A 57,671-nucleotide genomic window follows, 5' to 3' on the forward strand; every position below is an offset into this window, starting at 1 on the left:
GATGTGAATACCGCTTCTGCCGCGCTTCTGACTCGTGTCGCTGGTCTTTCTAGCACCATCGCTCAAAACATCGTCGACTTCCGTGATGAGAATGGTCGTTTCGAAGCGCGTACTACCTTGAAAAAAGTCGCTCGTTTAGGACCAAAAGCCTTTGAACAGTGTGCTGGCTTCCTACGTATCATGGATGGTAAGAACCCGCTAGACGCATCATCGGTTCACCCAGAAGCTTACCCATTGGTGAAAACCATCGCCGAGAAAAACCACAAAGACATCAAATCTCTGGTAGGTAACACAGATTTCTTACGTGGCTTACATGCGGTTGATTACACTAATGAGAATTTTGGTGTACCGACAGTAACCGACATCATCAAAGAGCTGGATAAACCGGGGCGAGATCCTCGTCCTGAGTTCAAGACGGCAACGTTCGCCGATGGCGTAAATAGCATGTCTGACTTAGAACCCGGTATGCTCTTAGAAGGCGTGGTTTCAAACGTGGCTAACTTCGGTGCGTTCGTAGATATTGGTGTTCACCAAGACGGCTTGGTACACATTTCAGCACTGACCGATCGCTTTGTCTCTGACCCACGAGAAGTGGTGAAAGCGGGTGATATCGTGAAAGTGAAGGTGATGGAAGTGGATGTTCAGCGTAAACGTATTGCACTAAGCATGCGCATGAAAGATGAGCCTGGACAAGATAACCGCGCACAACGTTCAAGTGCACCTCGCACACAAAACCGCCCGAACCAAAACTCACAAGGTGGACAACGCCGTCGTGAGGAGCCGCAACAAAACGCTGCGATGGGCGGTGCTTTCGCAGCTGCCTTCGCTAAAGCGAAAAAGTAATCCGTTAGCTCGTCTGCAAAACGGATGTGCTTAAAACAGAAAACCTGCATCCCTTAGGGTATGCAGGTTTTTTTATTATGTGTTCAAAAGAGACATCGAAGCTTGGTTGTATTCTTCGTGCTTATACTCAAAATAATTGGAGTTGCAGCTAGGCAACCTTTTCCCTACAAAGGAATGAAGTTCATCCCTATGAGCATAGAGGTTCTATGTGATTAGGGTGAACTTACGCAGTTAACAACGCTGCAGCTTCAAGTATGAAGAGTATAACTATAATACGACTAACATCTCTGACGGAGCATGAGGCGCAACAGCATGACCATAATGATATTTTATGACCTTACGTCGTTTCTCCATCTGTCCCTCCTGAATCGCCGCATCTAAAACATGCTTTGGCAGGCGGAAACGCATGGTATAGCCCTTTCCTTGATCAGCACTGTATGTTCTCAGAGCCAATAAGCTGAACAGCCTGTCAAAAGGATCTTGTGGCTTTTCATGGCTAACCGAATTGGCCTCTGACTCGTTCTCCATTTCATAACCTGGATGGTCTGAAGGATCCCAAGCCGACTGCTGCCTTCGTTTATCGTCTGATTTTACCTTACGCTCTGCATTGGTTCTCGCCAATGCTACTGCGGGAGCAACAGGTTCTCGGACTCTATTATCACGCGCAACTTGCTCTGTTTGCACATTAACGGACGGGGCGATTAGTGGCACACTTACTGCAGTTGCAGGTGACACAATCATCGCGAACTCTCCTCAAGAATCGCCCATCACTGTTGCCATAACGCTGTCGTACTGAGTCAGCACAACAGGCATAGCCCAACTTACCGCAATCAACTCATGAGAGAGTTAGGTCTGAGTATCATGCAATGCCTTGGTGTTATACCAATCGTAGTAAATAACTGCTCATCCTAGCTTGTTAAAATGCTCGATAACGGCGTTAGAACTTTTGATTGTAGAATAACTACTTATCAAAACTACTTGTCAAAAAAAAAGCAGCCTTGTTCTCAAGCCTTTTTCCTACGCTGTTTTTGAACACTTACTTACTGTGATTGGTATTAGGTTATATATCGACCAATCAGGCAATAAATTTAGTGATTATTTTTGCGCGAAGCTAACTAGTTCACTGCAAAAGGCATCGGCTTCTGTCATAAACGGCGCATGTGAAGACTGCGTGAATATATATTGCTCGGTATGAGGCAGCGCTCTACCCAGATCTTTTGCTACCTTGATTGGCACCAATCCATCCAGTCGCCCGTATAAACGCAGCATAGGCACTGAAATCTCCGGCAGTTGTTCACGCAAGTCAACATCAGACAGCATCTTTAAGCCGGCCAATAAAGAATCAGGATTCGGAAGCGGACGAGACAGTACCGCTTGCTTGAGTTGTTTTACATCTTGCCTTGCAGAAGGGCTGCCCATGGCTTGCAGTGCCATAAAGCGTTCGATAGTGGTTTGGAAATCTTCAACCAGCTGTTCGGTAAATGCGCTTAATACGTTTGGCTGAATACCTCGCCATAACACGGGTTCTTTTGCAGCGGCGAATTTAGGAGAACTGGCAACAGTCACCAATTTGCTTACGTAATCTGAGTGATGCAAAGCCATGTGTGTTGCGACCAAGCCACCCAGTGACCAACCGACCCAAATAGCCTGCTTTGGAGCTTCGGCCAACAATTGCTGAGCTATCTCTTCAAGATCTTGAGCGTGGCAATGAGAACTGTGTCCATACCCAGGAAGGTCAACAACATGCACTCGAAAATCAGCTTCTAACGCATCAACGGTTTGTTGCCATACCGCACCGTTCATTCCCCAGCCGTGAACCAACACTAAATCAGGCCCTTGCCCAGAAACATGCCAATATAACGTGTCACTCATTCTCGATATTCCCTACTTTTTCCATCAGCGATAATCCGCGCTTTTCAGTATTGTGAGTAAAAGGAACACCATAACCCAAAAGCATCACGAGCTATGTTATCCGATTGGCTACAAAAACACACACCACGTCTGGTCACACCTCAATGCGACCTGTGTAAGCTAGATAAGTCGCACAGCGATACTCACCCTAGATGGTGTAATTCTTGTCTCAAACTCTTTGATCCAGTTCCTCGCTGCCAACGATGTGGTTTAAAAACGCTGCTCACAGTAGAGCAGTGCGGGCAATGTTTATCACAGCCTCCACCTTGGCATCGTCTCTATTGTGTTGGGGACTACACCTTTCCAACAGCACGTTACATTCAGCAAATGAAGTACGCCGATAAGTTTTGGTTTGCACGCGATCTGTCAAAGCTATTAGCTTCACGTATCGAACATCCTGCTTCGATGATCACCAGTGTCCCTCTGCATTGGCGTCGATATATTCATCGTGGCTTTAATCAAAGTCAGCTGCTCGCTAATTACACAGCTCAAGAACTTGGCGTTAAAGATGAGGTGCTGTTCCGTCGAATTCGCTCAACAGCTTCTCAGCAAGGGCTAACTAAATCCGCGCGATTACACAATCTAAAGAGTGCTTTTACGCTTAGAAAACAAGACTTTCATGGAAATATCCCCTCTCACGTCGCGATAATTGATGATGTTGTAACCACCGGCAGTACTGTGTATCAATTATGCCAATTACTACTTGAAGTAGGTGTGAAAAGGATTGATATTTACTGCATCTGCCGCACTCCTGAGCCCTCTGGATAGAAGCTGTGAATCGCTACTTGTACAGCAATCCAACAAAAAAGGGCTGAATTACAAGTCTGACAGGAGTAGAATGGCGCTAATAACCTACAAATCTACTCAGGTATTCGTCGTGTCAAATATTACTATTACAGAAACAGCTCAAACTCACTTTGCCAATCTGCTGTCACAGCAGCCTGAAGGTACAAACATTCGTGTGTTCGTGGTAAACCCAGGCACACAAAACGCTGAGTGTGGTGTTTCTTACTGCCCAACAGATGCTATCGAAGCGTCTGACACTAAGCTTTCTTTCGACGCTTTCTCGGCATACGTAGATGAGTTAAGCCTGCCATTCCTAGACGAAGCTGAGATTGACTTCGTGACTGACAAAATGGGATCTCAACTAACGCTTAAAGCACCAAACGCTAAAATGCGTAAAGTATCAGACGACGCAACTCTGATAGAGCGTGTTGAGTATGCAATCCAAACCCAAGTGAACCCACAGCTTGCTGGCCACGGCGGTCACGTTAGCCTAGTAGAGATCACTGAAGAAGGTGCTGCTATCGTTGCATTCGGCGGTGGTTGTAACGGTTGTTCTATGGTTGATGTAACGCTAAAAGAAGGCATCGAGAAAGAACTTCTTCAACAATTCGAAGGTGAATTGACAGCCGTTCGTGATGCAACTGAACACGATCGCGGTGAGCACTCTTACTACTAATCATTTTTACTACTAGGCACTTTACAACTAAGTGCTCCTACGGCTAAGTACTCATACAGTCTTAGCCAGTAGGTAGTTAAAGATTCAATCAAAAGGTTGATGCGCAAGCATCAACCTTTTTTTGTGTTTAAAACAGCAGAAGCACTCCTCAACCGTATATTTCCCGTTCAATGCCAACAATAGTGAGGCGTTACCATTTGCAGTAAGGTATTCAAGTGATCGCAATCGGTTCCTGCTCCAATAATTCTAGGATATGAAAGCTAGGATCTAGGAACTCACCGTCATTTCCCCTATATTAGAATGACTTTATAAGAAAGAATTCCAATGAGTTAAGGAGTGAGCGCAATGACAAAAAGGACCAAACCAGAAATTTTGGCTCAGCAAACTGTCGCTCAATCAAAACTGTTCTCTATCGAGTCTCTCGATTTACGCTTTTCAAACGGTGAAGAGCGCACTTACGAACGTATGAAGCCCAGCGGCCGAAACGCAGTCATGATGGTTCCCATTACTGAACAAGGCGATATTCTGTTAGTACGTGAATACGCTGCGGGTACAGAGCGCTATGAACTCGGCTTCCCAAAAGGTCTAATTGATCCAGGCGAACAACCAAATGAAGCCGCCGTTCGTGAACTAAAAGAAGAGATTGGCTTTGGTGCCAACAAGCTTACTCCTCTAAAAGAAGTGATCCTTGCACCCTCTTATTTCTCTAGCAAGATGACGCTGTTTATCGCAGAAGAGCTCTACACAGAGAAACTAGAAGGTGATGAACCAGAGCCACTAGACATTGTGCGCTGGCCACTTGCTCAAGCCGAAGAACTGTTAACGCATCTCGACTTCTGTGAGGCTCGCAGTATTACCGCCCTACTATTAGCCCTTCGCGTATTAAACAATAATTAAAACAGTCAGAATCACTCGAAGAGTAAGAGAATATTTATGCCAATAACAAAAGATTTGTCTCACCTGCTGCCCTCTGTCATTGAGATTGCTCGCTCTTCTGGGCAACTGATCTTAGAGATCTACGAGAAAAAAGATTACGAAGAGTTTACCAAGAGTGATGATACGCCCGTCACTAGTGCTGATCTCGCCGCTCATAAACTGATCTCGAAAAAACTTAGCGAACTGACACCTGATATTCCGGTGTTATCGGAAGAAGCCGCTGATATCAGCCTAGAGCAACGTTCTCAATGGGATCGCTACTGGTTGGTTGATCCGCTGGATGGTACGCAGGAGTTCATTGCAAGAAGTGGCGATTTCGCGACAATTATTGCCCTAATCGAACACAACAAGCCGGTAATGGGCGTCGTGTACGCACCGGTTTCAGGTGTGAGCTATTACGCTTACAGTGGCAAAGGCGCTTGGAAGATCCCAGATCTTAATGACAGCGTTAAAATCAAAACGCATCGTCACGAGCTACCAAACCAATCGATCGCGATGGCAATCAGCCGTCGCCAAGACATCAATCGAATAACTAACCGTATGAGCTCTGCTTGGAACTACGACTTAGTTCCTCTTGGCTCTGCTGCGCTTAAGGCATGTTTAGTCGCAGAAGGTGCTGTGGACTGTTATCTACGTATTGGACCAACCGGAGAGTGGGATACCGCAGCAACCCAGTGCATTGTTGAAGAAGCTGGCGGACGAATCTTAAGTACCCAGTTAGAGCCGCTTTCGTACAATGAAAGAGAGACGCTTGAGAACCCGAACTTCATTGTGCTTGGTGATGCTGACTTACCGTGGGCAGAAATCTTACAAGGCAAAGACTAAACTCGACGGCTTTGGTCGCGGTTAAGCAGTTAAGCAGTTAAGCAGTTAGGCATTCAAACAAAATGGGCACCTCATTGAGGTGCCCATTTTTTATATCTCGTTATTTGATAACCAACGGATGCTAGTTCAGAAGTAGATACCGGATTAAAAACGACCTTGGTAGGTAAACTGGTACTTACCTTGGCTGTCAGGGTTGCCCAACCACTTAAGCTGACTCTGCATCGCAGGTGGGAATTCAGCGCCCGGCTTAAACCATGCGGCCGAGGTGTAGCTTTGATTTGGCGTTACGCTCGCAGAAAACTCACTATCAACTTGAGCACTCTTCTGATTACCTTTCGCTGAAACAGTGCTGTTTTCACAACTGATGTCAGCAATCACAGGGCCAAAATCTAACGAGCCAACCGGAGAATCAACCGCAGCGCCCGACCAAGCCACGGTACCTTCGCCAGATTGACACCAAGGTTGAGCATGAACCGCATGTTTGATAGTCAGTTCAACTTGTCCTGCAATAGACACTGGCACTGGGATAGTAGGCGCATACTTCATCACGTTACTAGCAGGCATTGATGCCACTAAGTTTTCCGCGTAAGCACCGCTCATGCTATACCCGACAAGCCCTTTACCAGATAAGTTCATGTCGCTGTTACGTCCAAAGCGAACCGCAAGTTCTGCTTTGGCTTGGAATAGCTTAGAGAACTGGAAGTCCCACTGCACTGAGCCGTAATTGACACGCTGCCACGCAATATTGTTAGCGCGACCTTGCCAAACCGTACCCTCAACACCTTCAATGCTTAAACCACGTACAACGGGCGCATGTTTAAGAACAAAAGAAGCCGGCAAGTTCAGCAACAAACTTACCGAGAAAAAAACGATAAAGATGCTGCTAAATAACAAACCATACTTAAAAGATAAACCGCGTTTCACATTAACCTCATTTAAACTGTAGTCGGTTGACGTCAATAACCCCAAGGCTATCAGAGCGATCAATATCCATAAACTCAACCTCAACACCCTGCTTTTCTTTCAGGTATGTCAGCCAATCAACAAATTGATTAAATGGCAAAGGTTTAATCCACACTTGCAGCATCTCGCCACGTGGTTGCACTCGTATCAATTCAATCTTGAAACGACGCATAGATGCAGGCACGGATTGATTCAGAGGCTGACTAGCACTAATGCCACCATTGCCTCTTAGTTCAACCACCTCATTGGCTTTATTGGTAACCCAAGCCAGTAGTTGCTTTTCACTTTGAATGCGACTCTGTGCCAGTTCAGCTCGCTGACTGAGGGGCTGTATTAGCCCCCAATAAATGATACCTACTACCAATAAAATTGAGCAACCAACGACTAATCGTTGCTCTCTTTGACTTATTGAAGTCCACCACGCTTGGAGTGGTTCAATTATATTTCTCATCACAGATCTCCTTGCGCAGTTACTGACGGGGCTTAAGGGTAAAACTGCCAAATACGGCATCGCCATTACGGTTCAATGGCCCTTGTTCAACGGAAAACTTCTCTTCAAGTTTCACTTTCGCCGTTTCAAAATGTTGAAAATCAGCGCTTTTAGCTTGTAATCGAACTTCAGAACGATTGCCATCATAGCGAATGCTTTCGACTTCGATCGATTTCACTTGTCCTAACGTTTCTGGCAGCAATGCTAACCAACCAAGTAAGGAGTCACCATCGCCTGAGCCACCGTATTTCTTAGCTTCGTCATTCATCTGACGCTTAAGGTAGCTTACTGTCGGAATTCGTTGTTTGCCTGGCAGAACGGCTCTAAAGATACGCTCACTCTCCATGCGATAGGCTTGTGCCTGTGCTTCGTATTGCTGCACCTTCAACACTTGTTGAGTCACAATCACGGCCACCAGCAAGCAAGCAGCAATCGCCACCTTCTGCCATACACGCCAATATTTACTGAAAGAAGATTTGGTTTTAAAGGTGCCCGTCAGTAAATTTACGCCGCTTGTGATCGCTTGTTGACTCAGCAAAGACATCACTAATTCCGCAGGCTTTGCTTGCCATTCCATACCGCTTTGCTGTTGTACATCGTCGCTCGGCATTGCGGTATAGCTGAAGATAGTCGTAGGTTGCTCTTCGTCGTCAGCCACAACCCAATCACTTTGCAAAAACATCGGTAACCATGCTTCGCTGATCGATACGGCTTGATAGTTACCTTGACGTTGAGAGTGACCTTGACGTAATAGCCAATGCTGGTCGATTTGCAATGCACTGATGCCTTGATCTTCAACAGGCACGGCTAGTGTATCTGGTAGCACCTTACGGAAAATAATATTGGCTTTGCGAAACTGGTCTAAAGCTTGTTTTAACCATTCGCGATCTACACCACACACAGTAGCGTGCGTTGCGTCTTTATCTAAAATGGTTAGATGTAAGTCTTCGATATCTTGTGCCACTTCGTCTTCTAACAAAAATGGCAGCATAGAGTCGAACTGGCGAGCAGCACCTTTCGGAATTTCAACACGCTTAATTAAGCACTCATTTCCCGGCAATAAAGCGATACAGCTACGCTTTTCAGCGTAAGGCGTTAACTCATCAAGCTGATCCCAGCTAGACAGCTCACCACTTGCTATCACTTCTTGTTGGCTTGTCGACCAAACCAACCACTGCACTGGGCTTTGTGGCTCGCTACTCAGTCGAACGGTCAGAAACTCGCTCACGGATTCCTCCAAAACGACGGCGTACTACCGTCACTGTTTCTCTATTACTACTATAGAAAAGCGTTCGTATACGTACACGAGACTGCTCAACTAATACCTCTGCATCTAGCTCAAAATAGGCGCTATCTACAGTTAAATATGCTTTCGCTTGTTTGCTGATTTCAGCACTCACACCAACAATAGCAGGCTCAGCCATAAACGCATCCACCGAATCCCAGCCATCAAATGGGCGCTTGTCTATCAGCTGTTTGGCGTCCGATTCACTTAGACCGGGTGCAAACATTGCTTCCAGTAAAGATGCCTGCTTTTCCGAGATGGTATTCACGTTTAATCGGAAATCATCAGTGGGCAAAGCACAAATAAATGGATGTACCTTTTCCATTGCCTCACCAGAGACCTGATAAACGGCTCGCAGCTCCGATTCATCCGCTATTAAGCCATTCGCCGCCAAATAAGCTGGCTTCATCGCCTCATAAGTGCTGTCTTCTACACCCGTAGAAGAGGTGGCTCGAGTATCAGAGTCCAGAAATTCCCAACTTGAATTTGCGATAACCTCAGCCTGATAAGGCTCCACATCTTGGTTTTCCAGTAAGGTTTGCCAAACCTTCACTAAATAAGGGGTTTGGTTACTTGATGTCGTCGTAATCCCAGCGAGCGCATTAAGATTGAAACAAGCCTGCGCATCAACGATACGCCCTTTAACTTGGCCATAATCCAATGGGTATACCTGCTCTTCTAACGCCCATGGCTGGCTTAAGTTAACCGTATCACTATCTTTATAACTTTGCCTAATACCGTCTTGGACAAGCGCTTCTACACCAATGCTATACCAGTAAGCCTGTTGGTAATTCAGTTGATTGCCAACGCGCTTGAATTGCGTAAACAGACGCTCCGACATACTGCCAGCTATGGTTGCCATGATCGCCAAAAGCATCAGAATAATGATCAGCGCGACACCACGCTGTTTACGCCCCACAGCAGACCTTGTCAGTGCAGGCTTATTAGTTTGATGAATCATTATTCCCCTCATTACTGCCTGAAGAGTCACTGTTTGAAGAATCATCGACCTGATCTAAGGCGCCACTTGGTGTGAGATAAACACGTTCTATCTCACCGTAATCTTTCAGTGTCAGCTTAAGTCTCACCGCTTTAGGCAGTGATTTATCGGTTTGCCACTCTTTGCCCCAGCGGCTTCCGTCATAAAACTCGAACTCCAGGTTCTCAACATCATCAAGCAGAGGAGTAATCACACCTTGTTGGCCGGCAGGTGTATCGGGGTAACGCCACCATACACGCTCAAGCGTTTCCTCTTTTATGCGGTAGCCTACTTTGGTGACTTCTCCGCGAGGGAACTGCTGCTGTGGGTTGTGCCAACCAAGGCGAGTAAACATGATGCCAACACTGTCGGAATCCAGTAAATACTCTTTCATTAGGATCAGCTTAGATGATGCTTCTTCACCATTGGTACGAAATTGTCGTACCGCCATCTGGCGAAAATCATTATCTAAAATGACTAAACTGCGTTGCAGTTGATTTAAACGAGCACTGCGCTCAATAGAGAGTTCGTTGCTTCGTTGGACCTGATTTACCACCTGATAAGCCGCCATGCTTAACGTGGAAAAGATGGCAATCGAGACCAAAACTTCGATTAAAGTAAAGCCTCTCCCTTTTGAAGATAGACCTTGTTTACGAGGCTCTCGCTTATTGGCGGACATGCTCTCGCTTGGCGACTTGCTCTTAGCTAACGACACGCTTTTAATTGACCACATAACTGCGCACCGTGACCACTGGAGAAGCTTTCTTACTGGTTGCTGCACTCACATCAAACGCCTTTAATAAATTATCGCTGGTATCGATGGGAGTCACCTTCCAGAACCACTCTCTTCCCGCTAACTCTTGCGTGCCCTGCGCTTTTTTAAGCTTCTCAGGATGCAGCATGACTAAGGCCATCTGGTTATCAACAACCATCGCCGCGAAGGTTTTTTCTTCTAAATAACTGAGGGTATTAATGTGTTGGGTGACAGCACGAATCACACTGATCGCCGCCGTAGCGAAGATAGCGAGCGCAACTAATACTTCAAGCAGAGTCATTCCTCGAGAACTAAGAGTCATTCCTCGAGAACCAAGAGGCATACCACGAGAACGAGAACGGTTATTCCTCTTCATCTTCTTCTCCCGGCTCTAGCAGTCGAATCACACCATTATCCAACACCCGAATACGCCAACCATCTTGTATGGTGTCTCCGGTATTTGGATAAAACGATAATACAAATGGCGTCATTTCAGCACTCGACAAGATGTATATCTGAGGTGGCTTGGGCTTTTTTTCCTCTTCAAGATCCGCAAACATATCTTCATCAAACAAGCTTCCGGGATTGAACAAACGATCATCGTCTTCCCATGCGCCACCACCTAAAGTCAGTGACAACGCGAGTTCTTCCGGTAATTCAGTTGAAGAGGGGATTTTTTCAAATTCGACTTCTTGCCAACCTTCTGACTTAAGAGCCATCAGAACGTAAGTCGATTTCTTTTCATCGACACGAACGCCAAAATCCAAGCCACTCAAAATAGCCTCTTCATTGAGTAATTGAACTCGTTGATAGAAGCTTTGAGCGTATTTTTTTGCGACATCTTTGCTATTGGTCGGAATAGTCGCGATCACCGCGACCGCCGTTACTGACAGTAATACCAACACCAAAAGAATCTCAATCAAGGTGAAACCTGGCTGTGTTTGCTGAGTTTTCACCTTGTAGACTCCATCTGTTTACGTCCTACCATCAATAACGTATCAACTAACACGAACTGTTCACCAACAGGAACTTATCAAGCGACAATAAACCGAAGCTTATTGGAAATCTTGCATGTTCCAGTTACCGATATCCGCAGCGATACCTTCACCGCCTTCTTGGCCGTCAGCACCAAGCGTAAAGATATCGATAGTACCGTTATCACCTGGGCTTAGGTATTGATACTCATTGCCCCATGGGTCGTTAGGCAGACGCTTAATGTAGCCACCGTCACGGTAGTTACGAGGCTCTGGACTGTTTGGCTTAGAAACCAATCCATCAAGGCCTTGATCCGTTGTTGGGTAAACACTGTTATCCAGTTTGTACATATCTAGCGCGTTCTCTAGCGCCACGATATCCGTGATGGCTTTCTGTTGATCCGCCTTCTCTTTGTTACCCAAAAGGTTAGGAACAACAAAGCTAGCTAAAACACCAAGAATAACCACAACAACCATCACTTCCAATAGAGTAAAGCCTGACTGTTTTTTCATTTTATTTTTCATTATTTTCTCCAAATTACAGATAGCGAGTTGAAGGTAATAATGCCCTTCTTCTCGATAATCCAAAAACTAACGTCTGATGAGCAGTACGTTATCCACTCATTAAATTGTTCATTTCAAGCATCGGCATCAGTGTCGCCATCACGATAAACAGCACCAAACCGGCCATCAACGCGATAAGCGCTGGGGTGAAAATGCCTAACGCGATATTGACCGTCGACTCAAAGCTTTGGTCTTGGTTGTCTGCCGCTCTTGTCAGCATCTGTTCCAACTGACCACTCTGCTCACCACTGGCAATCATATGCAGCATCATCGGTGGAAAGAGTTTGGTTTGATCCAACGCTTTACGTAGGCTTGCGCCTTCTCTAACACTGTCTGAAGCCTGTAATACTTGTTGTTTCACATGTTGATTCGACATCACATCAACCGCGACCTTCATCCCTTCAAGGATTGGAATCGCACTCGAGGTACAAATTGAGAGTGTTCGTGCAAAACGAGAGGTATTGATCCCTTTCGCAATCTTGCCGATCAGCGGAATACTCAATAGTTTGCGATCCCAGCTCATGCGAACACCCGGCTTTTTGAGCGCGGTCTTAATCAACACAATCACACCAATGATCAACAACAGTAATTGGATGCCCCAATTCTGGATAAATTCACTCGATGCCAATAAAAATTGTGTCGACTGAGGAAGCTCTTGGCCCATTTGGATAATAGGCTCGACGATCTTAGGTACCACGGTTGCCAACAGGAACGAAACAATCGTCACCGCAAACACCACCAGCACCACAGGGTAGATCATCGCTTGTAGCAGCTTAGAGCGCATCTTCTGACGATTTTCTGCGTAATCGGCCAGTCGCTCCAATACCGCATCTAAGTGACCAGACTTCTCACCCGCCGCAACCATGGCCCTAAACAGTTCATCGAAGATGTGTGGATAATCAGACAAGCTATCCGCTAGCGAGTAACCTTCTGTCACTTTAGATCGGACTGCCAATAACATAGTTCGAATACGTGGCTTTTCAGACTGCTCAGCGACCGCTTTCAAGCACTCTTCTAGCGGCATGCCTGATTGAACGAGCGTGGATATTTGACGAGTAATCAACGCAAGATCTGGCGTACTGATACCACGCTTAAAGCTGGTCGAAGGCTGAGTACCTTTCGCATTTTTCGCCTTAGCTTCGGTCATCTCAACCGGCATTAAACCTTGTTCTTTTAAACGTTGGCGAGCCTGACGAGCATTATCCGCTTCAATCGAACCCTTTTTGCTCTTACCTTTGGCATCCAGCGCTTTGTATTCAAATGCCGCCATACTAGACTTCCTTAGTCACTCGCATCACTTCTTCTAAGGACGTTACCCCTTTCAGAACTTTGCTCAAGCCATCATCTCGAATACTTGGGGTTGTGCCACGAATCGCTTTCTCAATTGCCTGTTCTCCAGCTTCACTGTGAATCAGCTCTTGTACCGAATCGTCAATCATCAGTAGCTCATGAATACCGGTACGACCTCGATAACCTTTATGGCCACACTCTTCACAACCTTTTGCATGGTAAAGTGTGAGGCTCTCTTTCTTCTTCATACCAAACAGCTTTTTCTGTTCTTTATCTGCTTCGTAAGGTTCTTTACAGTCGTTACACAGAGTACGAACCAAGCGCTGAGCCAAAACACCCAGCAGAGAAGAAGAGATCAAGAAAGGTTCAATGCCCATATCACGCAGACGCGTGATCGCACCGATTGCCGTATTGGTGTGAAGAGTCGACATGACTAAGTGACCCGTCAAAGAGGCTTGAACAGCGATCTCAGCAGTCTCTAAATCACGGATCTCACCAATCATTACCACATCGGGATCTTGACGAAGAATCGCACGTAAGCCGCGCGCAAAAGTCATATCAACCTTAGGGTTTACCTGTGTTTGACCAATACCATCAATATCAAATTCGATTGGGTCTTCAACGGTAAGGATGTTGCGTTCGTTACTGTTGAGTTCTTGCAGGCCAGCGTACAAGGTCGTTGATTTACCCGAACCCGTAGGACCGGTAACCAAGATAATACCGTGTGGACGCTGAATAAGTTTACGAAAGTTCTCGTGGTTCTCTGCCGTCATACCCAAACTGTGTAGATCTAGGCGAGTGGCGTTTTTGTCCAACAGACGCATTACTACACGTTCACCGTGTGAAGAAGGCATGGTAGACACACGCACATCAACCGCTCGGCCACCGATACGTAGAGAAATACGACCGTCTTGTGGCACGCGTTTTTCCGCGATATCCAGCTTAGCCATAACCTTGACACGCGAAACCAACAGCGGAGCCAACTTACGGCTTGGTGCTAACACATCACGCAGCACACCATCAATACGGAAACGGATCGACAGTGACTTTTCGAAGGTTTCGATATGAATATCCGAAGCGCCTTCTTTAATCGCCTCACCCAACATCGCATTAATTAACTTGATGATCGGTGCGTCGTCTTCTGATTCAAGCAAGTCTTCGTCTTGTGGCAACTCTTCCGCTAACGAGAAAAAGTCGTCATTGTCGGCACCAATATCTTCCATTAACTGTCGAGCTTCCGACGAGTCACGCTGATACGCGTCCGTCAGTTTTTTATCAAATTCGTCTGCGCTGATCGCTTGTGGCGTGAAGCCATTTTTCACAACACGGCTCACTTCAATGATCGCCGCCGATTTCAGAGGTTCAACATAATAAAGTACTGGCGCGCGCTCCGGGTGCTGATATTCCAACACCATCTTGTAGCGATTCGCAAAGCTAAACGGCAAGCGCTGATAAGTACGTGCCGCCCCTACCAATTCAGCCATTATTCTGCTTCCATTTGATCGATGAAGGCTTGGATTTCAGCAGGATGATTCATGCTATCGCCAAACTTAGGAAGTACTGGAATATTATCGTTATCCATCAGTTTCAAGCCTTGCTCTGCCTTATACAGTTGCTCAGCACGGATAAAGTTGTATTTGCGTTGTGTGATACCATCTGCCGTCATGCCATCACGAATAATGGTTGGCTTGATGAATACCATTAGGTTCTTTTTCTCAACCTGAGTACTGGTTGATTTGAACAGATGTCCAAGAACAGGAATATCCCCCAAGAATGGGACCTTAGACTCACTCTCCAGTGCGCGCTCGTCAATCAAGCCACCCAACACCAGCATTTGACCATCTTGAACAATCACTGACGTATTTAGCTGACGCTTAGCAAAACGAACATCTACGGCCCCGTTTGCCCCTAATACGTTCGACACTTCTTGTTCTATTTGCAGTTGAACCGAGTCACCTTCATTGATTTGCGGTACGACTTTTAGCTTAATACCCACTTCTTTACGTTCAACCGTTTGGAATGGGTTATCGTTACTTGAACCGGCGGTCGAACCCGTTAGAACAGGCACCTCTTCACCAACGATAAACGACGCTTCGCCGTTATCCATCACCGTGATACTTGGAGAAGACAGAATGTTTGAGTTTGAATCGGTTGCTACCGCACTGATCAACGCTGTCCAGTCGCCCATAACCACACTCATTGCAGCACCATTAACGCCAGAAAGAGCAGATGCTAACGTTGAATAGTCACCCTTTTCTGTCGTGGTTTCATTACGTAGGAAATTATTATCCTTATCGTAAACCGCTTTAGTTGTTGTCGAGTCTTTTGCTTCTTCTAGACCCACCATCACACCGCCAATCGATGCACCGGTATTGCTGTACTGAATCATGGCACCCGTTTCTAGGTTGCCCCACTGCACACCCAGGTTAACGCCGTCACCTTCTGCCATTTCAACAATTAAGGCTTCAATCAACACTTGAGCACGACGGATATCGAGTTGAGCGATCACGTCTTGCAGCGCGTTCATGATGTCTGGCTGTGCGGTAATCACCAACGAGTTAGTATCGCTGTGAGCCGAAATCATCACTTGGTTGCGCTGCGATGAACTGCCTTTGGTTGATGTTTGTTTCTCTGATTGCAGGTTGTCAGACACGCCTTTCAGCACATCGACTAAGTCTTCCGCTTTTGCGTATTTAAGGTAGATAACTTGGTTGTTACCCTTAGTCGCCATTTCAACATCAAGCTGTTCAATCAACTTTCTTAAACGACTGCGTACTTTAGGGTCGCCTGAGATAAGAATTGCATTGGTACGCTCATCGGCAACTAATTTAGGCTGCAGGAAGGCAGGGGTGTTTTTAGCATCTGTGGTTTTACTTAGTGCATCGACTATACGCACCATCTCCGCGGCGGAAGCATTCTTTAGTTCAACGACCTCAATCTCTTTATCACCCGCTTGGTCTACACGCTTGATGATCTCTGCTAAACGTTTTACAACCGCCGCACGGCCGGTAATCAAGATGATATTTGCAGGATCGTAGTGCACCACGTTGCCCGCGCCCGCGTTGTCATTCAGTTGACGAAGCAGAGGAGATAGCTCACGAACCGAGACATTACGAACCGTCACAACACGTGTCACAACGCTGTCGCCTGTGATCGAATCACGGTCGCCAACAACTGGGATTGCCGAGGTTTTAGAATCTTTCGCTTTGATGATCTTAAGAACACCCGAGTCCATTTCAACGACTGCATAGCCGTACACTTCTAATACGTTTAAGAAGAAGCTGTAATATTGCTCTTCATTGAGTACGTCGTAGCTGCGTACATCGATTTTTCCGCGCACCGAAGGGTCGACGATGATCGTCTTCTCTAGATTACGACCAACAATATTAATAAACTCTTGAATATCAGTGCCTTTAAAGCTGGCACTAAAATCACTCGCGATGGCGGCGGGTGTGCAGATTAAGCTTCCTGCCAATAACCATGCACTTTTCTTAAACCAATGCTTCACGTACTTCTCCTACACTTTCGTCCTTCGTTAGACGCAAAGTTTTAAAATTCAATAAACACTTCATGTTGTTGACCATCTCTCTCGACGACGAGATTTAGCTCTGTCAGCTCTGAGATAGAACGGAATATGTTGCCCATAGCAGCGGGGTCTGTCAGGTCTTGCCCATTTAACTGAGTCGCGATATCTCCGTTTTGGAGCCCTACTGAGTTAAAAAGTTCTGAATCTTTGCCTGGACTCACTCGATAACCAATCACTTTATCGTCGCGCTTGACCTGGGACAGTCGAACATATTGGAAGATTTGTTGCGGATCTTTCATTATCTTCGCTTTAATTTCATCTAGCTTTTGCTCTGCTGAAGCAGGGTTATTACCACGAACCGAAGAAGAAGCGCGAGGTGGCGCAGGGGCTGAGACAGCTAAACGCTTGTACTCAATACCTTCAAGCATCAAGGTTTCGTCTCGACCTGAGTTATCAATAATCACACGATCGACTAATACGGCTTTAAGCTTAGCTCTAGTGCCTTCTATCTCTTCATTAATTCCGTATGTTGCCTGCGTACCGCGATTGGCGATCACCGCTAAGCTCCGCTTTGAATTAGAACTGGCGACTGCACCTACCAAAACTAGATTTAATCGTGTCTTTGGTGCATCTTGGATAACTTGCTGCTCAACCACAACAGGCGTGGTTGGGTTATAGGCACCAAAAAGGTTGCTCCGCTGCAAAGAAGAGATATCAAGGGTCGATTGAGGAGTAGAAGACGATGAAGCTGTTGCTTTCCAAGGCACGACGGCTTGCTCAGCAGGTTCAATAAACCATGCAAGCTGCCCTAAAATCCATGCGGAAGCTGCAATCAACATACAACACATCGCTAGGCTTAGTTTCTGCTGAAGTACAAATCCATTTTCTAATAAGCGGCTCAACACAGGAGAATTACCTGCGCGATTCTTGAGCTCTAAAAAGTTCACTTTCCTTGCCCCTTTTCATGACGACAAATGCTGCAAATCATTAAACTTTCAGCTTTTTTATTCATTCGTTCGATACCAAGCTTATTTAAGCATAAGATCCTGAACTATATCATAGCAAATCTATAAAGCGGCATTACATGGCTATTTTGTATTATGACTTGAAAAAAATGCCAACCGCCTCCACTTTAAGCTTCTACTTAATGTAATTAAAAGCATGTTGCGCACTGTTCATTACAGTTAAACCGCATTCATTTCTCACTTAATAAGGCACAGCCCTATATGAAAACTACTAATGAAGCTGTCAGACTCGATAAATGGTTGTGGGCAGCTCGTTTTTACAAAACCCGGTCTATTGCTCGCAATATGGTCGATGGTGGCAAAGTCCACTATAATGGTCAGCGCAGCAAGCCAAGTAAAATTGTCGAACTTGGAGCAGTGATTACCCTGCGCCAAGGTAATGAAGAAAAGACGGTGACAATCGAGAAAATCTCGGCCCATCGTGGTGGAGCTCCTATAGCTCAAACCCTCTATGAAGAAACCACCGAGAGCTTGGCAAAGAGAGAAGAGTTTGCAACACAACGTAAACTGAACGCTCATAGCCCAGCACCAGAACGTCGCCCAGATAAAAAGCAACGTCGTGACATCATCAAGTTCAAGACTCAATAAGCTAGAAGGAATAGCCAAATGGCCAACCCAATGTCTACAAGTAATGTTTTAAATCGCTACCTATTTGAAGACCTATCAGTTCGTGGTGAATTGGTACAGATGGACGAAGCATACCAACAGATTATTTCTAGCAAGGAATACCCAGCGCCAGTACAAAAGCTGTTGGGTGAGCTACTGGTTTCAACGACGCTACTAACAGCGACTCTAAAGTTTGAAGGCTCTATCACCATGCAACTGCAAGGTGATGGCCCTGTATCTCTAGCTGTTATCAATGGCGATAACGATCAGAAGATCCGTGGCGTTGCTCGCTTTGATGGTGACATTGCCGACGACGCTGGCCTGCACGATCTAATAGGTAAAGGTCACCTAGTGATCACTATCGATCCTAAAAAAGGTGAGCGTTACCAAGGTATCGTTGGTCTTGAAGGTGACACTTTAGCTGAAGTCCTTGAAGGTTACTTCGCAAACTCTGAACAGCTAAAGACACGTCTATGGTTGCGCACGGGCGAGCATGAAGGTAAAGCACACGCTGCTGGTATGTTGCTACAAGTGATGCCAGACGGCACTGGTACGCCAGACGACTTCGAGCACCTAGAGCAGCTAACTGACACAGTTAAAAATGAAGAGCTATTCACTCTAGAAGCAAACGAACTGCTTTACCGTTTGTACAACCAAGAGAAAGTACAACTGTTCACACCACAACCGGTTGAATTCTTCTGTGGTTGTTCACGTGACCGAAGCGGTGCCGCTATCATTACTGTCGCTCAAGAAGAGATCTACGACATTCTTAGCACTGAAGGCAGCGTTGCTCTACACTGCGATTACTGTGGCACAAACTACTCGTTCGACAAGAATGATGTTGATGCTCTGTATGCAGAAGCAGCAGATAAAGGCAGCAATACGGTTCATTAATTTACGGCGTACCAAAAACACGTAATTTACCCCAAAAAGGTCAGCACTACGCTGGCCTTTTTTGTGATCAAAATATCGCAAACTCCGTAACATCTCGTAATAAAATCACCTCTTAATTTTAATCAATTAATAATGTTCTCTCCTCTAGCGCAAAGGTTTGCGTACAGGATAGACTAGTCAGGCCAATATGTGATGAGGCGCTTAAAACCCCATGGTTAATATGGATATTTTTTGAGCTATATCCCTGTTTCCCCCGAGCCTCGTTGCTAGCATGGTGAGCAGATAACAATAAAAAATTAATACAAAATCCCTACAAAATATCCTACAAGGAGCACCTATGACCGTTATGGAACATACTAAGGCTGCACAAATTGATCTAACTAAGCACGGACTGACTGGCGTTACTGAAGTTCTTCGTAACCCTAGCTACGAGCAGTTATTCGTTGAAGAGACACTGCCAGGTTTGGAAGGCTACGAAAAAGGCGTAGTAACGGAACTAGGCTCTGTTGCGGTTGACACTGGTATCTTTACTGGCCGCTCACCAAAAGATAAGTACATTGTTAAAGATGACACCACGCGCGATACCATGTGGTGGTCAGATCAAGGCAAAAACGACAACAAACCGATTACAACTGAAGTATGGGATGAGCTTAAAGAGCTTGTGACAACTCAGCTATCTGGCAAGCGCCTGTTTGTCATTGACGGTTACTGTGGTGCTAACCCTGATACGCGCTTAAGTGTACGTATTATCACTGAAGTAGCATGGCAAGCGCACTTCGTTAAGAACATGTTCATTCGTCCAACAGACGAAGAGCTAGCAACGTTCGAACCTGATTTCGTGGTAATGAACGGTGCTAAAACAACTAACCCTAACTGGGAAAAGCAGGGTTTAAACTCTGAAAACTTCGTTGCTTTCAACCTAACAGAGCGCGTTCAAATCATCGGCGGTACTTGGTACGGCGGTGAGATGAAGAAAGGCATGTTCGCAATGATGAACTACCTACTTCCTCTGCAAGGCATTGCTTCAATGCACTGTAGTGCTAACGTCGGTGAAGAAGGCGATGTAGCGATTTTCTTCGGCCTATCAGGTACCGGTAAAACAACCCTATCAACCGACCCTAAACGTGAGCTAATCGGTGATGATGAGCACGGTTGGGATGACGATGGTATCTTCAACTTCGAAGGTGGTTGTTACGCCAAGACCATTCGCCTATCTAAAGAAGCAGAACCTGAAATCTACAATGCTATCCGTCGCGATGCGCTACTAGAAAACGTAACGGTTCGTGGCGATGGTTCTATCGATTTTGATGACGGCTCAAAAACCGAGAACACTCGTGTTTCTTACCCGATTCACCATATCGACAACATCGTTAAGCCAGTATCAAAAGCCGGTCACGCTCAAAAGGTTATCTTCCTGACTGCTGATGCATTTGGTGTGTTACCACCTGTTTCTAAACTGACTCCAGAGCAAACGAAGTACCACTTCCTATCTGGCTTCACTGCGAAACTAGCAGGTACAGAGCGTGGTATTACTGAACCAACACCAACGTTCTCTGCGGCATTTGGGGCGGCATTCCTAACTCTTCATCCAACTCAGTACGCTGAAGTACTTGTGAAGCGTATGGAAGCAGCTGGCGCTGAAGCTTACCTTGTGAACACTGGTTGGAATGGCACTGGCAAACGTATCTCAATCCAAGATACTCGTGGCATCATCGACGCTATCCTAGATGGCTCAATCGACCAAGCTGAGACTAAGGTTATCCCTATGTTTAACCTAGAAGTACCACTAGCGTTGCACGATGTTGACCCAGCGATTCTTGACCCACGTGACACGTACACTGACCCTCTACAATGGGAAAGCAAAGCGAAAGATCTAGCAGAGCGTTTCATCAACAACTTTGATAAGTACACAGACAACGCTGAAGGTAAGTCACTGGTTGCGGCTGGCCCTCAACTGGACTAACCCAACATCTGCTCGGGCCAAGCTAAAAGCGAACGCCCAATTTAAAGTGATATTTTTGTAGCAAGCCCCTCTTTTGAGGGGCTTTTTTGTTGATGCTTGACCCTTTTTGTTCCACTCTGTTTTGAGACGATTGAAATTTAAGGCTTTCAGGGAATGAAAAAGGTATTCATGGTGTTCGGCATTGCGTTGGCTATCGCCGTTGCAACTATCGCAGCATTGCTATTAAGCCTGCAAACCCAATACCGTGCGGATGTTACTAACTTTTTTATCAAACATGCGATTGAACAACCTGTGCTCATTGAAGATGTTGAGTACCAGGCGCCTTATCACATCACCTTAATGGGCATTACCCAAAGCCAACCTGAAAAACAAACACCGCTGTATATCGACAAGGTTGACCTTTGGTTCAGCTCAGACTCTATTCTTGAAACTAAGCTGGTTTTGGACTCTGTATTGATCAGCGGACTGCAGTTAGAAGCCGACGACCTAGAAACGCTCGCCTCTTTATTTACCCAGCCAAGCATTAAGATCCACCAGCTGGCCATCAACAATCTCGACTTTTCAACCCCAGATTTTAACGCGCGAGGCATCGATCTTCAGATCTCCGACCCAACGTGGAACAACGACAACTCACTTCTACCTTATGGAAAAACCCAACTTTCTGCCTCACAGCTGTATTGGCAAGGCGAAGCGTTCGATAACCTGTTGATTGACCTAGATCTTAAACCAAGTGATAGCACCCTGTATGGCGCTTCGTTTGACTGGCGTGGTGCCAAAATTTCTGGTCAAGCAGAGCAGTATCAGCAAGATTGGTCGTTGGTGAATGTGACCGTCGATGGCTTACGACTCAATCAGAAACAGACCCAAAGCCTACTAAGCAAAGAGTGGGATGTGACAGGTATTCAGATCAATCACATCAATAGCTTAGATATTCTGCGTAGCGATGTAGAGTGGCAAGACGGCCACCTCGCAGCTTTTGATGCCTCACTAGAAAATATCCAACTGCCTTTTGAGCTGTGGAAGCAACAGAGAGCCATTTTCTCTCTGCAAGCAGAGGGAGTGACCATTGATGAAGACATGTTCATAGAGCCAAGTATCAAGCTCAATTTAGATCCGAAACAGATTCTGATTGAAGACTTCTATACTCAATTCCTACAGGGCACTGTTCAACTTAATGGCAAAGTAACCCCTAACAGCATTCTATTAGCACAGCTCGACCTGCAAGGTATAAAGTGGATTACGGAAAGCCAAGATAGCCCTCTACCCGCCACTCGCTTGATACCTTGGCTCACGCAGCTCCAGAATGTCGAAATTAGCCGAATTAACATAGAACGCAGCCAACTTATCCAACTCGCACAAAAGCCTTACTGGCAGGTCTCAGGATTACATATCGAGGGGTATCAAGTTCAACTTCTACAAGATAGAAAGCTAGGTCTGTGGCAAGGAAAGCTGATGGCCAGCGCGAATGATGCCAGCTACCAAAACATTATTAGCGCTCAACCAGTGGTTGAGATGAATAGCGAGCAAGGAAAATGGACGCTGACACGCCTGTTTATGCCACTAAAGCATGGCTATGTTGAAGCCAATGCGACACTCGATTTTAACCAAATCAGCAAGCCATGGAGCATAGATATTTCTGCCGATGGATTACCGATAGCTCCCATATTACAGCAACTTGAACTACCGCTCGACGCAACCGGTTATGGCGAGTTTGAACTTCAAGCTGCAGGTTTATACGGCGATTCATTAATGCTCGGCTATTCCACAACAGGTCAACTCACTGGTAGCGTTCGTCAAGGTGTGATGACCTTTAATGACAAGCTTTCTGAAACATCGACTGATAACGTATTTGAAATCCCAGAGCTCAATGCGAATTTTGACCGTGGACGCTTCACACTCGAACCAGCGCACATTATTGGTGCATCGGCAGCAGAGCAAGGCGAACAAAGGATTCAAACGTTAAATGGCGAAATGTCTGGGGAGCTCGACTTGCTAAAGGCAGAGCAACACACTCTCTCTATTTCACTATCCGACCCATGCCACCAAATATCAGGAAAGCTCACCCAAGCTGAGTATTCCGAGATTAACGACTGCCAACAAAAAAGCGCCACTCCACAAGAGTAGCGCCTTCTATCTGTATCTTTATCTGCTAGCCATTGTCAGCTATACGCTTACGTTGGAGTCCGTTGATAATCTCTTTTTGTAGTCAGGGATCAGCATATAGGTTCCCGTAAACTCAACCGCCTCCACGTCGCCACTGTTAATGGTCACGTGAATGATGATACGAGCTTTTCTGCCTGACGCGAGGCGATCTAAATCGCCACTGATCCCATCCAATGACGTGGATGCCACTGGGTTTTGCTCAACTGGATGACGGTAACGAATATTACTATCTGCTAGTACGATATCACCAGTCAACCCACGCTCCTTCATTAGTAACCAAGTCATACCCCAACCGGTTAAGGTCGCCAAAGTAAAGGCTGAGCCAGCAAACATGGTGTTATGAGGGTTAAGGTTTGGATTCAACTGAGCGCTACACTCGAACTGATACCCCGTGTATTGGTTAATCTTGATGCCCATCTTGTCACTGATCGGGATCTGATGCTCCCAGCGCTGTTGAAGCTCATTACACCATTCTGGTTTGCGCAGTACATCAGCCATTGGATCAAGAGGTTTTACCATCTGTTGGTGACGCACAGGCCCACGTTGGTCGTTAATCTCACCACGACGCTCAAACTCATTCTTCTCATAGAATGAGATCGCATCTTCACGTGCATTACACACCAAACGCTTCGCTCCTTCTTGGCGTGCCAGTGACTCTAGCGCAACCAAGATAAGTGAGCCCATGCCTTTGCTTTGGCGAGAGTTCTTCACCGCCATATAGCGAATCTGCCCCTCTAGATCTGGGGTGATATAGAGACGACCAATCGCCATCGGGCGACCTCGACCATCAACAATCATGCGATGGTGACTCATTGGGTCATATTCATCGCGCTCTGAACCGACCGGCATTCGCCAAGGTTCACGGAGCATTTGCCAACGAAAATGGTAATACTTGTTCAGTTGATTTTCGGTGGTCGGGGTTATGAGTTTAAACATGCTTATTCCTTTAAGCCTAAACCTGCAGCCAGAATGTCACTGGGCCATCATTAACCAAAGACACTTTCATGTCGGCTGCGAATCGGCCACGTTCCGTTGGCAACACTGATTCACATTGGTCAGAGAAGTAGTTGTAAAGACGCTCTGCATCTTCTGGGTGAGCACCGCGAGAAAATCCAGCTCGCGTGCCTTTCTTGGTATCAGCTGGCAGTGTGAATTGAGACACCACGAGTACTTTGCCTTCCACCTGCTTCACGTTGAGATTCATTTTATCGTCTTCATCTCCAAAGACACGATAAGTAGTCACTCGTTCCATCAAACGTTTGGCTTTGGCTTCATCATCACCTTTTTCTACACCTAACAGAACTAATAAGCCTTGCTCAATCTCACCCACTACTTCGCCATCAACACGGACGGCAGCTTCACTTACTCTCTGGATCAGTGCTATCACTGTTGTTTCCTTGCTCTGTAATTTTGTCTTTATCCGACGAGTGTACCATTTCTTGAGAGTCACTCCACTGTTCCTGCTCGCCCAACGCGGCCGTCACTTCAGCACCCACTAACACAATCAACCAGCACAAATAGACCCAAACAAAAAGAATGGGAATCGCCGCTAATGCGCCATAAATCAACTGGTAAGACGGAAACTGAGTAATGTAAGCTGCAAAGCCTTTCTTGCTGAGTTCGAACAACAGAGCCGCCACTAGAGAGCCAGCTGCCGCATGAGAAAAGTGTATCTTTTTGTTGGGAACCAACAGATACAGACCGAAAAACGCAAAGAATGAGGTAATCAAAGGGAGCTTGCGAATCACGGTATTAAAAGCACTCGACACAACTTCGTTTTGTAACAAGTTTAATGATGTCACATACGAGGTTGCAGCAATGCTCGCTCCGATCAAAATAGGCCCAAGAGTTAGCACCATCCAATACATCGAAAAAGACAACACAGCACGTCGCTTTTCCGTTACTCGCCAGATGTAGTTTAGGTTTTTATCAATATTGGAGATCAGCATCAGAGCGGCAATGAATAAGAACACACTACCCACCGCCGTCATCTTGCCGGTATTGGCAACAAACTCCAGTAAAGCACCATGCACCGCATCCCCGGAAGCGGGAACAAAGTTGGTAATAACGAAGTTTTGAATCACTAAACCAACATCAGCAAAAACTGAAAATGACGACAAAATAGAGAGCAAAACCGTCAACATCGGTACGATCGAGAGCAAAGTAATGTACGCCAAGTACCCTGCATTCACATTAACTCTATCGTGCGTCATCCGCGTAAGAAGATAGCGGGAAAACTGGATGCTTCCTGTAGCTGCCTTTTTTATCTTCAACTTGTAACTCCCTGGTAACTCGTTCATAGTCCTAATTAATATTCCGTTATATTAATCACAGTAAGTAAATGTTCGAAAATAGCGTAGGAAAAAGGCTTGAGAACAAGGAAGCCCTTCTCGGCAAAGAATAGTTTCGATAAGTAGTCATTCTACAATCAAAAATTCTAACGCCGTTATCGAGCATTTTAACAAGCTAGGTTGAACAGTTATTTACTACGATTGATATTATCTAACTATAGGAAACTAGGATGCCTTATTTAATAGTTATAGTCCTCTCTATTTTTACTCTTACTGGATGCCAATCAGCTTATTACTCCGCAATGGAGCAAGTGGGTTACCACAAGCGTGACATTATGGTTGATAGAGTGGAAGACGCTAAAGAGTCGCAACAGGACGCTCAGGAAGAGTTTACTAGCGCACTTGAAGCTTTGAGTAGCCTGACTAATTTTAGTGGCGGCGACCTTGAAGACATGTACAACAAGATTAATGATAAATACCAAGACAGTGAAAAAGCCGCACAAAATGTCAGTGACCGCATTGCTGCGATTGAAGATGTGTCGGATGCGCTATTTGCAGAATGGCAGGGAGAGTTGGACCTTTACACCAGCGATTCACTGCGTCGTTCAAGTGAGAAAAAGCTGCGTGAAACCAAATCGTCTTACCAAACCATGCTGTCAGCGATGAAAAGAGCTGAGAAGAAAATGGATCCGGTACTCAACACTCTTCGCGACAACACGCTTTATCTCAAGCACAACCTCAATGCGAGTGCCGTTGGTTCATTGCAGGGAGAGTTTATGAGCTTAGAAAAAGACATCGCCTACGCGATAGAACAGATGAATGCGGCGATAGCAGAGTCGGATAAGTTCTTAGCTCAACTGAACCAGAAGTAGCGCTACATAGAAACAACACCATGCAGCCTATCATTATTACTGGCGGTCCCGGAGCCGGAAAAACAACGCTGATTAACGCCTTGGGTGACATGGGTTACCCAACCTTCGCTGAATCCTCTCGCCAGTTGATAGAACAGCAGAGCCAACTTGAGAACGGTATCTTACCTTGGTTAAACCTTCCTGGATTTTCTCAGCTATGCTTAGGAGTGATGAATGAGCAGAAAGAGCAAGCGAAGCAGCACCAAATTGCTTTTCTTGATCGCGCCATTCCAGACATTTGTGGCTATTTGGCTCAGGCGAAACTAGAGATAAACACAACCTACCGAGAAGCGAGCCAAGGTTATCACCCCCAAGTGCTGTTCTGTCGCCCTGAGGCATCGATTTACGTACAGGATGATGTGAGGCCTTACCCGTTTGAAGAGGCATTAGAGATTCACCGCGCTTTAGTAACAGTCTACCAAGAGCTTGGTTACGAGGTGGTTGAAGTGCCGTTTATGTCGGTCTATAAGCGGCTTCAATTCGTTGAGCGTTACTTAGTTATCAAAAGCTAGATCCCCAACTCGGTCGTTCCTCCCTCTTGAGGATGACGAATACTTGAACGCCCTTCGAATCTCTCATCTCGTTCACCCGCATCTACTCCAACACCACATAAAACAAAAGCCCCGAGCAGCTAGGCTGCTCGGGGCTTTCTTATTTATTCTAAAACGTATTGCTTGAATAGCTAGAAGCTAGTCAGCTGGCAATTAAGCCTTAGCTGGACGTGCTGCACGCTTACGTTCGTTTTCAGTAAGAAGTTTCTTACGGATACGTACGTTAAGTGGCGTTACTTCTACTAGTTCATCTTCATCGATAAACTCAAGAGCTTGCTCTAGAGTGTGCTTGATCGGTGGAGAAAGAACTTGTGCTTCATCAGTACCAGATGCACGAACGTTCGTTAGTTGCTTACCTTTTAGACAGTTTACTGTCAGGTCGTTTGAACGGTTGTGAATACCGATTACTTGACCTTCATAAACTTCATCCGCGTGCTCTGTGAATAGACGACCACGAGCTTGAAGGAAGAATAGAGCGTAAGTAAGAGCTTTACCCGTTGCGTTCGAGATTAGAACACCGTTATTACGCTGACCAATGATACCGCCTTTGTAAGGACCGTAGTGATCGAACGAGTGGTAAATAAGACCAGAACCAGACGTCATTGTAAGGAATTCAGTTTGGAAACCGATAAGACCACGAGAAGGCATCATGAAGTCCATGCGAACACGGCCTTTACCATCTGGTGCCATATCTGTTAGCTCACCCTTACGTAGACCGATGCTTTCCATGATCGCACCTTGGTGCTCTTCAACTACATCGATAGTAACCGTTTCGAACGGTTCCATTTTCTGACCATCTTCTTCTTTGATGATTACTTCTGGACGAGATACTGCTAGCTCGAAACCTTCACGACGCATGTTTTCGATCAGGATAGAAAGGTGAAGTTCACCACGGCCTGATACGCGGAAACGGTCTGGACTTTCAGTTTCTTCAACACGTAGTGCAACGTTATGAACCAATTCTTTTTCAAGACGCTCAAGGATGTTACGTGAAGTTACAAACTTACCTTCTTTACCCGCGAACGGAGAAGTGTTTACTTGGAAAGTCATTGTTACTGTTGGTTCATCAACAGATAGAGGTTCCATTGCTTCAACAGTGTTTACGTCACAGATAGTGTCTGAAATTTTCAGCTCACCAAGACCTGTGATTGCAATGATGTCGCCAGCGTTAGCCTGTTCTACTTCGTGACGCTCAAGGCCTAGGTAACCAAGTACAGTACCTACTTTACCGTTACGTTTTTTGCCTTCAGCATTCACGATAGTTACTTGTTGGTTTGGCTTAACAGAACCACGAGTAACACGAGCAACACCGATAACACCTACATAAGAGCTGTAATCAAGTTGCGAAATTTGCATTTGTAGTGGACCGTCAAGGTCAACTGCTGGTGCTTCTACTGTATCAACAACAGCTTGGAACAATGGTTCCATGTTCTCGCCAGTTTCGCCTTCAGTCATTGTTGCCCAACCGTTTAGAGCTGAAGCGTAAACAACGGTGAAGTCTAGTTGCTCATCTGTAGCACCTAGGTTGTCGAAAAGGTCGAATACTTGATCCATAACCCAATCAGGACGAGCGCCTGGGCGGTCAATCTTGTTGATTACAACGATTGGCTTAAGACCGTGTGCGAATGCTTTTTGCGTTACGAAACGAGTTTGAGGCATTGGGCCATCAACTGCGTCAACGATAAGCAGAACAGAATCAACCATAGACATGATACGCTCAACTTCACCACCGAAGTCCGCGTGTCCCGGAGTATCTACGATGTTGATGCGGTAATCATTCCAGTTGATTGCTGTGTTCTTAGCAAGGATTGTAATGCCACGCTCTTTTTCGATGTCATTCGAATCCATGACACGCTCTTCAGCTTCACCACGAGACTCAAGAGTGCCTGACTGTTGTAGTAGTTTATCAACCAAAGTCGTTTTACCGTGGTCAACGTGCGCGATGATCGCGATATTTCTTAACTTATCAATCTGTGGAGTAGACATGGATTCTCGATTCACTCATAAAAGTAGCCGTCACTTATCTCAAAAGTTTGGATAATAACCGCTAGCTTGATTTAAAAAACGGTCAATAATATACCAGATTCTAGACAAAAACCCAGAAATATGTGATCTGAACCAAGGCTTTTTTCTTTATTAGCGATTCATATCCGCTTAACTTTGGTTCCGTACAGTGTCTAGTCGACTAATTCGTAGGGTTATCGAAAAGTATCACCCGCTAAGTGGGCAACCAAATCTCAGGTAAAATAACAAAAGTGGATTGACAACTTAGGCAATTCATTGCTGAATGGTGTTCGCTTATGTCTCATATTGGTGCACAGATAAATAGTTGCACCAATATCGTGCAACCAAAGATCATTTTGGTGCAAAAGTCAGAGCTCGCAAATCAAGTAAACAAGTAAATCATTGAAATTAATGGAATAATTTTTTTGGCACGTTTTTGGCTATAGATAAATCAGCATCGATTAATGCACGTATAGACATTAATCAATGCTGGTTTCAACCGAATCGAGCTAATACCGAATTAATAACACTGGAGGTTATCCAAGATGTCAGTAGAAAATGTACTATCCCTGATCCAAGAGAACGAAGTTAAATTTATCGACTTACGTTTTACTGATACAAAAGGTAAAGAGCAGCACATCTCTATTCCTTCTCACCAAGTTGATGCAGACTTCTTCGAAGAAGGCAAAATGTTTGACGGCTCTTCAGTAGCTGGTTGGAAAGGCATTAATGAATCTGACATGGTAATGATGCCAGACGCAGCTTCTGCTGTACTGGACCCATTCACAGAAGATGCAACGCTAAACATCCGTTGTGACATCCTTGAGCCTGCAACAATGCAAGGCTACGACCGTGACCCACGCTCTATCGCTAAACGTTCTGAAGAATACCTACGTTCTACGGGTATCGCAGACACAGTTCTAGTGGGTCCAGAGCCAGAATTCTTCCTATTCGATGACGTTAAGTTCTCAAACGACATGTCTGGTTCTTTCTTCAAAATTGATGATGTAGAAGCAGCTTGGAACACAGGCTCTGACATCGAAGGCGGTAACAAAGGTCACCGTCCTGGCGTTAAAGGCGGTTACTTCCCAGTAGCTCCTGTCGATTCATCTCAAGATATCCGTTCAGCAATGTGTCTAGTAATGGAAGAGATGGGCCTAGTTGTTGAAGCTCACCACCACGAAGTTGCAACTGCGGGTCAAAACGAAATCGCAACTCGCTTCAACACGCTAACAACAAAAGCGGATGAGACTCAAATCTACAAGTACGTTGTACACAACGTTGCGCACGCATTTGGCAAAACAGCGACATTCATGCCTAAGCCACTAGTTGGTGACAACGGTTCTGGCATGCACGTTCACATGTCATTGAACAAAGATGGACAAAACTTGTTTGCTGGTGATAAGTACGGCGGCCTATCTGAAATGGCGCTTTACTACATCGGTGGTGTAATCAAGCACGCTCGTGCAATCAACGCATTTGCTAACCCATCAACGAACTCATACAAGCGTCTTGTACCTGGTTTCGAAGCACCTGTAATGCTTGCTTACTCAGCACGTAACCGTTCTGCTTCTATCCGTATCCCAGTAGTACCAAGCCCGAAAGCACGTCGTATCGAGCTACGTTTTGGTGACCCAGCAGCTAACCCATACCTATGCTACTCAGCAATGCTTATGGCTGGCCTTGACGGTATTAAGAACAAGATCCACCCTGGCGAAGCTATGGATAAAGATCTATACGACCTTCCTGCAGAAGAAGCAGCTGAAATCCCAACAGTTGCAGAATCTCTACAAGGTGCTCTAGCAGCACTTAACGAAGACCGTGAGTTCCTAACTGCTGGTGGCGTATTCTCTGACGACTTCATCGATTCTTACATCACACTGAAATCTGACGACGTACAGCGCGTGAACATGGCTACACACCCACTTGAGTTTGAACTGTACTACTCAGTTTAATCCTTAGTCGGTTAGCATGTAATTCTTACTGCAGTAAAAGCTATTGCAACATGTAAGAAGCACTAAAAAATATTAGGCTCGCCTCGCAGGCGGGCCTTTTTTCTATTCTCCCTCCCCCTGCTTCCTCGTACCATATCTTAAACAAAGCCCTCAGAGGCTGTTGCTATAAATACAATAAAATCAATAACAAAACTAACGTCAAACGTGAAAACACCTAACGGTGGAAAGAGGCTAACGATATGAAAAACATACTGTTCCTAATCGGATTAACAGTCGCATTCTCGTGCTCTGCTCAAACGGTGTACACCTGGGAAGATGAGGATGGTGTGCTTCACTTTAGTGATACCCCTACCGATCAAGGTGCGGAGGCTCTTCGCCTACCTGACGTACAAGCTTCCGCACCAGCCCCTAAATTTGAGGCCTCAACGCCTGTTGACGCTGCAGATCCCTCTACAAGTAAAACGGCAACACCAGCTCAAGCTCAGAAAAAAACAGATAACACGAAACGAGAGGTACCCGCTCAGTTAGCCCTCAGCATGCTGACTCCAGTTCATGATCAAACCATCCGCAGCAACCGTGGCTTAATCCCAATAAAAATAAAACTCAACCGCAAGCTTGGTATTGGAGAGCAGTTGCAACTGATGCTCGATGGTCGTCGTTATGGCGCTCCACAAACCCAACCTAACTGGGAATTGAAAGGTATCGATCGAGGCACTCACACCATTGCAATTCAAGCACATAGAAGCGGCAAGCTTATTGCATCTACTAGTCCAGTCACCGTGTATTTACATCGAGCGACGCTCAAGTAAGCCAATGTGTTAAAAGAGGCCAAATTACCTCTACTTTTCACCTGATCGAAGCAGCTTTCAGCAACTCTAATGAATTATCTTTAGCTTCTGGTTGATATGCGCCATACTTGAACTTAGCTTCGCACCAATTTGGTGCAGTGAGAAAAACACCAGTTCAAGGACGAAATAGTGAATCGATCAGCCAAAAGCGACAGCATAGATACACATCATCTTTCCAGCGCCATTCTCGACAATATGGTGACCTCAACATTGATGCTCGATGAGCAACTGTATGTCCGATATGCCAACCCGGCGGCTGAACAACTCTTTTCGCAAAGTGCACGACGTATCGTTGATCACCCTCTGAGCCAACTTATCCAGCACGCCTCACTGGATTTAGCGCTGTTGACTCAACCGCTACAAAGTGGCCAAAGCATTACCGACAGTGACGTTACCTTTGTGGTTGATAACCGCCCACTAATGCTTGAGGTAACAGTGAGCCCAATATCTTGGCAGCGAGAAACGCTGTTATTGGTTGAGATGCGCAAGATAGACCAACAAAGACGCCTCAGCCAAGAGCTCAACCAACACGCTCAACAACAAGCGGCTAAACTATTGGTACGCGGATTAGCCCATGAGATTAAGAATCCATTGGGCGGATTAAGAGGAGCCGCGCAGCTACTTGGTAAAATGCTCCCTGATCAGTCCCTTAATGAATATACGCAGATCATTATTGAACAAGCCGACCGCCTGAGAGCTTTGGTCGATCGCCTGCTTGGCCCACAGAAACCGGGGACCAAATCGGAAGAGAACCTTCACCAAATACTTGAAAAAGTAAGGCAACTCGTCGAGCTAGAATCAGGTTCAACACTCGTCATCGAACGAGACTACGACCCGAGCCTACCGGACATCTTGATGGATTCAGCACAGGTAGAACAAGCCATGCTCAATATAGTGAGCAACGCAGCTCAGATTCTGAAGGCTCAAGAATCAGGAAAAATCACCATTCGCACCAGAACGGTGCATCAAGCAAACATTCATGGTCAGCGACACAAACTCGCCGCTCGCATTGAGATCTGCGACAACGGCCCGGGTATCCCCGATGAATTGAAAGACACCCTGTTTTACCCAATGGTCAGCGGACGAGAAGGAGGTACAGGGCTAGGGCTATCGATATCTCAAAACCTGATCGATCAACACAATGGGAAAATTGATGTTGAAAGCTGGCCGGGCAACACCACATTCACGATTTATTTGCCGATATAAGCAAAGCTGGGTCTCCCACTGGAAACAACGTTTCATTAGCAACACTGAATACCGAACAATAAAAACAACAATGATTATCACAATAGATTTGGCTGCAAAGGAATTGAATTATGAGTAAAGGATACGTTTGGGTCGTCGATGACGACAGCTCTATCCGCTGGGTAGTAGAGAAAACACTTTCATCTGCGGATATAAAGTGTGAAACATTTGCTGATGCAGAGAGCGTATTACTTGCTCTTGAGCGCGAGACGCCAGATGTATTGGTATCTGATATTCGCATGCCCGGCATTGACGGTATTGAGCTTTTGCATCAGGTTCATCAACGCTCTCCCGACCTGCCAGTGATCATTATGACCGCGCACTCAGACCTTGATGCAGCGGTCAATGCTTATCAAAAAGGCGCTTTTGAGTATCTGCCTAAGCCGTTCGATATCGATGAGACACTGACTTTAGTAGAACGAGCAATCGCCCACAGCCAAGAGCAAAAGCGAGAACAGGCGAGTGAAGCAGTAGAAGACACCAACGCGCCAGAAATCATTGGCGAAGCGCCTGCGATGCAGGAAGTCTTCCGCGCCATTGGTCGTTTGTCTCGGTCATCCATTTCCGTACTGATCAATGGTGAATCAGGTACAGGTAAAGAACTAGTCGCACACGCCTTACATCGTCACAGCCCAAGAGCGAAAAAGCCCTTTATCGCCCTGAACATGGCTGCGATTCCCAAAGATCTCATCGAGTCAGAACTGTTTGGCCACGAAAAAGGCGCCTTTACCGGTGCTAACAGTGTTCGCCAAGGACGCTTCGAGCAAGCCAACGGGGGTACTCTGTTTCTTGATGAGATTGGCGACATGCCACTCGATATTCAGACTCGACTACTGCGCGTGCTGTCTGATGGCCAGTTTTATCGCGTAGGTGGACATTCTGCGGTTAAGGTCGATGTTCGTATCGTTGCCGCAACCCACCAAGATCTTGAGCGCTTAGTACATGACGGTGGTTTCCGTGAAGACCTTTTCCATCGACTCAACGTTATCCGAATCCATATTCCGGCACTGCGCGAACGTAAACAGGACATTGAAAAGCTGACTCACCACTTCCTAGCATCAGCCGCTGAAGAGCTTGGTGTAGAAGTGAAGACACTACACCCAGAGACCATTCTGAAGCTCAATCAGCTCAATTGGCCGGGAAACGTGCGTCAGCTTGAGAACATTTGTCGTTGGTTAACAGTAATGGCAAGTGGTAGTGAAATACTTCCTTCGGATCTGCCTCCTGAGTTGTTGGAAGAGAAGGTTGTGATCAGCGAAGGTACTGATGGTAATTGGCAACAACTGCTGGCTAATTGGGCCAAGAGTGCGCTTGATTCCGGCGAAAAAGAGCTGCTGACTTATGCTCTACCCGAGTTTGAACGTATATTATTAGAGGCCGCACTCAACCATACTAATGGCCATAAACAAGATGCAGCGAAAGTTTTAGGATGGGGAAGAAATACCCTGACTCGTAAACTCAAAGAGTTGTACTGATCTTTATATGCCTCTATATGCATATTTTTTAAAGCTAAAAAAGTGTCGCTTGCTTTGAATAGTATCGGTACAATTACAGTACACTATCTATCCAAACTGTAGCTAAAGATGTCTTTGAAAACACAAATTACCTTGAGAACCGCAGTGGTTCTGCCATTCGTGATGATATTTCTCTTCACTATGGGCGTAATGATTTTCACTCAAAAGCAAAGCTACAAGGAGATGGTGAGTGATATTAGTGCGCGCCAACTAACATCACTCACTGATAACGTTCATCAAAGCCTTGCCGATTTTTTAGAAAAGCCATTTCACGCTAACCTTTCACTAAGTCATAACATCGGTTATCACAACCTTTATAAAGAGGGAAATCTTAGTCAGGTTCAAGACTATATTCTTTACAAGTTTTCTGCGCATTTTCAAGCGATCCCTCAGCTTGATGTAATCGGCTTTGGTTCTGAAGATGGTAACTATGTCGGCTTTCGAAAAGAAACAAACCGCGGCTTAACTTTAATGGCCCGGGATGATCGAACTCAAGGCAAACTTGTCATTTATCGTGGTAATACGATTAGCGGAGACATTCGAACCATAATTTCAGGTTATGACCCTAGAGTTCGCCCTTGGTACACTCCAGTAGTGACACAGAACAAGGCTGTATGGTCATCAATTTATGCCAATGCAGATGAACGACAAGAGATCACTTTATCGGCTCTCGCTCCTATCTATAGTGATAACGAGCTCAAAGGTGTCCTCGCCAGCGATATTAAGATCAACACCTTTAATGCTTTTCTCAAGGATCTCAAAGATAAAACGGATGCCTCTGTTTATATTATTGATAAGCAACAGCGCTTAGTCGCTCATTCGGGCGGAGGCAGCGTGGTCTCTTGGGGAACAGGACAAACAGACAAAGGCCAGCGCTTGTTAGCAACAGAGAGTGCTAACGCGGTAATACGTGAAAGTGCCCGTTATGTAGATAAGTTTCATCTAATCGATGATTTAAATGTGCAGCGCTTTAGTTTTAATTTAGATAACGAACGATATTTCAATCAACTTACCCCTTATGAAGATGAGTACGGCATCACTTGGATTATTGGTATGTCGATCCCAGAAAGTAGCCTACTTGGTGAATTACCAAAAAACCAAAGAAACAGTTGGTTACTCGGTCTAACGCTCAGTTGCATTGGTATTATCGTTGGATTAATTGCCTTTAATCGCGTCACTCAACCCATCACTTCAACTGCAGGGGCAGCAAAGCGCCTCGCCAAAGGTGACTGGGAGACGAGCATGCCAAAAACGGGCAACATCTATGAAATTAGCATGTTAACTGCGTCATTTAATGAAATGACCAACAATTTAAAGGCTTCTTTTCAGGCGTTACAGGCTCAACTTACCTATGACTCATTAACCAAACTGTATAGTCGTGAAGGCTTTATTGATACAGCCAAGAAAAACCCTGAAAACGAAAAAGGTACACTTTATTTAATTGGTATTGACCGCTTTCGAGATATTAATGATAGCCTCGGCCATTACAATGGTGACCAACTGCTTATCATTGCGGCCGCTCGTTTAAGAGGTACGCTACCATCGAACTTCCTGTTAGCTCGAACTGGCGGGGATGAATTTGCGATTTACGCTCCTAACATCAATCAAATAGATGACGTTCAACTACTGACGAGTCGCTTACTTCGAATCTTTACCTCCCCATTTGCCATGGAATCAGAAAGCGTGGTCATCAAAGTATCAATGGGGGTCGTGAATGTCTCGAACGTCAACGACATTACACTGCTGCTACGCAACAGCAGTATAGCCTTGAGCAACGCAAAGCAAGACAAAACCAGTGTCAGTATTTACAACCCAGAAATGGGCAAAGCATCGAGATATCGTACCAAGATGCTGGCACGTCTTAACAAGGCAATTGATCTTCAGCAGTTCGAGCCTTTCTATCAGCCTATAATCGACCTTGAATCTGGAGCTACCATAGGTGCCGAGGCTTTGGCTCGTTGGGTAACGGACGAGGGTATAATCTCACCTTTGGAGTTCATTCCTTTAGCAGAAGAAACAGGATTGATCTACGACATTGGTAAGCAGATTTTGCACAAGTCATGTCGAGATACCGCAATTGCGATTGAATCTGGAAAATGGAATAAAGACTTCTCTATTCACGTTAACTTATCTGTCGACCAACTGAGTGAAAGCGGATTTATTGAATTGGTTAAAACCACGCTGCGTGACACCAAATTACCAGCCCAAAACCTGACGCTAGAGATCACTGAATCACGCATCGTCGACAATGACCAAACCATCATCGATAATATGCTGACGCTAAAAGCACTAGGCATCTCGATTGCAATTGATGACTTTGGTACCGGCTATTCGTCACTGGCTTACTTACACAAACTGCCATTTGATTGCTTAAAGATCGATCGCAGCTTCGTCAGTAAGTTGGAAAAAGAGAACCTAGACAGCTCCATCGTCGCGGCCATCGTCAACATTACCAAGGGTTTCAAAGTGAGTTTGGTGGCAGAAGGAGTTGAAACACAACAACAAGCTGAACTACTCAAGCAGCTTCAATGCCCATTAGCTCAAGGTTTCTTATACAGCCGTCCAGTTCCGTTTGACCAATGGCCTACCGACCTACGCAGTAAGCTAAATGCCAAGTTTAAAACGAATAACAAAGCCGAACAAAACGCAGAGGCCAAACAGGGCACCAAAGAGAACATCGCCTAAATCAGGCAGAAACCGAATGAGTCAGATACAAAAATGCCAGCATGATGCTGGCATTTTTTATGTTTCTATTCTCTATCGAGTTATTAGATGACGCGAGAGAATTGCTGTTGGCGAGCCTTGGCACGTAGGTATTTATCAAAACACATACAGATGTTACGGATCAGCAAACGGCCACGCAAAGTTACGCGGATTTCTTTGTCATCGACTTCAACCAACTCATCGTTGATAAAGGTTTGTAGAAGCTCTAAGTCTTCTTTGAAGTAGCGATTAAAGTTAACCGAGAACTCAGATTCGATCATTGTTTTATCAAGCTTGAAGTTACAAATCAGCTGCTTGATCACTTCACGACGTAGAAGGTCGTCACTGTCTAGAGCAACACCTTTCCAAAGTGCATGACGCAGGTCATTCACCTGAGCGTAGTACTTCTTCAGCTCTTTCTGATTTTGTGCGTAAGCATCACCAACCATAGAAATCGCAGAAACACCGAAACCAATTAAGTCAGCTTCACCTTGGGTCGTGTAGCCTTGGAAGTTACGATGCAGAATACCTTCACGTTGTGCTACGGCTAGCTCATCTTCAGGTAGTGCGAAGTGATCCATACCAATGAACTGGTAACCCGCACCGGTTAGCGTCTCGATAGTATCTTGTAAGATAGCCATCTTCTCTTTAGCTTCAGGTAGGTCTTCATCTTTTATCTTACGCTGCGCAGCAAACAGTTGCGGCATGTGTGCGTAGTTAAATACAGATAAACGGCCCGGCTTCATTTCTAACACTTGCTTCAATGTTTCAGCGAACAAAGCTTGAGTCTGCTTTGGTAGGCCGTAGATCAAATCCAGGTTAGTTGAACGGAAGCCTAGCTCTGTCGCACGTTGAACCATTGCAATAATGAACTCTTCATCTTGCTCACGGTTAACCAGCTTCTGTACTTCTTTATTAAAGTCTTGCACGCCAATGCTCAGGCGGTTGAAGCCTTCATTTCGAAGGTGGTCAAGTACGTCTAGCTCAATCTCACGCGGGTCAACTTCAATACTGATTTCAGCGTCAGCGGTGAAGTTAAACTCTTCACGCAAAATGCCCATCAAACGAGTGATTTGTGTTTTGGTCAAGAACGTTGGTGTACCACCACCGAAGTGCAGTTGAGTCACTTTACGGCCATTCAATAAAGAGGCGCGCTGGCGGATTTCATGTTCAATCACATCCAAGTACTCATCCGCTTTATGCGAGTGACGAGTAATGACTTTATTACAACCACAGTAGTAACAAAGCTTATGGCAGAACGGGATATGCACGTAAAGAGAGAGTGGACGCTCAGGGTACTGAGTACACGCCATGTCGTAATCAGCGACGGTAAACGCTTCATGAAACTCCAACGCTGTTGGATATGAAGTGTAACGAGGTCCCGAATAGTTGTACTTGTTTAAGATCTCTTGATCCCAAACGATTTGCTGATTCGTTGTTACTGGCTTGCTCGACATAGCGGTAATTCCAATTTAGATCCGCGAGAACCTAAGGTCTCTCAAATCATTTTACATACATTAAAATATAGACGGGTTATTTTGCCACACGACCAGTAAGGTCGTTCCAAGACAAAATCAATTTTTCAGACAAAAACTCAGAACTGCTAGCTTGATCACTAACAAAGCGTCGGGATTAACGAGACGCAAAAGGTAAGAAAGCTCATTTAACATTGTCTATTAAAAAGCAAGGCGACTTAAAAACAATATGCCTTTAAAACAAAGCGTCTTAAAGGCATAGGTATTAAAAGCAGCACATCTTAAAAATGGAGTGTTAAACAAGCCTCTATATTAAATAGTCTTAGTGACTAGATCATCTGAATGTTGATTTGGTTGTTGAGAGGCTTAACCTTCTCCTGCAACCTTTTCAAATCTTCGATGACCGCATCATTCAAGCGAGTCTCTGCCTTATGGCGCGTGAGATTCTGCTGCATGCGATCTTTCTTCGTCAGTTCCTGTCTTGCATCTCCGCGAGCCATATCTTTTACGATATGGTACAGCTCAGAAAGAGCAGGATATTCAGAATCAAAATCAACACGCTCATCACCCTGAACGTTATCCATAATGATACACACTCGAATACTGATCTCAGGTAAGTCACACTGGCCTTGAATACCCGCTAAGCACAAAGTATTTACGTTTTCGTAAATCGTCGCGTTACGTTTTTCAATGGCAAGTGCTTGATGCTGCTTTTGCAACTCCGTCTGCTTCTTCACTTGAAGTAGAAGGTAACCTGCGTAAGAGCCCAAGCCGAGAATGATAATTCCACCAGCAATTGCTAATAAGGTTACGTTCATTGGCTATTAACCTTTAAAGCTGTCTAAGTCGAAATCTTCGAATTGAGATAGCAAGTCTTCGTCAGAGCTTGCTTTCTTCTTAGAGGCAACAGGTGCTTCTTCGAAGATCTCTTCTTCATCGTCTTCTGGCTCTAGCAGACCTAAGCGGCCCATTAGGTGTTCGATACGATCAAGTTTCTCATCAACAAACTTCTGCAGACCAGCACCTAGGTTTTCACCATTTTCGATACGATCTAGCAATGTGTTCAGTTGAGCATCATTCTCAAGCATCTCTAACTCTTGTTCGTTAGATAGCTTGCGCTCTTGTTTCGTCGACTTCTTCGCTGGTTCAACAATCAGCGGGATTTTTTTCTTGCTGCCTAAACGAGGGTCGCGAGCTAGTGCAGCTTTACGCTGTTTTGCTTCGCTACCATCAGAGTGACGGCTGCCAGACTTAAGGCCTTTACGCTTTTTAACACGCTTACGTTCACGACCTTCAACATCAGATTCACTACGGTTACGAGTAACCATAGGTTCCGGAGCGCCAAGTGCTCCCGGTTTTCTTGATTTCTTACTACGACCCATTACTGCACTTTCCTCAGTAAAATTACATCATTTCCAAAAAATTCTAGTTCGAGCTTATCCCGCTCTGCCAAAAACTGGAATGTTTGACGACTAAAGAAGACGACATGTGTCGGGTCATTCTTGTAGTGCCAACCAGCAAACGCGTCTACGTCTATTACTAGTTTAGTCATAAGACCAATCCAGCCCTTGGGTTTAACTAAATTCAACCATTGCTGCCACACTTTGTCTGGGTGGTAAAGATGCTCTATCACCTCCGTGGCAGTCATAAAGTCATACGTTTTTTCCAACACAGAAGCTTCTGGGTGGTAATAGATATCGTACAACTCCATGGTGTGTCCGGCTTCTTCTAACATAATAGATAGCGTAGGGCCTGGGCCACAACCAAAATCCAACCCGTGTGAGTTAGATGAAATTTTGTCTGTTAGTGGATCCGCGATGCGAGATAGAAAACGGCGATAGCCTGCATCACTAGGATCGTTCTCATGGAGATCATAGTGTGCTTTCTCTTCTTTTGCTTCTAACCTTTGTTCAGGTTTAACAAATACCAGTTCACATTGCTGACACTGCAGATAGGCTCTGCGTTTGTCTTCAAAATAGTGATTCACGCCTTGGTGATGGCATAAGGGACAAGTATACATAGCACATCCTTAAACAGGGATGCGAAACATACCAGAAACTGAGTTTATAGTGGAGAGGTATTGGGTGTTTTTTCATCAAATCAATAAAAAAAGCGATAGGAAAACCTATCGCTCTCTAAATCTGCCTATATCGGCCAAAATTTGCATACTCAACTTGGTACACAAATCTCCATTTGTTATTGGTGCTTTCCATGCCAAATTTGTTTGTTGTTCATCGTCCTGATGAGTTTTGGCTATCCTTTTCTAACACCTTGTTGCTGGGCTGTCCTAGCCTGATCCGTTTCTGTCTATACCGTTAGACTAGATGACCATCCGTATCTAAGTCAGCTCCTAGCTGATGGCGGCTACTTTACCTTTTTACAAAAAGACTACAAGAGTGCGAGCTCACACTTTTGTACACAATTCGAACACGCATTGATAAATTAGGCATTAACACAAACCAGATATATAAAATCAATACAAAAGAAAACGCCCCAACCATTACTGATCGGGGCGTCTCTTCAATCTCGCTCGAACGTACATTTCATTACTCTGGCTAAGAGCAAGAAACCGACATATTAGTGTAAACCACCAACGTACTTCGATAAGGTATCAATATCTGCGTCTGTTAACTTTTTAGCTACATCACGCATCATCGCATTCATGTCGTTATTACGGTTACCATCGCGGAATTTCTCAAGTTGAGCCTTGATGTAATCTGCGTGCTGACCTGAAATCTTAGGGAAACCAGAAAGTTCGGTACCATTACCACGAGGGCCGTGACAAGCAATACAAGCCGTTACGCCGCGTTCTGCGTTACCCGCAGTGTAAAGAACCTTACCTTCATCTACTACATTTTCAGGAGTAGAGTTACTAGAGATAGGGAGAGATGCGTAGTATGCCGCTAGGTCAGCCATATCTTCTTCAGATAAAGGCATCGCCATTGCACCCATTACAGGCTCGTAACGACCTTGTTTACCACCACTCGTCATACCTAGCTTAAGCTCTTTTAACTGCTTCTCTAGATACTTCTCATGTTGACCAGCCAGCTTAGGATACTGAGTGATCAGACTGTTGCCGTCAGCACCGTGGCAGGCAACACATGTTCGTGATTTGGCTTTACCAGCTTCAATACTACCTTGAGCCCATACTGAGCAGCTGGCTAAAAGACTCAAAATTAGCGCTAATTTCTTCATGACATTCCATTATAATTATCAAGCTTCCAGTACCACTCTATGTTGCCACTCATGGTACAATAGGCGACCTTATGCCGAGCACGGTTATTTTACACAAATTCACAAAAAAGTAATCAATCGACTACACAAAGTCGAGATGGAGTTAACAGTGAGCGTAAAAATTCATTATCAAAACACGCATTTCATTACCAGTGCACCTGATATTCGTCACTTACCAGAAGACGAAGGGATCGAAATTGCGTTTGCAGGACGCTCCAATGCTGGTAAATCTAGCGCACTAAACCGCGTTACAAACCAAAAAAGCTTGGCGAAAACCAGTAAAACCCCAGGTCGAACTCAGCTAATTAACCTATTTAAGGTTACCGACGGCTGTCATATTGTCGATTTACCGGGATATGGCTTCGCTCAAGTACCGCTTGAGATGAAGAAAAAATGGCAGAAGTCGCTAGGTGAATACCTACAACGACGTGAAAGCCTAAAAGGTTTAGTGGTATTGATGGATATCCGTCACCCAATGAAGGACCTTGACCAACAAATGATCTACTGGGCTATCGATAGCCGCATCCCAGTACAGGTTTTGTTAACAAAAGCAGACAAACTGAAAAGCGGTGCGCGTAAAGCACAGCTACTGAAAATCCGTAATGATGCGAAATCTTTCGGTGGTGATGTAGCGGTTGATGTCTTCTCTTCAATGAAGGGCATCGGCGTTGACCAACTGCGTGCCAAGATGGATGAGTGGTTTGCTCCGGTATTTGCCGATCAAATCCTTGATAAATTAGCTGACGAAGAGCAAAACGACTCAGAGTAATTCCTCTATATAGATCTTTATCTATAATTAGAGGCTAAAACACTTACAGCAAGTGATTTAGCCTTATCAATACCCTGCCTTATATAGGTGGGGTATTTTTTTGCCAAAAAATTAGTGAGTTAAACCTAGATCTTGAGAGTTAAAGACAAGATTAATCAGTTAGAAGCGAGAGAAGTGAACCATACTAAAAGACAACCTTTAACAAACTAAACAGTGAGAAAGGAATACTCATGTGGAAAAAACCCTTGGCGACCATCGCACTTATATTGATCTCATTTTCCGGTGTAGCATCTGAAGCGGAACAGCCCAAGACCGAGGCCGCTCTAGTCAATGTTGATATGACCTTGGACTTGGATGGTATGGAAAAATACGCTCAAGATGCGAGTGAATCCCTTGAGGTGATATCGCAATCTTTGCAGGCGATAGTCAACAACCCCAACCTCAGCAATGACCAACAACAAGCCCTGAATCAAACCGTTGAAAGCATCAATCAACTTGCGAGATCCACCAAGACATCACTCAATCAACTCCCACAAGTCTTAGACCAATCTCGACTCGCCTTTAAGAAAACCAGTCAGTTACTGCTAGATGATATCCAAACTAAAATCATTATTGCGTTGGCAGCCGTTATCGCTGTCATTGTTATCGCGTTGACCGCTATCTATCTACTTATCCTAAAACCCATGCAGCAAACCTTGGTGGAAGCGACCAACAATATCTCTTCTATGGCGCAATCTATCCAGATCACGGCCGAAGCTCTGAAATACAGCACCGAGAAACAACAGGAAATCATGGACTACATTGAACATTCACCCACTCAATACACTGATAAATAAGACGTAAGCGATCAATGCACTATGAGTTACTTGTAAAATAAAAGTTATTTTCAAGAGTAAAACAATCCACTTAGCGACGGATTAAAATTACCAATTGCTGATTGAATTCCAGATCTAAGGCAATCAAGTGTTTATCACGCTGCTTGGGGGAAACGTAACAAAAGGCACTAAAAATGGGAGATTTTACGGGGGAATAGTAGGTTGGAGATATTTTTCTTTCGCACAAGAAAAAACGCCCCAGTCAAATACTGACTGGGGCGGCTGAATCAGCCTAATCCAATAACGTGAAACAAAAGGTCTGAAAGATAGAACATCTTACCTCTGTACCCTACAAGGTTTAATGTACAACAATTGCTCAGAAATGAAAACCATTTTTGTAGTTTTTTTTCATGAACGTTTTATTAAAACACCCAAAATCTTCTTATGACCTAACTTTATTCGAGACAAAAAAAAGCCAGTGTTTGTGCACTGGCTCATACTAATTTACTCAATAAGGTCAAAAACTGATTAGTGGGCTTGATCCCAGTTGTCACCGTGGCCAGCTTCCGCGACAAGCGGTACTTCTAGCTCTGCAGCAGATTCCATCAATTCTTGTACTTTACTTTCAATTTCGGCTAAAGCTGACTCTTCCACCTCAAACACCAATTCATCGTGTACCTGCATAAGCAGTTTCACACGACCATCGCCTTCCGCTTGAATCCATTCATCAACCAACAGCATCGCTTTCTTAATGATATCTGCTGCTGTGCCCTGCATTGGCGCATTGATTGCCGCACGTTCAGCAGCCTTACGACGCATGCCATTTCGAGATTGAATCTCAGGAAGGTGCAGACGACGACCGTAAATGGTTTCAACAAAGCCTTGCTCTGAAGCCGCGCTGCGTGTGTCTTCCATATACTGCATCACACCTGGGTAACGCTCAAAGTAAGTATCCATGTAGTGTTGTGCTTCGCCACGAGGAATACCTAGCTGCTTAGCCAAACCAAAAGCACTCATGCCGTAGATAAGACCAAAGTTAACCGCTTTAGCACGACGACGCTGCTCAGTGGTCACACTCTCAATATCAACACCAATGATCTCAGCAGCCGTTGCCGCGTGGATATCTTTGCCTTGTTGGAATGCTTCCAGCAGCGCTTTGTCACCTGATAGGTGCGCCATGATACGCAATTCAATTTGAGAGTAATCGACCGCTAGAATCTTCCAACCATGTTGTGCAACGAATGCTTGGCGGATACGACGACCTTCTTCATTACGAATTGGGATGTTCTGTAGGTTTGGATCAGTCGAAGACAAACGGCCCGTCGCGGTCACCGCTTGATGATAAGACGTATGAACACGACCAGTCTCAGCGTTGATCATCTTCGGCAGTTTATCTGTGTACGTCGACTTAAGCTTCGCAAGACCACGATACTCAATGATCAACTTAGGTAGCGGGTAATCAAGCGCCAGCTCTTGAAGCACTTCTTCGTTGGTTGAAGGTGCACCTGATGGCGTTTTCTTGATAACTGGCAGACCCATTTTCTCAAACAGGATCGCTTGCAGTTGTTTTGGCGAGTTCATATTGAACTCTTGCTCTGCTATCTCGTAAGCTTTCTGCTCTAGCTCATCCAGACGAACCGCAATCTCTTGTGATTGAGCGCCTAGCAACATGTCATCAATGAATACACCAGTGCGTTCAATGCGAGACATCACAGGGATCAACGGTACTTCGATTTCTTCATAGATGGTTTTAAGCTTTTCATCTTGCTCGATGTTTTCCATCAGGCGGTTATGCAAACGTAGTGTCACGTCAGCATCTTCTGCAGCGTATGGAGACGCCTCACCCAGTTCAATCTGGTTGAAAGTAAGCTGTTTCTTGCCTTTACCTGCGATTTGCTCAAATGAGATGCAGCTGTGCTGAAGGAAACGCAACGCTAGGCTGTCCATGTCATGCTTGCCACCTACGCTATTGAAAACGTAAGACGCCAACATGGTGTCATGTTTAATACCCTTCATTTCGATACCGTAGCGCGCTAGCACACTCATATCGTACTTCAGGTTTTGACCCACTTTAGCTTGAGCATCATCTTCAAGAATCGGTTTAAGTTGTTCAAGTACCCAATCACGATCCAGCTGTTGCGGTGCATCTAGGTAATCATGAGCAACTGGTACGTAAGCGGCAACGCCCTCTTCCGTCGCAAATGATAAACCGACTAGATTCGCGACCATGTAATCAAGGCTGTCTGTCTCAGTATCAAAAGCAAACAATTCAGCTGCTTTAAGCTTTTCTAACCAAACATTGAATGACGCTTCATCTAGAATCGTTTCGTAGTTGCTACGATCAATCGTCACGGCAGACGTATTCATCTCTACAGTAGAAGCGCTGCTACGTACTGATCCAGCTCCCGCTGCGGAAGATTTCTCATCCGCCTCAACCACTCCGCTGCCACCTTCAAGGAGCTCGTTCAGCCAAGATTTGAAAACCAATTGACCGTATAGCTTGATCAACTCATCGATATTGGGTTGAGCTTTTACCAATGATTCTGGTGTCTCTTCAAGCTCAACATCTAGCTTGATTGTTGCAAGCTCGTAGGACATGTCAGCATTGGCTTTATTATCAGCCAGCTTCTTAGCCATCGTCTTCGAACCGCGGAAACCAAGCGCCGCAATATCATCAAGATTCTGATACAACTTTTCGATACTACCAATGCCTTGTAGTAAAGCCGTCGCTGTCTTGTCACCCACACCCGGAACACCAGGGATGTTATCGACTTTATCACCCATCAGTGCCAAATAATCGATGATCAGTTCTGGCGGGATACCAAACTTCTCAATCACACCTTCGCGATCCATTACCACGTTGGTCATGGTGTTGATCAGAGTAACGTTGTCATCAACTAACTGCGCCATATCTTTATCACCAGTACTGATAAGTACAGGCATCCCCATCGCAGAAGCTTGAGAAGCCAACGTACCAATCACGTCATCTGCTTCAACGCCAGGAATAGAGATAAGTGGCAAACCCATCGCACGAATCACATTGTGCAATGGTTCTATCTGGCAACGAAGATCGTCAGGCATAGGTGGGCGGTTTGCTTTGTACTCTGGGTACATGTCATCACGGAACGTTTTCCCTTTCGCATCAAAAATAACCGCAATACGATCAGAAGCAAATTGACGCATCATGCTGCGTAGCATGTTAACCACACCATAAACAGCGTTCGTTGGGATATCACCATTGCTCATGGTGCCAGGGTAAGCATGGAACGCGCGATATAGGTAAGAAGAGCCATCGATCAGAATCAATGGATTATCAGGAATACGAGCCATAATATTTGTGAATCCAGTAAGTACAGAAATTATCTGTTAAGAATGCCACGTCTGTTGGTTGGATTCCATGTTGTCGATCTGTATCCGTTCACTCGGTTGTATTCGTTATAATCAATTTGTTGTTATTTTTTGTTCTTAGACGCAAGCGTTCTGTGGATAACTCTGTTTATATTATTTATCCACCCTGTTGAGAAGTAAGGTTAACAAATCAAAAAACACCAACAAAACACTGATAATAAAGAACAATTTTACAGATCGAACATATGACCAACGATCTTTTTACGATCCTGCATTGTGGAAAAGAATGCTGATGGCGTTTTATTCATAAAAAAACGTGCCACTAAATATGCATATTGTTGAATTGGAGGTATAAAAAAAGCGACACCCGAAGATGTCGCCTAGCAAAAACTGGTAAAGCCATTCAAATTGAATACCACAGCTTTACCTAAAAGCTATAAATTACACTGGAAGCAATGTGAGCAATGTCGTGTCAAAAAGAACTTAGTACAAGTTCGCGAGAATTCTGTTGGGTAACCAAGTTGATACTTGAGTACTTAACATCCTTGTGAACATTTCCTCATTCCCTAAGACAGGGTTAATAATAATGATTCTCATTTAATAGTCAACAACTAAATGATAATAAATCTCATTAAATTCATTTTAAATGATTTATCCCCCCGATAAAGCAAATCATTAAGCTGATAATTGCTTCACGAAATGGATTCGATTTTCATTAATCTCTTCTTTTTCTTCCAATTTTTCAATTCGATATCCATTTTTCAATAGTAAACACAGCATCGCAGGAAACTGGTTACGAGATTTTACTTTCAGCTGCTCATAACCCCGCTCTTGTGCCCACTGCTCCTGAACATCTAATTGAGCCTGTGCGACCCCCTTATTTCTTGCAAGCGGTGACACACCACCAAACCAACTATAGAAAGTATTTGAGTTAAGCTCATAACCAATTTTAAAGCCGAGTAACACGTTCGCCTCTTCAGCCACTAAGATCAGGCTCTTTTTCCCTTCAAGCCGAGCTGCCAGTGAAGCGACACTCTCTTTTCTAGCAAATTCAGAGATCTGCTCGACAACAGACACAACCTCTCCCAGTGAACCTTCACGTACTATGACTGACATCTTCTTCCATCCTCATAAGCGAAAGGGCTGACACAATGGCCAACCCTTTTACTGAATATCACTTAAGTTAACGTTAAGTTGTTACTTTTCTTTTAAGTGCTTGGCTGCTTGTGCATTGTCTTCAGCAAGCCACTCTGCAACATCTTTAGCGAAGTAAGTCAGAATGCCATCAGCACCAGCACGCTTAAAGCACAGCAGTGATTCCATAACGGTGTCGCGTTCTTTCAGCCAACCGTTTTGAATTGCTGCTTTGTGCATCGCATACTCACCAGACACTTGATAAGCATACGTTGGTGCTTGAAGTTCATGTTTCACACGACGCACGATGTCTAAGTAAGGCATGCCTGGCTTAACCATCACCATATCCGCACCTTCATTAAGATCCATTGCCACTTCGTGAATCGCTTCATCGCTGTTGGCAGGATCCATCTGGTAGTTCTTCTTATTACCACCTTTCAGGTTCGAAGCACTGCCGACTGCATCACGAAATGGGCCGTAATAACACGATGCGTATTTCGCAGAGTACGCCATAATCTGAGTATGAATATAACCCGCTTCCTCTAACGCTTCGCGGATCTTACCAATACGACCATCCATCATATCCGACGGAGCAACCACATCTGCACCGGCTTCAGCATGCGATAACGCCTGCTGAATCAACACTTCAGTCGTTTCATCATTCATCACGTAACCATCTTCATCGATGATGCCGTCCTGGCCGTGAGTAGTAAATGGGTCCAGTGCAACATCAGTAATCACACCCATATTTGGCACGTGCTCTTTTAATGAACGTACCGCACGCTGCACTAAACCTTCTGAATTATGAGCTTCAGCCGCGCATAAGCTTTTAGCATCTTGGTTCACGACCGGAAACAGAGCAATCGCCGGAACACCCAATTTTGACAGGTAATCCGCTTCTTCAAGCATCAGATCGATCGACAAGCGTTCAACACCCGGCATTGACTCGACAGGCTCGCGGCGGTCTTTACCCATCAGGATAAACATTGGGTAGATGAGGTCATCCACAGACAATTGATTTTCTGCCATTAGGCGACGGCTAAAGTCGTGTTTACGCATACGGCGCATACGGCGACCTGGGAATTGACCTTGAATTGAAACAGACACTAGATTCTCCTTGCCTAGTCTAAGCACCGAAATGCTTAGATATGAAAAGTGCTAAATACAGGCAAAAGCATATCACTGATGGCTCAGGACGCTAGCAGTAAAATATAAAACCCACTCAAAAACAGGGATAAATGGCAAAAAATGACCTTCTCCTCACACTGCCGTATACTCATGACAACTCAGTAAAGACTGCTTTCAGGACAAAATAATGATCGACACCCATGCTCATATTTACGCGAGCGAATTCGATGAAGACCGTGAACAAGTCGTGCAACGCGCACTGGCTCAAGGTATTGATACCATTCTATTGCCGAACATCGATTTAGAATCTATCGAGCCCATGTTAGCGACGGAAGCTCAGTTTCCTGATGTGTGTCGTTCAATGATGGGCTTACACCCTTGTTATGTGGATGCGAATATCGAGCAAACCCTCAAAACCATTCGAGCTTGGTTTGATAAACATGACTTTATCGCCGTGGGTGAGATTGGTATCGACTTGTACTGGGATAAAACCTTCAAGGCTGAACAAGAGATGGCTTTCGTGACTCAACTGCAGTGGGCAAAAGATCTAGACCTACCTGTCGTGATCCACACGCGTGATTCCATTGAAGAGACACTTGCCCTGCTTCGCCAAGAACAAGATGGCAGCTTACGTGGCGTATTCCACTGCTTTGGCAGCAGCTTAGAGGAAGCCCAGGCAATCAACGAGCTAGGCTTTCACTTAGGTTTAGGCGGTGTATCGACCTTTAAGAACTCAGGACTGGACAAAGTGATTCCACATCTTGATATGAATTACGTCATTCTAGAGACAGATTGCCCATACTTGGCACCAACACCGAATCGCGGTAAACGTAATGAGCCAGCCTACACGGAATTGGTAGCAAAACGCATCGCTGAATTGCGCGGGATTAGCCTTGAAGAAGTCGATACCACTACTTCAAAAAATGCTAGCGCTCTATTTAATATATAAGACCTTATTCCACATAACACTTTAGAGTTACTCATTGAAATGCATAGGTGTATGGTTTAATATTGATAATTATAATAGATCAAAATTAAATCGAGCTGATTATGTGTGAACACACTATTCACTTACAACGTCAACATCGGACCCTATGGCATAAAATTTTGGGCATCAAAGAGCTCTATATATGTCAGAACTGTGGCTATCAGTTAAAGGTTCGATAAAATCGACATAATAAAAAAGCGGCCTCGGGCCGCTTTTTTATTGTGTGATTTTTGCTGAAGGGCTCTAGCAAATTATGTTCTTACAGCAGAATCAAGACTCAGCTTCTTCCTCTTCATCCGCATCTGGCTTACGCACATAGAAACGCGCGAAGAACAGACCAATCTCAAACAGAATACACATTGGAATCGCCAACAGTGTCTGCGAGATCATATCGGGAGGTGTCAGCATCATACCGACGATAAAAGCACCGACAACAATGTACGGACGCTTTTCAGACAGAGCCTTAGGCGTTGTCGCCCCCGTCCAACATAACAAGATAATCGCTACTGGTACTTCAAAGGCAATACCAAAAGCAAAGAACAGCGCGAGTACAAAATCGAGATAACTTGATATGTCTGTTGCGAACTCTACCTGCCCTAAGGAAATAGCCGTGAAGAAACTAAATACCAATGGGAATACTACGAAGTAAGCAAACGCCACACCACAGTAAAACAGCAAAGAACTTGAAGCCAATAGCGGCATGATCAAGCGTTTTTCATGCTTGTACAAACCCGGAGCAACAAAGGCCCACACCTGATACAAAATAAACGGCACCGCGACAAAAATAGACGCGATTAAGGTTAGTTTTAGCGGTGTAAAAAATGGCGATGCAACATCCGTTGCGATCATCGTCGCCCCTTCAGGCAGACGATCTACCAAAGGTGCTGATACGAATTCATAAATATCATTAGCAAAATAAATTAGCCCGACAAATATCACTAGAACGGCGACAATCGCGCGTAGTAGGCGATTACGTAATTCTAGAAGATGGCTAATTAAAGGCTGTGTCTGCTCAGTCGAAGACATGTCAAACCTCTTAAACAGGAAGATCGAAAAGGAGCCGCGCACCTATCTATCCAGTTGAATTGGTATCCACTTGAATAGTTATCTACTTGAATAGCTATCGACTTAAACATCTAGCGACTCAAGCATCTGGCGACTCCTCCTTGCGAGACTATTCGGCTTTCTTATCTGACGGTGCTGAAGCTTCGCTGTTGACCTGAATGGTTTCAGATTCCACAGTTTCCGTGACACTAGGTTCAGTCTCACTTGGCTTATCAGACTCAGGCTTAGCGTACGGACGTTGAACTTGAGCAGCGGCCTGCTTGAGTTCATCGACTGACGCTTTTAGGTCTGGAGATAAATCTTCCATACCCATTTTTTCCGCCTTGCGTAGGTTTTCTTGCAGCTCTTGCACCTTAAGCTCGTGAGAAAGTTCATCTTTCACACTGTTTGCCATGCTTTTCGCTTGTCCAACAAACTTGGAAATACTACGAATCGCCACGGGCAAACGCTCAGGTCCTAAAACCACTAACCCAACGACAGATATTAATACCAGTTCCCAAAAACCGATATCAAACACGATTTACGCCTGCTCTTTGTCTTTCTTTGTTTCAGCAGTTGTTTCAGCGCTAGCTTCTGTCTTCTGCTGTTCAATATTCTTTGGTTCGAAGTCTGCGTCTTTCTTATCTGCAGGCTTATCTTCATCGCTCATTGCTTTTTTGAAGCCTTTCACCGCTGAACCTAAGTCACCACCCATGCCGCGCAGTTTCTTTGTTCCGAAAAGTAAAATTACAATTACAGCAATGATTAGAAGTTGCCAAATACTGATACCACCCATTGTCATTGTCCTCGGGTCTGTCTACACATAAAAAATATTAAGAGAGTCTACTGTCTAACGACGGTAAGCTCGCCAACTAAGCAACCAAAATGTGACACCTGCGATGCCACAGCCCATAGATAGCTGCTCATAAGGGCTTGAAACTAATATTGCGGAGCATACGACTAAAGTGGCTCCAACGCCAAACAAAAACTTTCCAGTTGCTTGCTGACGCTTACTATCTCGGTAACCTTGATAAAGCTGATCCATTCTGTGGTTCATCGCTTTACCTTGGCGCAAGCTGTCATAAAGCAGCTCTGGCAGCTCTGGCAGTTTTTCTGCCCAGAATGGCGCGCGCTCTTTTACTGCATTGATCACAGCTTGCGGCCCCACCTGATTCATCATCCAGGTTTCAAGGAAAGGCTTGGCGGTTGCCCACAAATCAAGTTGCGGATACAACTGACGACCTAGCCCTTCCACATACAACAAGGTCTTCTGTAGAAGTACCAACTGAGGCTGAACCTCCATGTTGAAACGTCTTGCTGTATTAAATAAGTTTAGCAACACATGGCCAAATGAGATCTCACCAAGTGGTTTTGCAAAAATTGGCTCACACACCATACGGATCGCGAACTCAAAATCATTGACGTTGGTGTCGTGTGGCACCCAACCCGAATCAACGTGCAGCTCGGCGACTTTACGATAATCTCGATTAAAGAAAGCCAACAGGTTCTCTGCTAAATAGCGCTTATCTTCACTGTTGAGCGTGCCGACAATGCCACAATCCAAACCAATCCACTGAGGGTTATCTGGATTCTCTGGGTTAACGAATACGTTGCCCGGGTGCATGTCTGCGTGGAAAAAGCTATCTCGGAATACTTGGGTGAAGAATACCGTCACACCGCGTTCAGCCAGCAATTTCATGTTAGTGCCGTTGGCGTTTAGCGTTTCAATATCGGATACTTGAATACCGTAGATACGCTCTGAAACCATCAGGGTTTCACTGCTTAGATCAGGGATAACCTCTGGAACATACAGCTCTTCACTGCCTTCAAAATTACGTCGTAGTTGAATGGCATTGGCCGCCTCGCGGCGCAGGTCTAGTTCATCAAGTAACGTTTTTTCGTACTCGTGAACGACTTCAACCGGTTTCAAACGACGTGCTTCAGGAAGCGACTTAGCGACTATACGCGCCATTCGGTGCATCAGTTTTAGATCTGCGTCAATCACCGGGCGAATATCAGGGCGAATAACCTTCAGAACAATCTCGCGACCACTCTCTTTGAGCTTTGCGGTATGCACCTGAGCGATAGAAGCAGAAGCCAATGGCTCGATATCAAAGTCGGTAAACCAGTTATCTAGGCTACCACCGAGCGCTTTTTCCATATCTCGTTTAGCCAATTGACCATCAAATGGCGCCACTTGGTCTTGCAATAGTGCTAGCTGATCAGCGATATGAGGAGGAAATAGGTCGCGACGCGTTGACATCATCTGACCAAACTTAATCCAAACAGGCCCTAATTCTTGCAACGCTAAACGCAAGCGATGACCCAATTCTTTATCTTGATGTTTGTTCTTGAGCCAAAACAGTGACTTTCTCGCCAGCAAAGGAGCCTTGGTCAACTGGTGCTCAGGCATCAACTCATCAAGGCCGTATTCCAACTGTACCTTGATAATATGATAAAGACGTTTCAGTTCTGTTGGGGTCATGCTTTCTCCAACAGAGCGTTCAGTTTAGCTTCAAGACGTGCAGCTGAGCTTTTCACGTCGTCAACCTGATCGCAAAAATGTGCCACTTCTAATGGCGCTGGTGCAATCTTCCACTCTTCAGTTAATACCTGAGCGAGATGGTTTTGATGCTTAGTCGCTTGCTTAGCCACAAGGCCACCAACATTCTTAACGCCTTGTACCAAGGTATGGGCAACCACATCTCCAGTCACGCGCGATAGCCACTCTTCCAAGTCAGGCTTGCAGTCTGTCATTAGCTGAGCAAATTTCTGAGCCAGTTGAATATCACCCTCTAAAATCAGCTTATCTTGCTTGATCAGTTTGGTGATGTTCGATTGCTCACGCAGTTCTGGCAGTACCGATAGGTTCAAAGATAGGTAGCAATCAGGTTGTCCTTCGTAGTCAGACAACACATCGATTTGTTGGCTAAAAACGAAAGTGAGAGTTTTATTCAGCTCTTTCAAATTAACTTGAATGATCTGCCCCTTTAAACGAGACAAACGACGAACCAAAGCTGGATCATCGTTCACGAAAGTATTTAAAGAGGTTTCAATAACCGCGGTGACCAATGGATCAAATGGCATGACTGTCCTTACCTTTGAAAACGGATAAGCGTTAACCTATCCGTTGTATCTTTATTCTTATTTTTTAGCACACTCAACGAGCCTGCTACCAAGTTCGACTAGAACTTGTAACCACGGTGCAGCGCAACAATGCCGCCCGTTAGGTTGAAGTATTTAGTATTTTCAAAACCCGCTTCTTGCATCATGCCTTCCAAGGTTTCTTGGTTAGGGTGCATACGGATTGATTCTGCAAGGTAACGATAGCTGTCTGCATCGTTAGCAATCAGCTCACCCATTTTTGGCAATAGGTGGAAAGAGTATGCATCGTAAACCTTTGATAGTGGCTCAAGCACTGGCTTAGAAAACTCAAGAACCAACAGACGACCGCCCGGCTTAAGTACGCGGTACATTGAACGCAGCGCTTGGTCTTTATCGGTTACGTTACGCAGACAGAAGCTGATGGTAATGCAATCGAAGTAGTTGTCTGGGAATGGCAGCTCTTCAGCATTAGCTTGAACGTAATGTACATTGCCGACAATACCGCTATCACGCAGTTTATCGCGGCCAACATTCAGCATTGAGTTGTTGATATCAGCAAGAACCACGTGGCCTTTTTCACCAACAATGCGCGAGAATTTCGCAGTAAGGTCACCAGTACCACCACCAAGATCGAGGATACGTTGACCCGGGCGAACGCCACTGCAATCAATCGTGAATCGCTTCCACAAGCGGTGAACACCACCCGACATTAAGTCATTCATGATGTCGTATTTAGCGGCTACAGAGTGAAATACCTCTGCTACTTTCGCGACTTTTTGGTCTTTCGCGACTGTTTCGAAACCAAAGTGTGTGGTTTCTGACTCTACTGCTGAATTTGTCTGCACGCTTGTGTCCATAATGCTGTTATCTACCATGGTAAGTTCTCATCGACAGTACACTCTCTCTTTAGAGGCGCTGCGGCCGATTAGTTTACTTTATCCTCAGCGGGTTGTCTTTCTACTAAGGAGGCATTTTCTGAAAAAGCCTCATTTTGAGCGATTTCCGCCAAGCCAACCGAGATAGGTTTCTTCACCTCGACACCCAATTGCTTAAAGCTTTCGGCCTGACGAATCACATTACCACGACCAGTCACCAGCTTATTCATGGCACCTTGGTAGCTTTGGTTGGCTCTGTCTAATGAGCTACCAAGACCTTCCATATCATCCACAAACAAGCGCAGCTTGTCGTAAAGTTTGCTCGCGCGCTCTGCAATGATTTGTGCATTCTGGTTCTGTCTTTCGTTGCGCCACAGGTTATCAATGGTGCGCAGTGCCACCAGCAAGGTCGTAGGGCTGACCAAGATAATGTTTTGTTCCATCGCGTCTTTGACCAAGCTAGGATCAGCCTGAATAGCCACCTGAAACGCAGGTTCTACCGGAATAAACATCAACACATAATCAAGGCTCTGAATGCCTTTAAGTTGGTGATAATCTTTTTGACTTAAGCCCTTAATATGCGCGCGCAATGAAGCCAAGTGATCACGTAATGCAGCATCACGTTGTTGATCAGTTTCAGCATTGAAGTAACGCTCAAACGCCACCAAAGCCATTTTTGAATCCACCACCACTTGCTTGTCTTGTGGCAGATGCACAATCACATCTGGCTGGTAACGCTTGCCGGCATCGTTTTGTAGGTTCACTTGCGTTTGGTATTCGTGGCCTTCTCGTAAGCCAGAATCCGCCAACACACGAGCCAGCACCACTTCGCCCCAGTTACCTTGTTGTTTATTATCACCCTTTAGCGCTTGAGTCAGGTTAACCGCTTCACGCGTCATGCTCTCATTGAGGCGTTGTAGGTTTTTAAGCTCATGAACTAAGGTGTGACGTTCTTTGGCTTCTTGACTGAAGCTATCATTAACCTGCTTCTTAAAGCCCTCTAACTGCTCTCTCAGCGGTGATAACAAACCCTCTAAGCTTTGCTTGTTTTGTTGATCGACCTTGGCTGTTTTGCTCTCAAACAGTTGATTCGCTAACAGTTCGAACTGCTGTTTCAATCGGGACTCTGCCTGCTCTAACAATTGCAGTTTTTCACTGTTGGCGAGATTTTCTTGGTCGTGCCTAGCTTCTTGCTCACGAAGCTCAGCCTCCAACTCAGACTTATGCTCCTTAAGAACATTAATATCATCGGCATACTGCTGGCGCTCTTGCTTCACGGCTTCAAAATAGCGCAGCTTCTCCATAGCAGCCATCACCTTGCCATGTGCCTGCTTAAGTTCAAATGCCGCTTTGTCTCGATCATCATCCAACTCATTGAGCTCTTGTTGTGCCTCTGCGAGTGAAGATTTAAGCTGAGATTGTTGTGACTCATGCAGCAAACGGTCGGACTCTAGTTGCTGTTCAAGAAGTCGCTGCTGAAAAGAGAACTTCTGTTTGATCCACCAGCCCACCACTCCGCCGCTGACGAGCGCGCCGGAAATAGCAGCAATAAGCGTTGCCTGATGTTCGATAATCCATTGCATGATAATGATTTAGCCTAATTGGAGATAACTCATTAAATGGTATTTTGATACTGGATAAATGTCCAGTTTGCCGTATTAAAATTCGACAGATAGACTAGGCGCTCCGTATTCTGTCCCATCAAATTAGAATGAGTTGCTATGAACGAACGTCGTGCCTTGGGCTTTGGCCTTGCTGCGGTATTACTGTGGTCAACAGTCGCTACTGCTTTTAAGCTGACCCTTGCTGAGTTTTCACCGATTCAAATGCTGACCATCGCCAGCATTGTGTCGTCGATTGCGCTGATCGCAGTCTGCGCGTTTCAAGGCAAGCTTTCTCAGCTGAGTACCACGTTTCTTTCAAACCCTTGGTATTACTTACTGCTCGGTTTGGTTAACCCACTGGCCTATTACCTGATTCTATTCAAAGCCTACGACCTGCTGCCTGCATCTCAAGCTCAAGCCATTAACTACAGCTGGGCTATCACGCTAACCTTAATGGCTGCGGTGTTTCTGGGACAAAAGATTCGTAAACAAGATTGGATTGCGTGTACCTTCAGCTATGCGGGTGTGGTAGTCATTGCAACCAAAGGTGATGTATTAGGCATGCAGTTCGATAGCCCACTCGGTGTGGCACTGGCGCTGCTTTCAACCTTGCTTTGGGCGGGCTACTGGATTCTCAATACCAAAAACAAGGCTGACCCTGTGGTGGGTGTACTGCT

At 45.2% G+C, this 57,671-nt stretch carries 53 protein-coding genes (2 of these 53 running past the window's edge); 20 read left to right on the top strand and 33 right to left on the bottom strand.

Going from position 1 to position 57,671, the window contains the following annotated elements; translation table 11 throughout:
- On the top strand, positions 1–843 hold the 3' end of the coding sequence (locus AB6D07_RS01605) for a Tex family protein (protein WP_017102436.1). Its footprint begins 1,488 nt before the window's first position; only the last 843 of its 2,331 coding nucleotides appear in the window; the start codon falls outside the window, past its left edge; its stop codon occupies positions 841–843.
- A gap of 267 nt (positions 844–1,110) precedes the next feature.
- On the opposite strand, the gene AB6D07_RS01610 is transcribed toward AB6D07_RS01605, so the two are convergent.
- Both AB6D07_RS01610 and bioH read right to left on the bottom strand, forming a co-directional pair.
- Positions 1,111–1,584, bottom strand: a complete 474-nt coding sequence (locus tag AB6D07_RS01610) for a hypothetical protein (RefSeq protein ID WP_009848010.1) — start codon at positions 1,582–1,584, stop codon at positions 1,111–1,113.
- Positions 1,585–1,938: 354 nt separating this feature from the next.
- Positions 1,939–2,715 (bottom strand): pimeloyl-ACP methyl ester esterase BioH, encoded by a 777-nt coding sequence (gene bioH, locus AB6D07_RS01615; protein WP_009848011.1) that lies wholly within the window; start codon positions 2,713–2,715, stop codon positions 1,939–1,941.
- A 93-nt stretch (positions 2,716–2,808) separates the two neighbouring features.
- Between bioH and AB6D07_RS01620 the strand changes: the two genes are divergently transcribed.
- From AB6D07_RS01620 to cysQ, 4 genes are all read left to right on the top strand, one after another.
- Positions 2,809–3,522: a ComF family protein gene (locus AB6D07_RS01620; protein ID WP_017102437.1), complete on the top strand. Its 714-nt coding sequence runs from the start codon at positions 2,809–2,811 to the stop codon at positions 3,520–3,522.
- A gap of 109 nt (positions 3,523–3,631) precedes the next feature.
- Entirely contained in the window at positions 3,632–4,216 is a 585-nt protein-coding gene (gene nfuA, locus AB6D07_RS01625; RefSeq protein WP_004735612.1) for a Fe-S biogenesis protein NfuA, read from the top strand.
- A gap of 345 nt (positions 4,217–4,561) precedes the next feature.
- Complete coding sequence (gene nudE / locus AB6D07_RS01630; RefSeq protein ID WP_029222824.1) at positions 4,562–5,113, top strand: ADP compounds hydrolase NudE; 552 nt, start codon at positions 4,562–4,564, stop codon at positions 5,111–5,113.
- A 36-nt stretch (positions 5,114–5,149) separates the two neighbouring features.
- Positions 5,150–5,977, top strand: coding sequence for a 3'(2'),5'-bisphosphate nucleotidase CysQ (cysQ, locus tag AB6D07_RS01635; protein ID WP_017102439.1), 828 nt, complete (start codon positions 5,150–5,152; stop codon positions 5,975–5,977).
- 144 nt (positions 5,978–6,121) lie between these two features.
- Here the strand turns inward: cysQ and AB6D07_RS01640 are convergent, their stop codons facing one another.
- The 12 genes from AB6D07_RS01640 to gspC all read right to left on the bottom strand — a co-directional run bounded on the left by AB6D07_RS01640 (position 6,122) and on the right by gspC (position 17,749).
- Positions 6,122–6,901 carry a type II secretion system protein N gene (locus AB6D07_RS01640; RefSeq protein ID WP_017102440.1) on the bottom strand — a complete coding sequence of 260 codons (780 nt, stop codon included), beginning with the start codon at positions 6,899–6,901 and terminating at the stop codon, positions 6,122–6,124.
- A 7-nt stretch (positions 6,902–6,908) separates the two neighbouring features.
- Positions 6,909–7,391 (bottom strand): type II secretion system protein M, encoded by a 483-nt coding sequence (locus AB6D07_RS01645; RefSeq protein WP_009848017.1) that lies wholly within the window; start codon positions 7,389–7,391, stop codon positions 6,909–6,911.
- Between the two features lie 19 nt (positions 7,392–7,410).
- Entirely contained in the window at positions 7,411–8,658 is a 1,248-nt protein-coding gene (gene gspL / locus AB6D07_RS01650) for a type II secretion system protein GspL (RefSeq protein WP_017099266.1), read from the bottom strand.
- Positions 8,627–9,676: a type II secretion system minor pseudopilin GspK gene (gspK, locus tag AB6D07_RS01655; protein WP_012603008.1), complete on the bottom strand. Its 1,050-nt coding sequence runs from the start codon at positions 9,674–9,676 to the stop codon at positions 8,627–8,629. Before gspK ends, gspL begins: the two co-directional genes overlap by 32 nt.
- Positions 9,660–10,427: a type II secretion system minor pseudopilin GspJ gene (gene gspJ, locus AB6D07_RS01660; protein ID WP_017099559.1), complete on the bottom strand. Its 768-nt coding sequence runs from the start codon at positions 10,425–10,427 to the stop codon at positions 9,660–9,662. Before gspJ ends, gspK begins: the two co-directional genes overlap by 17 nt.
- On the bottom strand, positions 10,414–10,824 hold the full coding sequence (gspI, locus tag AB6D07_RS01665; protein ID WP_017102441.1) for a type II secretion system minor pseudopilin GspI: 411 nt from the start codon (positions 10,822–10,824) through the stop codon (positions 10,414–10,416). The genes gspJ and gspI overlap by 14 nt, the downstream gene beginning before the upstream one ends.
- Entirely contained in the window at positions 10,811–11,404 is a 594-nt protein-coding gene (gene gspH, locus AB6D07_RS01670) for a type II secretion system minor pseudopilin GspH (RefSeq protein WP_017099561.1), read from the bottom strand. The genes gspI and gspH overlap by 14 nt, the downstream gene beginning before the upstream one ends.
- A 99-nt stretch (positions 11,405–11,503) precedes the next feature.
- On the bottom strand, positions 11,504–11,947 hold the full coding sequence (gene gspG, locus AB6D07_RS01675) for a type II secretion system major pseudopilin GspG (protein WP_017102442.1): 444 nt from the start codon (positions 11,945–11,947) through the stop codon (positions 11,504–11,506).
- An 88-nt stretch (positions 11,948–12,035) separates the two neighbouring features.
- On the bottom strand, positions 12,036–13,256 hold the full coding sequence (gene gspF, locus AB6D07_RS01680) for a type II secretion system inner membrane protein GspF (RefSeq protein ID WP_009848024.1): 1,221 nt from the start codon (positions 13,254–13,256) through the stop codon (positions 12,036–12,038).
- A gap of 1 nt (position 13,257) precedes the next feature.
- The gene (gspE, locus tag AB6D07_RS01685) at positions 13,258–14,760 is read right to left on the bottom strand and encodes a type II secretion system ATPase GspE (RefSeq protein ID WP_009848025.1); all 1,503 of its coding nucleotides are present in this window, start codon (positions 14,758–14,760) and stop codon (positions 13,258–13,260) included.
- Positions 14,760–16,784 (bottom strand): type II secretion system secretin GspD, encoded by a 2,025-nt coding sequence (gspD, locus tag AB6D07_RS01690; RefSeq protein WP_372140697.1) that lies wholly within the window; start codon positions 16,782–16,784, stop codon positions 14,760–14,762. The genes gspE and gspD overlap by 1 nt, the downstream gene beginning before the upstream one ends.
- Before the next feature lie 41 nt (positions 16,785–16,825).
- Positions 16,826–17,749: a type II secretion system protein GspC gene (gene gspC, locus AB6D07_RS01695; protein WP_017102443.1), complete on the bottom strand. Its 924-nt coding sequence runs from the start codon at positions 17,747–17,749 to the stop codon at positions 16,826–16,828.
- A 279-nt stretch (positions 17,750–18,028) separates the two neighbouring features.
- Here gspC and hslR point away from each other — a divergent pair, with 279 nt between their 5' ends.
- From hslR to AB6D07_RS01715, 4 genes are all read left to right on the top strand, one after another.
- Positions 18,029–18,415 (top strand): ribosome-associated heat shock protein Hsp15, encoded by a 387-nt coding sequence (gene hslR, locus AB6D07_RS01700; RefSeq protein ID WP_012603005.1) that lies wholly within the window; start codon positions 18,029–18,031, stop codon positions 18,413–18,415.
- Positions 18,416–18,433: 18 nt separating this feature from the next.
- Positions 18,434–19,327: an Hsp33 family molecular chaperone HslO gene (hslO, locus tag AB6D07_RS01705; protein WP_009848029.1), complete on the top strand. Its 894-nt coding sequence runs from the start codon at positions 18,434–18,436 to the stop codon at positions 19,325–19,327.
- Between the two features lie 337 nt (positions 19,328–19,664).
- Complete coding sequence (gene pckA, locus AB6D07_RS01710) at positions 19,665–21,290, top strand: phosphoenolpyruvate carboxykinase (ATP) (protein ID WP_009848030.1); 1,626 nt, start codon at positions 19,665–19,667, stop codon at positions 21,288–21,290.
- Positions 21,291–21,443: 153 nt separating this feature from the next.
- A complete protein-coding gene (locus AB6D07_RS01715; protein WP_029222825.1) occupies positions 21,444–23,414 on the top strand; it encodes an AsmA family protein in 1,971 nt (656 codons plus the stop codon).
- Between the two features lie 39 nt (positions 23,415–23,453).
- Here AB6D07_RS01715 and AB6D07_RS01720 read toward each other — a convergent pair whose 3' ends face one another.
- Genes AB6D07_RS01720 through AB6D07_RS01730 form a run of 3 tightly spaced genes read right to left on the bottom strand, consistent with a single transcriptional unit; the run spans position 23,454 to position 25,753 of the window.
- Positions 23,454–24,389 (bottom strand): bifunctional GNAT family N-acetyltransferase/hotdog fold thioesterase, encoded by a 936-nt coding sequence (locus AB6D07_RS01720; RefSeq protein WP_009848032.1) that lies wholly within the window; start codon positions 24,387–24,389, stop codon positions 23,454–23,456.
- A gap of 16 nt (positions 24,390–24,405) precedes the next feature.
- Positions 24,406–24,840, bottom strand: a complete 435-nt coding sequence (dtd, locus tag AB6D07_RS01725) for a D-aminoacyl-tRNA deacylase (RefSeq protein WP_004735590.1) — start codon at positions 24,838–24,840, stop codon at positions 24,406–24,408.
- Positions 24,812–25,753, bottom strand: coding sequence for a virulence factor BrkB family protein (locus AB6D07_RS01730; RefSeq protein ID WP_012603002.1), 942 nt, complete (start codon positions 25,751–25,753; stop codon positions 24,812–24,814). The genes dtd and AB6D07_RS01730 overlap by 29 nt, the downstream gene beginning before the upstream one ends.
- Positions 25,754–25,974: 221 nt before the next feature.
- Here AB6D07_RS01730 and AB6D07_RS01735 point away from each other — a divergent pair, with 221 nt between their 5' ends.
- Both AB6D07_RS01735 and AB6D07_RS01740 read left to right on the top strand, forming a co-directional pair.
- The gene (locus AB6D07_RS01735) at positions 25,975–26,616 is read left to right on the top strand and encodes a DUF2959 domain-containing protein (RefSeq protein WP_017099256.1); all 642 of its coding nucleotides are present in this window, start codon (positions 25,975–25,977) and stop codon (positions 26,614–26,616) included.
- Positions 26,617–26,636: 20 nt separating this feature from the next.
- Complete coding sequence (locus AB6D07_RS01740) at positions 26,637–27,167, top strand: AAA family ATPase (RefSeq protein WP_017102444.1); 531 nt, start codon at positions 26,637–26,639, stop codon at positions 27,165–27,167.
- Between the two features lie 192 nt (positions 27,168–27,359).
- Here the strand turns inward: AB6D07_RS01740 and typA are convergent, their stop codons facing one another.
- On the bottom strand, positions 27,360–29,192 hold the full coding sequence (gene typA, locus AB6D07_RS01745) for a translational GTPase TypA (RefSeq protein ID WP_009848036.1): 1,833 nt from the start codon (positions 29,190–29,192) through the stop codon (positions 27,360–27,362).
- A gap of 563 nt (positions 29,193–29,755) precedes the next feature.
- On the opposite strand from typA, the gene glnA reads away from it, so the two are divergent.
- The 5 genes from glnA (at position 29,756) to AB6D07_RS01770 (ending at position 37,457) form a co-directional block, all read left to right on the top strand.
- On the top strand, positions 29,756–31,165 hold the full coding sequence (gene glnA, locus AB6D07_RS01750) for a glutamate--ammonia ligase (RefSeq protein WP_009848037.1): 1,410 nt from the start codon (positions 29,756–29,758) through the stop codon (positions 31,163–31,165).
- Positions 31,166–31,404: 239 nt separating this feature from the next.
- Positions 31,405–31,974 carry a DUF4124 domain-containing protein gene (locus AB6D07_RS01755; RefSeq protein WP_012602998.1) on the top strand — a complete coding sequence of 190 codons (570 nt, stop codon included), beginning with the start codon at positions 31,405–31,407 and terminating at the stop codon, positions 31,972–31,974.
- A 168-nt stretch (positions 31,975–32,142) separates the two neighbouring features.
- Positions 32,143–33,219 (top strand): nitrogen regulation protein NR(II), encoded by a 1,077-nt coding sequence (gene glnL, locus AB6D07_RS01760; protein WP_012602997.1) that lies wholly within the window; start codon positions 32,143–32,145, stop codon positions 33,217–33,219.
- 110 nt (positions 33,220–33,329) lie between these two features.
- Positions 33,330–34,733, top strand: coding sequence for a nitrogen regulation protein NR(I) (gene glnG / locus AB6D07_RS01765; protein WP_009848040.1), 1,404 nt, complete (start codon positions 33,330–33,332; stop codon positions 34,731–34,733).
- A 108-nt stretch (positions 34,734–34,841) separates the two neighbouring features.
- A complete protein-coding gene (locus tag AB6D07_RS01770; protein ID WP_017102445.1) occupies positions 34,842–37,457 on the top strand; it encodes an EAL domain-containing protein in 2,616 nt (871 codons plus the stop codon).
- A gap of 83 nt (positions 37,458–37,540) precedes the next feature.
- On the opposite strand, the gene hemN is transcribed toward AB6D07_RS01770, so the two are convergent.
- From hemN to AB6D07_RS01795, 5 genes are all read right to left on the bottom strand, one after another.
- Positions 37,541–38,932 (bottom strand): oxygen-independent coproporphyrinogen III oxidase, encoded by a 1,392-nt coding sequence (gene hemN / locus AB6D07_RS01775; RefSeq protein ID WP_017099251.1) that lies wholly within the window; start codon positions 38,930–38,932, stop codon positions 37,541–37,543.
- A gap of 347 nt (positions 38,933–39,279) precedes the next feature.
- Positions 39,280–39,768 carry a DUF2489 domain-containing protein gene (locus AB6D07_RS01780; protein ID WP_009848043.1) on the bottom strand — a complete coding sequence of 163 codons (489 nt, stop codon included), beginning with the start codon at positions 39,766–39,768 and terminating at the stop codon, positions 39,280–39,282.
- A 6-nt stretch (positions 39,769–39,774) separates the two neighbouring features.
- Complete coding sequence (gene yihI, locus AB6D07_RS01785) at positions 39,775–40,332, bottom strand: Der GTPase-activating protein YihI (protein WP_004735577.1); 558 nt, start codon at positions 40,330–40,332, stop codon at positions 39,775–39,777.
- On the bottom strand, positions 40,332–40,970 hold the full coding sequence (locus tag AB6D07_RS01790) for a class I SAM-dependent methyltransferase (RefSeq protein ID WP_004735576.1): 639 nt from the start codon (positions 40,968–40,970) through the stop codon (positions 40,332–40,334). Before AB6D07_RS01790 ends, yihI begins: the two co-directional genes overlap by 1 nt.
- A 557-nt stretch (positions 40,971–41,527) precedes the next feature.
- The gene (locus tag AB6D07_RS01795) at positions 41,528–42,145 is read right to left on the bottom strand and encodes a cytochrome c (protein ID WP_017102446.1); all 618 of its coding nucleotides are present in this window, start codon (positions 42,143–42,145) and stop codon (positions 41,528–41,530) included.
- A 148-nt stretch (positions 42,146–42,293) separates the two neighbouring features.
- Here AB6D07_RS01795 and yihA point away from each other — a divergent pair, with 148 nt between their 5' ends.
- Both yihA and AB6D07_RS01805 read left to right on the top strand, forming a co-directional pair.
- The gene (gene yihA, locus AB6D07_RS01800; protein ID WP_017102447.1) at positions 42,294–42,953 is read left to right on the top strand and encodes a ribosome biogenesis GTP-binding protein YihA/YsxC; all 660 of its coding nucleotides are present in this window, start codon (positions 42,294–42,296) and stop codon (positions 42,951–42,953) included.
- A gap of 230 nt (positions 42,954–43,183) precedes the next feature.
- Positions 43,184–43,789, top strand: a complete 606-nt coding sequence (locus AB6D07_RS01805; protein ID WP_017102448.1) for a hypothetical protein — start codon at positions 43,184–43,186, stop codon at positions 43,787–43,789.
- A gap of 507 nt (positions 43,790–44,296) precedes the next feature.
- On the opposite strand, the gene polA is transcribed toward AB6D07_RS01805, so the two are convergent.
- The 3 genes from polA to hemB form a co-directional block, all read right to left on the bottom strand.
- Complete coding sequence (polA, locus tag AB6D07_RS01810) at positions 44,297–47,098, bottom strand: DNA polymerase I (RefSeq protein ID WP_017102449.1); 2,802 nt, start codon at positions 47,096–47,098, stop codon at positions 44,297–44,299.
- Between the two features lie 693 nt (positions 47,099–47,791).
- Entirely contained in the window at positions 47,792–48,232 is a 441-nt protein-coding gene (locus AB6D07_RS01815) for a GNAT family N-acetyltransferase (protein WP_009848048.1), read from the bottom strand.
- 81 nt (positions 48,233–48,313) lie between these two features.
- On the bottom strand, positions 48,314–49,357 hold the full coding sequence (gene hemB / locus AB6D07_RS01820; protein WP_009848049.1) for a porphobilinogen synthase: 1,044 nt from the start codon (positions 49,355–49,357) through the stop codon (positions 48,314–48,316).
- Between the two features lie 208 nt (positions 49,358–49,565).
- Between hemB and AB6D07_RS01825 the strand changes: the two genes are divergently transcribed.
- Complete coding sequence (locus AB6D07_RS01825; protein WP_017102450.1) at positions 49,566–50,327, top strand: TatD family hydrolase; 762 nt, start codon at positions 49,566–49,568, stop codon at positions 50,325–50,327.
- A 309-nt stretch (positions 50,328–50,636) separates the two neighbouring features.
- On the opposite strand, the gene tatC is transcribed toward AB6D07_RS01825, so the two are convergent.
- The 7 genes from tatC to rmuC form a co-directional block, all read right to left on the bottom strand.
- Positions 50,637–51,392, bottom strand: coding sequence for a twin-arginine translocase subunit TatC (gene tatC / locus AB6D07_RS01830; protein WP_009848051.1), 756 nt, complete (start codon positions 51,390–51,392; stop codon positions 50,637–50,639).
- Between the two features lie 148 nt (positions 51,393–51,540).
- Positions 51,541–51,948 (bottom strand): Sec-independent protein translocase protein TatB, encoded by a 408-nt coding sequence (tatB, locus tag AB6D07_RS01835; RefSeq protein WP_004735566.1) that lies wholly within the window; start codon positions 51,946–51,948, stop codon positions 51,541–51,543.
- A 3-nt stretch (positions 51,949–51,951) separates the two neighbouring features.
- Positions 51,952–52,206, bottom strand: coding sequence for a Sec-independent protein translocase subunit TatA (gene tatA, locus AB6D07_RS01840; protein ID WP_009848052.1), 255 nt, complete (start codon positions 52,204–52,206; stop codon positions 51,952–51,954).
- 54 nt (positions 52,207–52,260) lie between these two features.
- Positions 52,261–53,895 (bottom strand): ubiquinone biosynthesis regulatory protein kinase UbiB, encoded by a 1,635-nt coding sequence (gene ubiB, locus AB6D07_RS01845; RefSeq protein WP_009848053.1) that lies wholly within the window; start codon positions 53,893–53,895, stop codon positions 52,261–52,263.
- Complete coding sequence (locus AB6D07_RS01850; RefSeq protein WP_017099242.1) at positions 53,892–54,497, bottom strand: SCP2 domain-containing protein; 606 nt, start codon at positions 54,495–54,497, stop codon at positions 53,892–53,894. The genes ubiB and AB6D07_RS01850 overlap by 4 nt, the downstream gene beginning before the upstream one ends.
- Positions 54,498–54,595: 98 nt before the next feature.
- The gene (ubiE, locus tag AB6D07_RS01855; protein WP_029222994.1) at positions 54,596–55,375 is read right to left on the bottom strand and encodes a bifunctional demethylmenaquinone methyltransferase/2-methoxy-6-polyprenyl-1,4-benzoquinol methylase UbiE; all 780 of its coding nucleotides are present in this window, start codon (positions 55,373–55,375) and stop codon (positions 54,596–54,598) included.
- Positions 55,376–55,440: 65 nt separating this feature from the next.
- Complete coding sequence (rmuC, locus tag AB6D07_RS01860; protein WP_017103438.1) at positions 55,441–56,973, bottom strand: DNA recombination protein RmuC; 1,533 nt, start codon at positions 56,971–56,973, stop codon at positions 55,441–55,443.
- A gap of 138 nt (positions 56,974–57,111) precedes the next feature.
- Here rmuC and AB6D07_RS01865 point away from each other — a divergent pair, with 138 nt between their 5' ends.
- Positions 57,112–57,671 carry the 5' portion of a DMT family transporter gene (locus AB6D07_RS01865; RefSeq protein WP_017099240.1) on the top strand. It continues 334 nt past the right edge of the window, so only the first 560 of its 894 coding nucleotides appear in the window; it begins with the start codon at positions 57,112–57,114; its stop codon lies beyond the right edge, outside the window.

It is taken from the genome of Vibrio sp. 10N.239.312.C11, from assembly GCF_041466065.1.
Classification (GTDB): Bacteria; Pseudomonadota; Gammaproteobacteria; order Enterobacterales; family Vibrionaceae; genus Vibrio; species Vibrio tasmaniensis_A.

Bases quoted from the DNA above. Each gene is read 5' to 3' on its own strand.
- AB6D07_RS01780 (WP_009848043.1), bottom strand. From the start codon at position 39,768: ATGAACGTAACCTTATTAGCAATTGCTGGTGGAATTATCATTCTCGGC.
- AB6D07_RS01730 (WP_012603002.1), bottom strand. From the start codon at position 25,753: ATGAACGAGTTACCAGGGAGTTACAAGTTGAAGATAAAAAAGGCAGCT.
- bioH (WP_009848011.1), bottom strand. From the start codon at position 2,715: ATGAGTGACACGTTATATTGGCATGTTTCTGGGCAAGGGCCTGATTTA.
- gspJ (WP_017099559.1), bottom strand. From the start codon at position 10,427: ATGTGGTCAATTAAAAGCGTGTCGTTAGCTAAGAGCAAGTCGCCAAGC.
- AB6D07_RS01645 (WP_009848017.1), bottom strand. From the start codon at position 7,391: ATGAGAAATATAATTGAACCACTCCAAGCGTGGTGGACTTCAATAAGT.
- pckA (WP_009848030.1), top strand. From the start codon at position 19,665: ATGACCGTTATGGAACATACTAAGGCTGCACAAATTGATCTAACTAAG.
- AB6D07_RS01755 (WP_012602998.1), top strand. From the start codon at position 31,405: ATGAAAAACATACTGTTCCTAATCGGATTAACAGTCGCATTCTCGTGC.
- ubiB (WP_009848053.1), bottom strand. From the start codon at position 53,895: ATGACCCCAACAGAACTGAAACGTCTTTATCATATTATCAAGGTACAG.
- gspG (WP_017102442.1), bottom strand. From the start codon at position 11,947: ATGAAAAATAAAATGAAAAAACAGTCAGGCTTTACTCTATTGGAAGTG.
- AB6D07_RS01850 (WP_017099242.1), bottom strand. From the start codon at position 54,497: ATGCCATTTGATCCATTGGTCACCGCGGTTATTGAAACCTCTTTAAAT.
- glnA (WP_009848037.1), top strand. From the start codon at position 29,756: ATGTCAGTAGAAAATGTACTATCCCTGATCCAAGAGAACGAAGTTAAA.
- cysQ (WP_017102439.1), top strand. From the start codon at position 5,150: ATGCCAATAACAAAAGATTTGTCTCACCTGCTGCCCTCTGTCATTGAG.
- hslO (WP_009848029.1), top strand. From the start codon at position 18,434: ATGGCCAACCCAATGTCTACAAGTAATGTTTTAAATCGCTACCTATTT.
- AB6D07_RS01735 (WP_017099256.1), top strand. From the start codon at position 25,975: ATGCCTTATTTAATAGTTATAGTCCTCTCTATTTTTACTCTTACTGGA.
- AB6D07_RS01720 (WP_009848032.1), bottom strand. From the start codon at position 24,389: ATGTTTAAACTCATAACCCCGACCACCGAAAATCAACTGAACAAGTAT.
- AB6D07_RS01740 (WP_017102444.1), top strand. From the start codon at position 26,637: ATGCAGCCTATCATTATTACTGGCGGTCCCGGAGCCGGAAAAACAACG.
- hslR (WP_012603005.1), top strand. From the start codon at position 18,029: ATGAAAACTACTAATGAAGCTGTCAGACTCGATAAATGGTTGTGGGCA.
- gspK (WP_012603008.1), bottom strand. From the start codon at position 9,676: ATGATTCATCAAACTAATAAGCCTGCACTGACAAGGTCTGCTGTGGGG.
- AB6D07_RS01825 (WP_017102450.1), top strand. From the start codon at position 49,566: ATGATCGACACCCATGCTCATATTTACGCGAGCGAATTCGATGAAGAC.
- AB6D07_RS01815 (WP_009848048.1), bottom strand. From the start codon at position 48,232: ATGTCAGTCATAGTACGTGAAGGTTCACTGGGAGAGGTTGTGTCTGTT.
- AB6D07_RS01790 (WP_004735576.1), bottom strand. From the start codon at position 40,970: ATGTATACTTGTCCCTTATGCCATCACCAAGGCGTGAATCACTATTTT.
- AB6D07_RS01610 (WP_009848010.1), bottom strand. From the start codon at position 1,584: ATGATTGTGTCACCTGCAACTGCAGTAAGTGTGCCACTAATCGCCCCG.
- polA (WP_017102449.1), bottom strand. From the start codon at position 47,098: ATGGCTCGTATTCCTGATAATCCATTGATTCTGATCGATGGCTCTTCT.
- AB6D07_RS01715 (WP_029222825.1), top strand. From the start codon at position 21,444: ATGAAAAAGGTATTCATGGTGTTCGGCATTGCGTTGGCTATCGCCGTT.
- nudE (WP_029222824.1), top strand. From the start codon at position 4,562: ATGACAAAAAGGACCAAACCAGAAATTTTGGCTCAGCAAACTGTCGCT.
- tatA (WP_009848052.1), bottom strand. From the start codon at position 52,206: ATGGGTGGTATCAGTATTTGGCAACTTCTAATCATTGCTGTAATTGTA.
- gspF (WP_009848024.1), bottom strand. From the start codon at position 13,256: ATGGCGGCATTTGAATACAAAGCGCTGGATGCCAAAGGTAAGAGCAAA.
- typA (WP_009848036.1), bottom strand. From the start codon at position 29,192: ATGTCTACTCCACAGATTGATAAGTTAAGAAATATCGCGATCATCGCG.
- gspI (WP_017102441.1), bottom strand. From the start codon at position 10,824: ATGAAGAGGAATAACCGTTCTCGTTCTCGTGGTATGCCTCTTGGTTCT.
- AB6D07_RS01770 (WP_017102445.1), top strand. From the start codon at position 34,842: ATGTCTTTGAAAACACAAATTACCTTGAGAACCGCAGTGGTTCTGCCA.
- AB6D07_RS01795 (WP_017102446.1), bottom strand. From the start codon at position 42,145: ATGAAGAAATTAGCGCTAATTTTGAGTCTTTTAGCCAGCTGCTCAGTA.
- tatC (WP_009848051.1), bottom strand. From the start codon at position 51,392: ATGTCTTCGACTGAGCAGACACAGCCTTTAATTAGCCATCTTCTAGAA.
- yihI (WP_004735577.1), bottom strand. From the start codon at position 40,332: ATGGGTCGTAGTAAGAAATCAAGAAAACCGGGAGCACTTGGCGCTCCG.
- AB6D07_RS01805 (WP_017102448.1), top strand. From the start codon at position 43,184: ATGTGGAAAAAACCCTTGGCGACCATCGCACTTATATTGATCTCATTT.
- rmuC (WP_017103438.1), bottom strand. From the start codon at position 56,973: ATGCAATGGATTATCGAACATCAGGCAACGCTTATTGCTGCTATTTCC.
- glnG (WP_009848040.1), top strand. From the start codon at position 33,330: ATGAGTAAAGGATACGTTTGGGTCGTCGATGACGACAGCTCTATCCGC.
- AB6D07_RS01620 (WP_017102437.1), top strand. From the start codon at position 2,809: ATGTTATCCGATTGGCTACAAAAACACACACCACGTCTGGTCACACCT.
- gspE (WP_009848025.1), bottom strand. From the start codon at position 14,760: ATGGCTGAATTGGTAGGGGCGGCACGTACTTATCAGCGCTTGCCGTTT.
- hemN (WP_017099251.1), bottom strand. From the start codon at position 38,932: ATGTCGAGCAAGCCAGTAACAACGAATCAGCAAATCGTTTGGGATCAA.